The following is a 55,267-nucleotide window of genomic DNA, read 5'->3' on the forward strand; positions in this document are numbered from 1 at the left end:
TATTTCAGCTTTCTTTTCCTTACCACTGGTTTCTATTTCAGCTTTTTTGGTATTAAGATCTTTTAATATTTGGTCTACTTCTAGTCTTTGCTTTTCTGTAGTTACTAACTCTGCGCGATGCTTTCTAGCTATTGCTATTAGTTTTACTGCATCATTATCTGCTGCTTTAACTTGCTGCAACTTTTCTTTTATTGATAAAGGAGTTGTACCATTAATTGGCTCTTTTGCAAGTGAGTTTTCTGCCTTATATAGTTCTTCTTTTAAAAGCTCATAATTCTCTTGCAAAAGCTTTAGTTTCTCTGTAGCAATAGATAATTCTTTGTCGTTAGATGCATGGGCTTCTTTTTCCTTTTTTAAGCCTTCTCCTAGTTTTGCTTCTGAGCTGTCTGCCTTACTTTTTTCCTCACGTAGTGCAATTAATGCTAAGTCCAACTCAGTTTTTTGCTTGTTGTAGCTTTCTAAATCTCCCTTAAACTTAAGCAGTGCTACTTCACTTTCACTTTTCTGTGCTCGCATCTCCTCAATATTTATATCACCTAGCTTTTCACAAACTATAGCTAATTGGCCATTTATATTTTCTTGGTCACGTAAAAGTTCTGCAGCTTTAATTTGCTCCATATGAAAATCTTTACGTATTTTTTCTAAGTTTAACTCTTCTCTTTGTTTTAAGCTTTTCTTTACTTCTAAAGTATCATTTACTATTGCTTTGGCACTGTGAGGATGCTGATTCGAACCACATACTGGGCATGGATCTCCTTCTTTTAAATCATATGCAAGGACAGCTGCCATAGCTTCCTGTTCTATTAACTTTATCTCTTCATCTATAGCTTTTATCTGAGCTACACTTAACTCTATTACTTCTTCCGTATTTTTTAAATTTAGCTTAAGTTTCTCACTTTCAATATTTATAATGTTATACTTTTTTTGGAGTTCTTCTTTTATTTTACGGTTTTCTACAGCTTTTTCTAGATTATCCTGAAGGGTACTGTAATCCTTTTGTTTTTCTAACAGCAGATTATTATCTCCCGGGAAATTATTCGCTATTGTATTACCTTTTTCTTGCAAAACAACTAATTTATTTTGTATGCTTGCCTGAAGTAGAATAGCCTCTTTATACATTGTAGAAGTTGTATCTATATCTTTTTTCAAGATGCTGTCTTTACTTTTAAGCTCTTCTACATTTTTCTGAGTAGATGCAACTTCTAGTTCACTGTTATAGGTGTTTTGGAGTTTTTCTCTATATTCTGGCAATACTTCTGTTTTACTTAAACTTTCTTCTACCATTTCTATCTGTATCTCTAGCTTTGCTTTATTTGTTTCTAGTGAATTGTGACTTAAAGTGTTTTTATTTATATTTATCATAAGCTCTTTATGCTTTTCTAAAAGAATATTCTTTTCACTAGCAATATAAGCTATTTTTTCTTCAATAACTATTGCTTGCTTTAAGTTAGCTTCCTTTTCAATTAAAATAGGAAGTTTATTGTTTTTATTGTTAAAGGCTTCCTCATATGAAGCTTTTGTATTATTTAGCCTTTCACAGGTAACCTTAAAATCACTACTTATTTTTTCAAGGGCAGTTTTGTTTACAGAAAGACTTTCTTTAGTTTCAGCCACATTATCAATAAATGGTTTTACGTTTAGCGCTAGACGCCCTTTAGTGAAGCTTTCTCTTTTGCTTTTAATTTCTTCTTCATTTTCTTGTAACTGCCTTTGCCTTTTTATATATTGATTTTTCTCCTCTTGTATATCCCAAAGGGTTTTGTACTCAGTGTACTGATTGTCCAAAGTATTCTTCTGCACTTTAAGCTGCTTTTCTTCTTCCTTTAAATCGTCTAAAGCAGCTTGTATTTCCTTTTGGGCCTCTACACTTACATTCTCATAGCCCTTCATTTCCCCTTCTAGCTCACTTTGAGTTTTTAAGTTTTCATTTCTAATTGCTCTTATCTTGTCGTATAGCTTGGTGCCGTATTTTTCTAAGGCAAATATTCTCTCTAGCATACTTCGCCTATCTTTTCCTGTAAGCTTTAAAAACTCATTAAATTTGCCCTGTGGTAGTACTACTGAACGTGTGAAATCCTCAACTTTTAGGCCTATAATGCCTACGATGTTTTCTTCCACATCCTTTGGTCCTTCTGCAAGGATTTTGCTTTCCTCTGGATTTTCCTTATTTATTTCTATAAGCCTAGCATAGGTAGTTTTAAAATTTCCAGTTTTTAATCTCTTTATGCACCTTTCTGCTCTATACAACTTTCTAGCTTTTCCAAGTCCTATTTCAAAGTCATAGCTTATTTCTAGCACATTGGTTTCTGTATTTACAAACTCTTTAGTTTCTCTTGATACTTTACCGTAGAGAGCTATAGTTATACCATCTAATATGGTAGATTTACCACTAGCTGTGGGTCCGAAGATACCGAAAAGCCCTTTTTCTGTAAGCTTTGAAAATTCTATGGTCTGTTGTTCTACAAAGGAATTTAACCCCTTAATTTTAAGATTTACTGGTTTCATTTTCGGTTCCTCCTTCCTCTTCTTCTAGCGCTATGCTTAAAAACAATTCCATTAACTCTTTTGATGGTTCAAGTCCTGCTTTTTCTCTCATAAAATAATCCTTAAACATTTCTTCCATGGATTTTTCTTTTAAGCTTTCCAATAAGTCTTCTTCACGTTCTATATCCTCTAGTATTGGCTCTATGGAAACAATGTCTGGTCTTAACTTTCTCATTTCTTTTATGTGCTCAGTGCTGATTATTTCCTTTGTCTTTATTTCAAGATACACCCATATGTTTCTTTCACTGTGCTCCCTACATCTTTCTAGTGCATCCTCTACACTTTCACATTTCCATACTTCTATGGGCTTATAATTTCTAAATTTTATTTCTGATATTTCAGCATCACCTTGCGGCTTAACCTCCACTAGGTATGCTCCCTTGCTATAGTTTATTTCACTTTTGCTGTATTGAATTGGAGAGCCAGAATATCTTATCTTACCTTTAGTTCCTGGAACCTTTTGTGGTCTATGAAGGTGACCCAGGGCGCAGTACTGTGCATTTTCTGGAAAGCTTTTTGGAGAAACTGAAAGACTTCCCCCTAGTTGTATGCTTCTTTCTGATCCACTTTCCTCTCCTCCCATAGCATAGAGATGAGAGACTACTAGATTTACTGTATCCTCTCTGTATTTATTTGATAGTTCCTCGAAAAGTTCCCCTATTCTATCAGAATAGCTTTTTTGCCTATCTTCGTCATTTAGCTCTGTCCCTAGCACTTCATTTAATCTTTTCTCACTTGGATAAGGCAGCGTTATAATAACTGCTTTTTCTCCTCTTATGCTAAGTTCTATGAAACCTTCCCCGCTTTCTATTATTTCAAAGTCACTTTGTTTTTCAAGGTTTGACCCATCTTTAAAATTAAACTCTCCAAAGTGTCCCTGCCTTGCTATGCTCTTTGGCTCACCTAAAAGTATTACTCCATGTTCGTAGGCAAGAGAGCTAGCTGCAGCTAATCTCTCTGGGTTATCATGATTCCCTGCAACAACTAGCACTGCAGTTTTTCCACTACTTGTAATGCTTTTAAGCGTGCTATAAAACATCTTCTCAGCTCTTGCTGGTGGATTTCCATTGTCATAGATATCCCCAGCTATAAGTACCAAATCTATATTATTACTTTCTACTATTTCTATAAACTCTTGCAGAAATTCTTCTTGCTCCTCTAATCTACTGTATTGTTCTAATGTCTTACCTAGATGCCAATCTGAGGTGTGAAGTATTCTCATTTAATTGTCCCCCTTTACTTCTACGGCTTCATCACTACTAAATAAGTATAAGTAGCTTTCTTTAACTTGTTTACCTAGTGTTGCTTTGAGGGCTTTTGCATAATAATCTAGCTGAGATTTGTACTTCTCAATTATGCTATTAACTTCCCCATTTTTTACAGAATCAGTTTTATAATCTACTAGGATTATCTCTCCGTTTTCCTCAAAGTAACAGTCAATTATTCCTTGAAGCATTATCTTTTCTTCTCCATATATATCTTCCTTAAGGCTTTTATCTATATCTGTAGAACTAATTTCCATATGAAATGGAACCTCTCTTTTTAGTAGGTTTGCTTCAAAGGCTTTTACCATTCTTTGCCCTAGTGGCGTTTGGTATAATTTTATTAATTTTTCTCGCCTTACAGATTTACCTTCTTCACTTGATATTAAGCGTTTTTCTATAAGGATGTCTATTTGTGCATTTATTTCACTTACTGTTGCTACTTTAGTTAAATCTAATCTTTGAACTACTGAGTGCATTGCAGTGCCTTTTTCTGCTGGTGTTAACCCCTTTGCTTCTTCTAGAAACTTAGGTTTACTTATAAGCTTTGGCATATACATATTGTTTGAGGTTCCTTCTTCAAGTTCTATATTAAATTTCCTTTTAAGCTCTGTTACAGTAAGAACTGTAGGCATCTTTGTGGATTTTTCGTATTTGTATTTAAATCCTAGTCTTTTTTCTATTTCCCCTGCAAACTCGCACACTGCTTCATTTTTCTGAAGTTCTTTTAGCTTTTCAGCTGTACTTGCAGCAATTTCTTCCTCTTCTTTCGCACTGTTAGCCTTAACTATGTGGTCTCTATTCCAAAACCTTACTTCAAAGTTTGCAGGATGATTTAATATATTTACGTTATTATCTTCTATTTCTATTAGCTCCCTTAGAGGTTTTCCATCTGAATGTCTTATTATGGTGGGTACTATCCAATCTAAGTAGCTTTTTGCTTTTAAAATTTCATATTCTCCTAGTTTTTCATTAGCTTCTTCTAAACTAGAGCTCATTCTATTTAAGTTTCTCTCTATATTTTTCATTGCTCCAGTTATGATTAGCTTTTCCTTTGCCCTTGTAAAGGCTACGTATAGTACTCTCATTTCCTCCGAAAGACTTTCTATTTTTATCTTCTTTTTTAGCGCCTCTTTTAGTATGGTAGGATATGAAATTCTACGTACTGGGTCCACATAATCCGGACCGTAACCTAACTCATGATGAAACAATATGCTTTTATTTATATCCATAAGGTTAAAGTTTTTTCCTGCACCACTTAAGAATACCACAGGGAATTCTAATCCCTTACTTTTATGAATGCTCATTATTCTAACTACATTTTCATTTTCACCTAGGGTTTTGGCACTACCCATGTCTCCACTGCTTACCTTTAGCTTATTTATAAAGTTTATAAAATTAAATAATCCTTTATAACTAGTTTCCGCATACTGCCTAGCCCTTTGGAAAAGTACTCTTAAATTTGCTTGCCTTTGAGTTCCTGCTGGCATGGCTCCTATATAACCGTAATAACCTGTATCCGTATATAAATGCCAGATAAATTCATCTATGGGCATGTGTTTGCAGAGTTCTCTCCAGTGGTTTAATTTTTCTAAAAATTTACTGAGTTTTTTTACTACCTTTTGATTCTGCTCTTTTTCCTCTACTTCTACTTTTTCTTCTATTTCAATTTTTACTTCTGTTGATACTCTTGCTTCTGCTACTACTTCTATTGTCGAGATATTTACCATTGCCTCGTAAAAACTTATTTCCCTTTGACCTATTCTTATGTCAACTAGCTCCTCTGCAGTAAATCCACCTATAGGGGACCTAAGTACTGAAAGCATAGGAATATCTTGCCTTGGGTTATCTATAATTTGAAGTAGGCTCATAATTATTTGAATTTCTATAGTTGCAAAGTATCCTGTTCCTGTATCTGCATAAACTGGTATCCCTTCAAGTTTTAATTCCTCTAAAAAGGAAGGTGCCCAATTTGAAGTGGCACGTAGTAGGATAACAATATCCTTATAATCCACAAATCTATACGCTTTAATGTTTTTATCATATACCTTAAAAGCATCTTTACTATCACGGTACATTAATTCTTTTATTCTTTTTGCCACAATTCTAGCTTCTAGCTGAATATTTGTAGGACTTTCATCCTCTTGATCTTTACTTTGGTATTCCTCTAATTCCTCTGGATTTTCTGCCTCTTCACTACTGCCTTTGTTTTCCTCAGTTACATCTTGTATTTCCTTTTCAATAAGATGTAGCTCCACGGCTCCTCCTATAGTTCCTTGCTCCCCTGGCTCCTTAACTTGAAAGTTTGCTCCAAGGTTTAAAGCTTCCTCATCAGTATAGTCAAGCTCTCCAATATTTTTGCACATTATTTGTTTGAAGATATAGTTTACTGCATCTATAACTTGCTCTCTACTTCTAAAGTTCTTGTATAGAGTTATTTTTCTATTTTGATCCCCTTGAACCTTTGAATAGCTATTATATTTTGATAAGAACAGTTCTGGCTTTGCTTGCCTAAATCTATATATACTTTGTTTTACGTCTCCCACCATGAATACGTTTGGAGCACCTATCTTTTCTCTTGAAATTATATTTAATAACGTTTCTTGCACCATGTTACTGTCTTGATATTCATCTATTAGAATCTCTTCGTATTTGTTTCTTAATTGCACCGCTACTGATGAGGGCTCTGGTTTTCCCTGGTCATCCAGTATTACTTCTCCTTGCTCATCCTTTTGCATCAAAATGTCAAGGCAGTAGTGCTCAAAGTCGTTGAAATCTATTATAGATCTTTCTTTTTTCTTTGCTTTATATTTCTCCTGCAGGTCTATAACTAGCTGTGATAGTTCCACCATTAGAGGATATAACTGCTTTATATCCTCTAGAGCAGTGCCTGAGTTTGCTCTGATTACTTGCTGCTGAAGTTCTTGCAATTGCTTTTTTACTTTATTCCTTATTTCTTGAACTTGCTTTTGTTTTTCCTTATCTTTACATGCCTTTATTGTGGTGAGCTTTGAAAAACTTAAAACTTCAAATGTTATTGCTAAGTTTTCAAAACTATTGCTCGCAGCACTTATAAGGTCTGAAATGATTGCTAGATCAGCCTTGAAGACTTCTGTATATAATACTATAGCCTCATTTGCTTCTATTATTTTTAATGCCTTTATCATTACCTTCTCGATGCCTAATAGTTCTATTTTAATATCTCCCATTAAAACCTGTGCCCAAGAGGTATCTTGAAAGCTGTAGCCCTCTTTAATATTAAAGTCTTCTGCCTTTTGTCTTAACCACTCCGTTGGGTTTGTAGCACTCATAGCAAAGTTATAAAGGCTTAATACAATGGATTGAAGGGCTAAATCCTCTTTATTATTGCTGTAGGCTTCAACAAGATTTAAAAATCTGGAGTCCGCTTTTAGATTTTTAAAGCTAGTAAACTTCTCTGGACTTTCTTCCTCTAGGTTTTTATCTTCTGTAATACTTCTATCTTCTTCTATAATAATGGAAGCATATCTTTCTTCAAATAGTTCCTCTAGAGCTTCTTGTTTTAAAAGCACCCCCTCTGTTTGGTCTGCTATTCGAAAATTTGGGTCTAAATCTACTATATGAAAGTTGCTACGAATCACCTCAAGACAGAAGGAGTGAATAGTTGTTATGCTGGATTTATTTAATAAGGTTAATTGTCTTTGTAGCAACTTACTTTGTGGATTCTTATGAAGTTCCCTTGAAATTGCCTCTCCAATTCTTTCTCTCATTTCTGATGCAGATGCGTTGGTAAAGGTAACTACTAGCAGCTTATCTATATCTGTTGGCCTTTGTTCATCTGTTACTATTTTTATTATCCTCTCAACTAATACTGCAGTTTTCCCCGAACCTGCAGCTGCTGCTACTAAAAGATTGCAATCTCTAGTTAATATTGCCTGCTGTTGATCTTCTGTCCAGGTAACTTGCTTTTGCTCTTTTGAAGCTTCACTTTCTTTTTCTGGTATTGCCATTTTTGCTGTTTTTGCGCCATCCATTACTCATCATCTCCAATCTTTTGGGTGTTTTCACTGCCTTCTTTAGTTACTTCCTTACTTTCACTTGCCTGACTAGCTAAGAGTTCCCAAATTTCCTTGTCCTTCTTATCTTTTATTATCTTATAGGTGTTTTCCTTGAGAGCAGGATCAAACTGACATATAGCATTGTAATCACAGTAACTACAAGGGGTGGTTTGAGCAGAATCCTTTTTCTTATATGGCTTTATGTTTATCTCCCCGCTTACCATTTCCTCACACGTGTTTATCAGATTTTCCTTAACATGAGCACGTAACAAATCAAACTGCTCCTTAGTTGCTACTGAAGATCTTGAGCCTATTTCTCCATCCTTTTTAATAGAAACTGGCACAATTAGCGATGCACCTTCAATATTTCTATCCATCTCTTTAATTATCTTAGTGTCTGCAAGAAGAAGGCCTTTCATTTTTAAAGCTTTCATTATGGCCTTTTCAAGTTCTTCTTCGTCTAGGTTGTTTTTAGTTTTTATTACTGGGTCATCTATTTTAAAGTACAGTATTCCTGCCGGAAAAATTGGTTCTTCTGCTATTTCACCTTCATTAGAATCATCACTTTCATTAGGGTTACTATTTTCTCTTAACTGATTATTTTCTCTAGAGAAATTAACTTCATTTGTAAGCATAGCATCTAAATAAGTTAATAGTTGTATTTGAAGCCCATAGTATACATCTGACAGTTTAAAATCTTTATTGCCAGATTTATAATCTATTATTCTATAAAATTCTTCGCCCTCATTGATTAATTTATCCACTCTGTCTATTCTACCCACTAGATTTACTTTTTCCCCTGTGGATAGTTCTACTTGGATTGGTGGATAATCTCCCTCTTCAAAGCCAAAGGATACTTCATAACCAAAGGGTTCAAATCCACTGTTTTTCATTTGCTCAACTATAACTAATATAGTTCTTTTTAAAACTCTCTTTAATCTCTCAGTAAAGTACTTATACCTTGGGCTACTATTTAATATATAGCCACTAGTACCTCCCTCTGCTTCTTTTTCTACAATACTTGCAATGTTTTCTTCACACCACTGAGTGTCCAAACTTGCCCATTTCATTTCACTTTTATCCACAAGCTTTGAAAAATTATCAAGGACACTGTGCATAAAACTACCTAAGTCTGGTGATGAAAAGGTGAAGGTCTTTCTTGGTTTTGCTTTTAACCCATATTGCACAAAATATGCAAAGGGACATTCTTCATACTTTTCTATTCTAGAGACACTAAAATAGTTTTTTTCTCCATAAAGTTGTTTTACTTTTTCTTTTTTAAGCATTTTTATTTCATTCTTATAGTCAAAAGCCTGAAATATGGTGTTACTCTTTTCTCTCCACTGATCTTCCTTTTGGTACCATTTATAAACCTCCACCCAAAGAGGCGATATATGTCCTTCTTCTAAATACCTTCGTAGTTCAAATATTAAACCATTAAAGGTTGGAATCTTGGCACTGACTTCTTGCATTTTCTCAGTTTCTTCTAAATCGTCACTATATATTGATATATTACTTTCTTCTTTTAGTCCCTTAAATAAGGCTTTAAATCTTGATATTATAATAGAAGGTCGTAGGGTTTTGCCTTCATAATCTGCTATAGGATAACTAATATTTAAATATTTGCTTGGGATGGTTATGGTGGCGTAGATTAAATACTGCTCATTAAATATTTCAGTTTTTGTGTCGTTAGCCAGTTCTACAGCATTTTCCTTTAAAATCATTCTGTCACTATCTGTGAATATTCCCTCTTCCTTATTTGCCTTTGGGAACACTCCATCGTTTACCCCAATAATATATAGCGCACTAATGTCATGACTTTTTATACGTTCAATACTGCTAATTGTTACTCCATCTAGCGCTGGTGGAATAAGCCCCATTTGGTGCTTGCTAAAACCCATGGATAGAATCTTTGAAAAATCCTCTAAGGATAATATTTCTGTTCCCATAACCTCCACCATCTGATCTAGAAGCTCCATAACTAGGTTCCATATCTTACTGTACTCTGTGACTTCTTCTTGAGCACCTTCACTTTTAAATGCTTCAATCCAAGTCTCTAGAGTTTTATATACATTTATAGTCTCTAGGAATTCAAATAGGGCAGTACATATCTTTGTGGTAGTATTGTTTCCACCTTTTAACTTTTCACTTAGCTCTAGTAGAGGCTTTATAAAGGCTTCTCTTGTGTCATTTAAAATTTTAATAGTGGCTTCTATTTTAGCTGCGCCTTCTAACTTTTCAGTTTGTATTTCAATATTCCCTTCTCCTTTTTCATACTCTTGACTTGATATGTTCTTTTGAATCTCTATTGCTTTATTATTGAAGTAATCTCTAAAATAATATTCTATTTTACCCTGCCATAAATCATCTTCTGTCCATTTTCTTTTACCCTTAACTCCAGCTTCGATTGCAAAGTTTTCTAGTATATCGATATGTTGCTCTTCTATATCTAGTAGTCCTGTTTTAAGGTATCTAAAAACCGATTCATAGCTAAAGCTTTTAGTTAGAATTTCAATGGCAGAGGTTATTAATACAATTAGGGGGTTACTTGTTATATCTTTTTTCTTATCTATAAATATAGGAATATCGTATTCTGTAAATATGGCTTTAATTAGCTTTTCATAGCTAGGTAAATCTCTGGTTACCACTGCTATTTTATTAAATCTTATATTCTCATCCCTACAAAGCCTTAAAATATCCTTTGCCACATGCTCTATTTCAGTGTAGGCATTTAGCGCCTTAAACACCTTTATATTTTCACATCTTTCTGTGAGTGGCTGAAAGGGAAACGCAAAGTAGTTTTTTTCAAGAAAGGATAGCTCTGCATTATCTTTGAATTTATGTTCTTTGTTTCCCTGAAGTTCAATGGACTTTTCAATACTGGTTCCAGTTTCTTCTGCTAGGGTTAAAAGCTTATTTTCTGTGGACTTTATAGCATAAAAGGCATCAGCTTCCTCCATATGTTTTGAATGCTCAGAATCCTTTAGTGGAAGTGTTATGTTTATTCTCTTAGCCTTTTTATATAACTTTTCAAGTATTCCATACTGCTGTGGTGTAAATCCTGTAAACTCATCAAACCAAAACTCTGCGCCATCAAAAATATTACATTCATCAAGGGCACTATATAACCTAGTAAGATCATCATCAAGATCCACGTAGTTTTTATTTAAAGTATTGTCAAATTCTTTATATATAAGGGATAAATCCGTTATCTTATCTGTTAGCAAAGGATATTCTCCTAAGTTTTCTTTTACCTTATTTAGAGCTTCCACTCCAATGCTATATTTCTTAAACTCTGTGATTGCACTAGCCACATTATCTATAAATCCCTTTTGCCTAGAGGCTCTTCTAAATACCAGGAATTCCTCTTGCTTCTTTTGTAGTATGTTATGAATAAGCATTGCCTTTCCTGATGCATCCATAGCTATGCCAGTTATTCCTCCTACTTCGCTAAAAACTCTGTAAGCTAATCTATTAAAACTAAGCACTTGGACGTTCTTTATTCCTGTGGACCCAACTACTTTTATAAGGTTCTTTTCAGCTTGAAAGGAGAATTGTTCTGGAACCAAAAGTACTAAAGGTTTTTCATGTTCCTCAGCACTTCTAGCTTCTATATCCTTTAAGCAAAATGTACTTTTCCCTTTTCCAGCTCCTCCATAGATAAATCTCAAACTCATAAAAACACATCCCTTCATCTTTGCATAATTATACCATATTAAATGCATTTCCTTCATCAGTAAATTATAGTTACTATTGGATAATATTAATGTTTATAGCATAATATTTTATGTAATGTATAGGATTAACTATGTAAAATATTTAATTTATGTGATATAATTTCTATATTCTGTATCTAAAGTGATTATCACTAGGGGGATTACAATGTACAACTTGAAAAATTTTTCAGAAATTAAAGTAAACAAGCTACTAAGTAATATTTTAAGTAAATATGATAATATTTGCAAATGTGAAAAATGCAGATTAGATATTACTGCTGTGGCTCTTAATTCATTGTCTACAAGATATATTGTTTCGGAGCAAGGGGAAATATATACTAACGCACTCACTGAGGTTGATAAGCAGGAGACCATTAATGTTACCACTGCTATTATAAAGGCAATAGAAATAGTATCAAAAAATCCAAAGCATGAGTAGCTTTGGATTTTTTATTGCTATGGGTTTTTAGCTTAGTTATTTATTTAAGTGATATAACACTCAATATATTACCTATAAACCTTTCGAAGTCTTCCAAATTGTTTTGGGTTATATCGTATATCATCTCATCATTAATATTAAAGTACATATGCACAATTCTATTTCTGAACTTGGCCATTAAAAAATATGTATCAACATCCTCTATTTTGATGATATTGTTATCAGCCAGTATTTGAAAATGCGCTTTATTATCTTCTGGGTTTCCCCATCTATTTCTTGCAATTAGATGACTAGCTATATCTAACATTGCTTCTATTGTAACCTGTAATAAATACTTTGAACTATCTACATTTCTAAAATCTTCAATAAATATTCCCTTATCTACTTCGCTAAGTTTCTTTAACTTTGTTACATTGGTTTGCATGAATAATATTTTTTGCTCTAACTTTTCTCTATCAAAATTCATATTTTTCACCACCTACAATGAGTAACTTTCATAATAATCTTTTCTAAAAGACTCTATGTGATACTTTTCTTCCCTAAATCTATTAATTACATATTCAATATAATCAGATGTTTTTATAAAATCTGCTTCGTATAAACTTCTTCCTTCTTTTATAGTTTTAAATTGCAATGTTATAGGAGCTTTTTTTAAATCTACAGTATCAACATTTTCATAGCCTATTATATCCGATATATTACATGATATTTTCATTTCCTTTAATATAGAAACATCTTTATTAAACAGAATTGAAAAGTCTATATCACTTTCTTCTCTTTGATATTCTGTTCCATATGATCCAATTAACCAAACTGCTAGAATATCTTCATTAGTTTCAAAGTACTTTATTAATGTTATAATCTTATCTTCAATATTTATCATACAATTCAGTCCCCCTCATTAATTAATCATACTATTTAACAGAATACTTCTTTTCTTTTAACTATATTATATCCTACTTTCTAGAGTGCACCATTACTATTTATAAAATAATTAGCAAGTAGCAACAAAAATTGCATTTCCAATCTTTCTCACCCTGGGGATCTCTTCGCCCATACTACCCACTAAATCAAAAGTATGAAATTTCCAGTTCCTAGCTCTTATTGCAAGGCACGCAGGCGAGATTTCATACCTTTTTTTCTCTATTTTGTACTTTGCAATTTTCCTATAATTATCTCTTTCATTTCCTTTAATTTTTCTTCTGATGCCTCTAAACTTTCTCCCTTAGAATACATATATATTTTAATTTTTGGTTCTGTACCTGAAGGTCTTACCGCATACCAACTATCATCATCAAAATAAAATTTAAGTACATCAGATACTGGAATTCCGGTATCCTCTTCTGTGCCACTAATTAAGTCATAGGACTTTTGAATTTCATAATCTATATGTTTTATAAGTTTTGAGCTACCTATTGTCTTCGGATTATCTTTTCTGTATTCTTCCATCATTCTAGCAATTCTGTCTTGACCTTCTATGCCTTCTAAAACTATGGATATTAAGTTTTCTCTATAATATCCGAACTCTTCATAAGTCTCGTTTAGAACATCTATTAGGGTTTTTCCTTGTGATTTATAGTAAGCTGCTGCTTCACATAAAAGCATAGAAGCTATTACTCCATCTTTATCACGAACGAAGGTTCCAGCAGTATAGCCGATACTTTCTTCATATCCAAAAATAAACTCATGACTATTATCTTTTTCAAAATCAGGAATTTTGCCACATATATTTTTAAATCCTGTTAATACTTCAAATGTTTCTACACCATGTTTTGCTGCAATGACCTTGCCTAAATCTCCTGTTACTATAGATTTAACTATAGCTGCATTGCTACTTAGCGTTCCATTATCCTTCTTTCCTTCTACCACATACTTAATTAATATAGCACCTGTTTGATTACCATTGAAGGCAACATATTCGCCATTTGTATCTTTAACCATTATGGCAAGTCTATCACAATCTGGGTCAGTAGCTATTAATAATTCTGCATTTTCTTTCTTTCCAAGTTCCTGTGCATATTTGAAGGCTTTTACGTCTTCTGGGTTTGGATATCCAACTGTAGTAAAGTCTGGATCTGGATTTTCTTGCTCTGGAACAACTATAATATTTGTAAAGCCTCTTTCCTTAAGCACTCTCCTTACTGGTATGTTTCCAGTTCCATTTAAAGGAGTATAAACAACTTTTATATCTTTACATATATCTTCTCTTATAGCTAAACTCTTCACTTTTTCAAAATACTCATCATCCATGGCCTTTCCAAGCATTACAATTAAGCCTTTTTCCTTGGCCTTTGCCATATCCATAAGTTTTATAGAGCTAAAGTCTGTAATACCCTTAATCTTGTCTGTTATACCCTTTGCTATAGGTGATAAGATTTGAGCACCATCTTCCCAATATACCTTATATCCGTTGTATTCTTTTGGGTTATGGCTGGCAGTTACTACAATTCCAGAAGCAGTATTTAGTGTTCTTACAGCATAAGATAATTCTGGAGTAGGTCTTAGTTCTTCAAATAAATAAGCCTTTATTCCATTTGCTGCTAAAACTTGAGCTGCAGTAGAGGCAAACTCCTCAGAAAAATGTCTGCAGTCATAAGCTATTGCAACTCCCCTATCCATATACTCTTTGCCATAATCTTTAATGTATTCTGCAAGGCCTTGAGTTGCCCTTGAAATAATGTACAAATTCATTCTATTAAGACCAGCACCTAATTTCCCTCTAAGTCCTGCAGTTCCAAATTCTAAATCCGTGTAAAACCTATCTTCAATTTCTTTGTGGTCTCCTGCTATAGCTTTTAATTCTTCTCGTGTCTTATCATCAAAGTATTCATTATTTAACCATTCTTCGTATCTCTTCATATAAGTCATTTTAATTCACACCTTTCCAAGTAATTATTATAATAGACAACATTATACAGTACTTTGTATACATTTAAAATATCTAATAATTATTTATAAGAAAGCCTATAAACTTATATTATTTCTGATTGTCATATATTATCTTAGATACTTGTCCAATAACTTCGTTTGCATCTGGAATATCCTTTGTAAAAACAACAAGAATATATGGATTTTTCTTGAATACAATGCCAATATCATTTACATACTCAGCATAGTCTCCAATTTTATGAGCTACAACTTCCTGTGGAATATACTTATCTATTCTATCATGAAACTCTGTCTTTTTCATGGTTTCGATCAATGTAGCGTAGTACTCATTGTTTTTAGGATTCAAATATAATCTTTCTAAGATTTTAAATGAGTCCCTTGGCGTAATATTATTTCCTTCATGAATTATTGGATGGCCAACTACACTTTCGATAAAGTTATATCTATTTTTATCTCCTACTTTTCTTAAAATCATATTTATGGCAATATTATCTGAATATCTTATTGAGTAATCACTTAATGTCTTTATGGCAATAGGATTGCTCAAATCTGAGCCTTGAAGTACTCCTGCACCTTCTTCAAAATCCACATCTTCATATTTTAACTTCTCATTTATATCAATCTTTTTCTCTTGAATCATATCGTACATAAGCATGTTTATAGGCACCTTTATGGTACTTGCCGCTGAAAACTGGTTGTCCGCATTTATTTCAATGGATTTTTTAGAGTTTATATCATAGTATATGAGTCCAAACTTATTTACATTATCACCTAGATACCCCCTAATTTGTTTTTCTAAACTTACTAGGTTTTCCAACTTTGATTTTTCTTCCACCTTTTCTTTTATCTTACTTTGCTTGTACTCCATTAAGTGCTCATACATTATATCTTCATTATCGGCTTCATGTGGCTCTTGAACCTTAGCTTGATTATTATTAAAAATATAACTAACTGCTGGAACATCTCCGCTAGCTTCTACCTTTTGCCTGCTTATTAAAAGTGTTGAAAAGAATGCCATTATTACCACTAACGAAATGGCTGTTTTCTTTATTTCCATCTACATACTCCCCCTAGATTCTCTTTTGTAAATGCTTATCTTTAACAACATTTTGGAAGCTTCAAGTCTGCCATCTTCTATAAGTGGCAGTTGTCTATCCCGGAAAGGTTACTTTGGTGACAATCTAAACCTGCTTCCAAAGTTGTTAATATTGCAGCATCGCAGATGATGATTTAATTCCAAATCATCATTATAGACTTGTATATCTAAAATATACTATTTTGGTGTCAATTTGATGTCAATTTATAAATTCATTTTATATTATACCTCAAATTTTGCTAAAATTTAATACTTTTTATCATCTTATTAGATTTGGTAGTTAAACATGGTCTTTCTAATTTACAAATTTCTGTTTTCTTATTGAGTAAATATGGAATCACTAACTTTACTTTATATATTTTTTCACATTAATTAAATGTTCTTCATAAGTTTTACTAAATACATGCCCGTTTCCATTGGCTACATAATATAAATAATCGCTTTTTTCAGGATAAAGTGCAGCCTCTATAGAAGCTTTCCCTGGAGAAGCTATAGGTCCTGGTGGTAATCCCTTGTATAAATATGTATTATATTTCGACTCTATCTTAAGGGTGCTATAATATACCTTGTCAATATTTTTTTCGCCCTTTGTATTTGCATAAATTACTGCTGCATCCACCTGAAGTGGCATTCCTTTTTTTACCCTATTATAGATAACTCCAGCAATTTTATTTCGCTCGCTGTCATTTGCTGCCTCTCTCTCAATTAATGAAGCTATAGTTATAACCTCATCTACATCTAATTCTAATTCTTTAGCTCGTGCTTTATATTTATCAGTGAATACCATTTTAAATCTATCTACCATTATATTTATAATTTCATTTTTTGTAGCATCAATAGGTATATAATATGTATCTGGAAATAAGTATCCCTCCAAATCATAGTACACATCCTTTTTACTTAATATCAGACTATTATCTTTTAAGTCATTAAGTGTTCCCTTTAAGACGTCTTCTTTTTTTACAAGGTTGTTTTCTTCAAGTTTTCTTGCAATTTGATAAAGTGTATACCCCTCTGGTATTGATATAACAGCAAACTCTGGTTTTCCGCCTTCTAATCTTATAATAAGGTCTTTTAGCTTTGTTTTAGCTTTTATTATATAGTTTCCACCTTTTACGCTTCCCTTTAACCCCTTTGTCTTAGCATAGTATGTAAAGACATCTTGAGATTTTATTATACCTTTTTCTTGTAACTGTTTTGCTACTTGTTCTATAGTGGCATTTTTCTTTATAAATATATAATTATCGCTACTATTTGTAGTCGCCAAATTCACAAAATACAAATAAAAACTTCCTAAAATTAAACTACATATAATTACTATAATACTAGCAACTATCACTCTTTTTCGCATTTAGCATCACTCCTTTGATTGTTTTTCTCTATATACTTATTCTACCACTTAATTATGAATTGTGAACCAGTTATGAAATTAATACCTGGGGACAGTTAACAACTACTCAGATAATATTACCCATGTATTCCTTGTTTATTAACCGTCGCCGTTTATTCGTACCCAACTGTTTACTGTTAGCATAGAATACTATATATATGAAAAGGAGTTGTTAATATAATATGAAAGTAAAACTATGTAATAAGAATAAGTGGACAGATGCTGTCATTGCCATGGTAAACGAAACTCATCCTAGCATAAACATATCTACAAAAAAATGCATTGGAAAATGCCATAGATGTAAGGATCACCCCATAGCTATGGTGAATAAGAAGATATTAGTGGGTACAGATGTGGACGACTTATATAATAAGATAATAGCTTCTTTACTTGATCAGAATTTATAAAAATAAGGTTACAATTTATAAAGATAAATAGCTGTGATTTCAAAAATCACAGCTCACTGTTTTTATTCATAATCTTCTATGCGGTTAGTTTTCAAGAATTTTTCTTCAGTTTCACTGGCTGAAAGAGGTTTACTAAAGTAGTAGCCTTGTATTTGGTTACAACCCATATTCTTTAGCAGTTGGATTTGTTCCTTAGTTTCTACCCCTTCTGCTACAACATCTAATCCAATTTTTTGCGCAAGTTGTATTATTCCATCTACAATTGCCTTTTCTCTTTTATTTTCAGCTATATTATCTATAAAGGATTTATCTATTTTTAATGTATTAATAGGTAACTGCTTTAGGTAACTAAGAGAAGAATAGCCTGTCCCGAAATCATCTAAGGCAATATTTATTCCTAAGTCTCTAATTTCAGTAAGCAATTTAATACTTTTTTCAAAATCCTTCATTAAAATACTTTCTGTTATTTCTAGCTCTATAAACTTTGTATTAACCTTGGTTTCAGCTATAACTGCTTTTAGTGTGGCTCCGAACTTATCGCTTTCTAGTTGAATTGCTGATAAGTTTATTGCAATAGTTTCATATAGGTATCCTTTGCTTTTCCATAAGTTGTTTTGAAGATACACAGTTCTCATAATCCAATCACCTATTGGAATTATGAGTCCACATTGTTCTGCAATAGGTACAAATTCTACAGGGGACAGATTTCCAAATTCCGGACTGTTCCACCTTAAAAGTGCCTCAAACCCTTTAACTTTATTATTTTCAATATCTATCTGTGGTTGATAATGGATTTCAAACTCATTATTTTTTAAAGCAGACCTTAATCCTTTTTCAATTTGAACACGTCTTATCACTATATCACTCATGCTCTTATTAAAGAAAGAATACTTAGCTTTTCCACTGTACTTAGCACTATACATGGCAGTATCAGCGTTTATTAACAGTGCACTTGTTTCTTTAGCATCCTCTGGAAACATAGTAATTCCTAAGCTTGCTGAAGTATACACGTGCTTACCATCTATATCAATTTCGTAGTTTAATGAAAATAATAGTCTTTCGCATAGGCTAGTTACATCTGCGCAATCCTCAATATTTTTCATTAAAATAAAAAATTCATCTCCACCTACTCTTGAAATAAAATCCCCTTCTCTAATAGACTTTTTAAGGGCTATTGAAACACCCTTTAATAACTTATCTCCATAATCATGCCCCATGGTATCGTTTATTTCTTTAAAATTGTCTAAGTCAATAAACAATATGGCATGTTTAACTTCACTGTCCTTTGATATAATAATTTCATCTTCTAATGTTTTAATAAATAATTTTCTGTTTGGTATCTCTGTTAGAGCATCGTAATATTCTAATTTATTTATCTTTTCTTCAGAATTCTTTAAATTAGATATGTCTGTAACAGATCCTGACATTTTAGTTGCAACGCCTTTTTTATTTCTAAGGCACTTACCCCTAATTAAAATCCACTTATACCCTCCCCTACTAAATAGAATCCGTACACGACTTTGATAATGTAGGGTTTTACCATTGACATGATTCTGAAAATCTTCTAGTGCAACTTCTTTGTCTTCATCAGTAACTAAAGCCATTAAATCATTTAAACTTGTTAATGCAGATGTGTCATATCCTGTAATATCACTAAGTTTATCTGAGTAAGAGATTTCTTTAGTTATAAGGTCAACTTCCCATATAGCATCATTGGCACCTTCTAACGCTAACTTATATCTTTCTTCACTCTTCTCAATTATTTCTTGTTTTTCGTGCAATTCATCGTATTGCGCTCTTAATTCTTCTTCCACGGCTATTAATTGTCCATAGGTACCTTGTATTTCCTCGTAGTTTTCTTTTAATTTATTAGACCATGATTTACTTCTTTTAGCATATTCTTTAATTAAAAAATATAATATGAGAGATGATGCAAGTACATAAATCCATCCCTTAATTGTTTGCATTTGCGCCACTAAAGTTCTGCTTTGAATATACTTATTTAAAACTTTATCTGAAAATAACATCCCACTACCACAGATTAGAGCATATGCCATGCTTATTTTAATTGGTACATTCTTAAGATCAGTATCATCATCAAATAATGAATCAATATTTATTTTTTCGGATTTATTTATTAATTTATTTCTAGTAATATTATTTAAGTCATCTTTTCTGCCATTCACCTGGATTCCTCCCATTGTCATTTAACATTAATTAAGTGCTACTTTATACAATATCATTATATTTCATTTTAACATTATATTATCGTCGAATTATGACTTTTATTAATAGTTTTTTGAACATGCATTTAACTTTTTTGAATTTATATTATTTATCCTATTCCTCTTATAAATCACTCATCATAATTTAACTAATTATACCATTAATAATCACTCTTTGCATTATTATTTAATATAGTTTATATCTTCTGTTGTTTGATAGAACCTATTAATATTCTTTTACATATAAGAAATTTTGTAATATTTATCTTTGTAACTTTATCGTAATATATTATAATGTTATTATAGTGTATAATATTGTCGATTAGTAATTTTCTTAATAACTTAGAAAAAAACTTGAAATAACAAAGGAGAATAAGAATGAGAAGAAAAAATGTGATTGCTATGTTGCTTTTTAGTGCCTTATTTTTAGGTTCAATATCTCTTTGTTTCTTTAATAACAATAAAATTAAAGATAATAAAAGTAAAACTGAATCTTTAAAAATAGAACTTGAATCTTTAAAATCTGAAAATGAAGCTTTAATTAAAACAAATTCTAAGCTTATTGAAACCAACACAAGGATTTCTGAAAAAGTAAATAGCTTAAAAACTGTTACAAACTAATATATATATATATATTATTGTTATTTATTTCAATGAACTTTATTTATAAGCAAGGGATGGTGGTATTATGAGAAATTCAAGACCAAATAAAAAATACAAATTAGGACTGATATTAGTCAAAGTTTTCATTTTCACATTATGCATTTCTTCTTTAGTTGGAGCAGTACTTAGTGAGGTTACCCTTGCATCTAGCGAAACTGAAAGCAGTTTATTGTTTCAGAAAATAAGTAAGCTTACTAGTGATAATACTAAACTAAAGTCTCAAAATGAAAACCTTGAAGGTGCAATCAAGAAAAATGAAACTCTATATAGCGAAAAGTTAGCCAATGCAAAAATCGCCTATTTAACTTTTGATGATGGACCATCTAGCAACACTTTAGCAATATTAAAAATTTTAAAACAATATGATATTAAAGCTACTTTCTTTGTAAATGGTCACCCAGATTTTGCTGATTTATATAAACAAATTTCTGATGATGGACATGTTTTAGCTAATCATACTTATAGTCATGATTATAAAAGTGTATATTCATCGGTAGACAATTTCAAAAAAGACGTCAAAAAATTAGATACCTACCTTACTGAAATAACTGGCAAAGAACCTAATTATATTTTAAGATATCCTGGTGGATCTAATAATCACATTAGCCGTAGTTATGGCGGTATGGAAATAATGAATTCTGTAATTAAAGATATGAATAAAGAAGGTTATAAGTATTTTGATTGGAACGTAGATTCTACCGATGCCTCTGTTTTTCGCCAAACTAAAGAAAATATTGTACATGCAGTCTTAACTGAAAGTAGCAGCGTTAAACATGCAGTTATATTAATGCATGATTTAAATCCAAAAACTACAACTGTACAAGCCTTGCCTGAAATTATTGAAGGTCTTAAAAGCCAAGGATTTATTTTTGACGGACTTTCTAAAAACGCTATTGCACCACAATTTACAGTGGTAAAATAATTTTTTAATTATCTTGACATTATTATTAAAAGTGATATAATTATGTAAATTTAATAATTTAACACTACGAAGAGAAAAGTAAGCCATGTCACATTTACAGAGAGAGAATACCTTAGCTGTAAGTATTCTTAAATGAACATCGCCCAAGACCACCTCTGAGTGACTCTAATCAAGTCCGGTAATTCCGTTATAATTATTAAGTGGTTTATTTTTATAAACAATTTGGGTGGAACCGCGGGAATTATAATCTCGTCCCTTTTCTATAATTAGAATTGGGATGGGATTTTTTATTTTATAAAAATATCAGTCAAAAGATTATGCATAACTTTTATGTATAGTGATTTTGATAAATTTCTTCCAAAATAAATAGATAAGATAAATGAAAGGGGTAATATATATGATAAATATTAAATTAAAAGATGGTTCAATGAAATCCTACGAGTCAGAAATGACTGTATTTGAAATTGCTAATGATATTAGCGAGGGTCTTGCAAGAGTTGCTTGCGCTGGAATGGTTGATGGTCAAACTGTGGACTTACGTTATAAAGTTACAAAAGACTGCGACCTTAGCATATTGACTTTTGATGATGAGGAAGGACAAAGAGCCTTTAGACATACTGCTACTCATATCCTATCTCAAGCAGTTAAACGATTGTTCCCTAGTGCAAAGCTTGCTATTGGGCCCGCTATAGATGCTGGTTTCTACTACGATTTTGACAAGGAAGGTTCCTTCTCTGCTGAAGAAATTATATCAATTGAAGGAGAAATGAAAAAGATAGTTAAAGAAGATTTAAAAATAGAAAGATTTGAACTTCCAAGGTCTGAGGCAATAGCTTTAATGGAAGAAAAGGGCGAAAACTTCAAAGTTGAATTAATTCAGGATCTACCAGAGGATTCAATTATATCTTTCTATAAACATGGTGAATTTACAGATCTTTGTGCTGGACCACATTTAATGTCCACAAAGTATGTAAAGGCTTTTAAACTTACTCAAGTTGCAGGCGCATATTGGAGAGGTAGTGAAAAAAATAAAATGCTTAGCCGTATATACGGAACTGCCTTTACAAAGAAATCTAACCTAGATGAACATTTAGAGAAGGTAGAAGAAGCTAAAAAGAGAGACCATAACAAACTTGGACGTGAATTAAAATTCTTTACAACTTCCGATGTTATAGGTCAAGGATTACCTCTACTTATGCCTAAGGGTGCAAAGGTAATTCAGTTATTACAACGTTTTGTTGAAGATGAGGAAGAAAAAAGAGGCTATGTTATGACTAAGACTCCTCTTATGGCTAAGAGTGATTTATACAAAATGTCTGGCCACTGGGATCATTATAAAGATGGAATGTTTGTACTTGGCGATGAATCTAAAGATGCTGAAGTTATGGCACTTCGCCCAATGACATGCCCTTTCCAATTTACAATTTATAATTCAGATCAAAAGAGTTATCGTGACCTTCCACTAAGATATGCTGAAACTTCAACACTGTTTAGAAATGAATCTTCAGGTGAAATGCATGGTCTTATAAGAGTACGTCAATTCACTATTTCAGAGGGACATTTAGTTGTTAGACCAGATCAATTAGAACAAGAATTTAAAGATGTTGTATCTTTAATTAACTATTTCATGGAAACTTTAGGGCTCCAAGATGATATCACTTATAGATTCTCTAAAGGGGATCCAAATGATAAACATAAATATATTGATAACCCATCCGCTTGGGAAGATACTGAAAATAAGATGAAAGAAATACTAGACCACTTAGGAATAAACTATAAAACAGCTATTGGTGAAGCTGCTTTCTATGGTCCTAAGCTTGATCTTCAAATAAAAAATGTTCACGGTAAAGAGGATACTATAATTACTGTACAAATTGACTTTGCACTACCAGAAAGATTTGACATGAGTTATGTTGATAAAGATGGAGTTAAAAAACGTCCATATGTTATCCATAGAACTTCAATTGGTTGCTATGAAAGAACACTTGCACTGTTAATAGAAAAGTATGCTGGTGCTTTCCCAACTTGGCTTGCACCATTACAAGTTAAGGTATTACCTATTTCTGAAAAGTACCATGATTATGCACAAGAGGTTGTAGCTAAATTAAAGGCAGCAAATATTAGGGTTGAGGCAGACTTTAGAGCAGAAAAGATCGGATACAAAATCCGTGAAGCTCGTAATGAAAGAGCTCCTTACCTATTAGTAGTTGGTGAAAAAGAGGCTGAGCTAAATGAAGTTTCTGTTAGAAGTCGTAAAAATGGTGATGAAGGCGCAATTGCTTTAGATACATTTATGAAAACAATTAAAGAAGATATAGAAACTAGACAATTATAATTAAAATAAAAGTAGCCAGTGCAAGAATTAATCTTGTACTGGCTACTTTTTAAGTTTTTTAAAACTTATATTTCATATTATTTCGTAATGTTAAAAGAGCTTTTCAAAGATACTATTCTATTAAACACTAGTTTATCCTCTGTAGTATATTTAGAATCTACATTAAAGTATCCATGTCTAAAGAATTGGAATTTATCTTGTGGTTTTGAATCTTTCATATTAGGTTCAATAAATCCTTGTAAAACTTCTATAGAATTTGGATTTATTTGATTCAAGAAGGTTTTTCCTTCTTCTTGTGCTTCATCTAAAATTAAAGGCTCATATAATCTAAATTCTGCTGGTGTTGCGTTTATTGCATCCACCCAGTGAATCGTTCCTTTAACTTTTCTATCTGTAAACCCACTACCACTCTTAGTTAGAGGATCATAAGTACAGTGTATTTCACATACATTTCCATCAGTATCCTTAATCACTTCATTACACTTTATGAAGTATGCTCCCTTTAGCCTTACTTCATTGCCTGGGAACAATCTAAAGTATTTCTTTGGTGGGTTTTCCATGAAATCTTCTTGCTCTATATATATTTCTCTTGAGAATGACACTTGACGCGTTCCCATTGATGGATCATCTTGATTATTCTCAATTTCAAGCATTTCAACTTGAGATTCAGGATAGTTTGTAATAATTACTTTTATTGGTTTTAAAACTGCCATTGTCCTAGGTGTTTTTGAACTTAAATCCTCTCTTATGAAGTGTTCTAACATTTGACCATCTACCATACTGTTAGATTTTGCAACTCCAATTTCCCTACAAAAGTTTCTTATAGCTTCTGGAGTGTATCCCCTGCGACGAAGCCCTGCTATAGTTGGCATACGTGGGTCATCCCAACCGTCTACATACTCCTCGTCGACTAATTGCTTAAGATTCCTTTTGCTCATTACAGTATTTGTAATGTTTAATCTTGCAAACTCAATTTGTCTTGGCTTACTTTCCATTTCACATTCATCTACTACCCAATCGTATAGTGGGCGATGATCTTCAAATTCTAAGGTACAAATTGAATGTGTAATTCCTTCAATTGCATCTTCAATTGGGTGAGCATAATCATACATAGGATAAATACACCACTTGTCTCCCGTGTTATGATGTACCGTATGAGATATACGATACAGTATTGGGTCTCTCATGTTTACATTAGGAGAACTCATATCAATCTTAGCTCTTAAAACCTTTTCTCCATCAGCAAATTCACCATTTTTCATACGGTTAAAAAGATCCAAATTTTCTTCCACAGTTCTGTTTTTGTGTGGACTTTCTTTTCCTGGTTCTCTTAAAGTCCCCCTATATTCTCTCATCTCTGCTGCAGTTAAGTCACAAACATAAGCCTTATTCTTTTTTATTAATAATACTGCTCGTTCATACATTTCATCAAAGTAATTTGATGCAAAAAATAAATCATCCCACTTAAAACCAAGCCATTTTACATCTTCTTCTATTGAATCAACATACTCTGTATCCTCTTTAACTGGGTTAGTATCATCAAATCGCAAGTTTGTCTTACCATTAAATTCATCTGCGAGTTCAAAATTTAAAATAATCGATTTTGCATGTCCAATGTGCAAATATCCATTTGGTTCTGGCGGAAAACGCGTAATAATTTCCTTGTGTTTTCCTGTTTGCAAATCTTCAATAACTATATTTCTAATAAAGTTTGATGAAGTTGTTTTGTTTTCCATACTAGTCACCTTCCTTTTAATCTACTTATTTACTTTCAAGCTTCTAGATTGCTGCAGAATAGCCTACTTGCAATCTTTCTCTATATTCTAACAAATATATCACAAAAGCAAACATTTTTCAACGTAGAAACTTGCCACTTGCCATGTGGGTGGCACTATAAATTCTAACACAGTCCATCATTGCTTTTATTTTATCTGGATGGGTTCCTATAGGTATATCGCAACCTGAGCCTAAAATAAATCCTTTTGGACTATCATAAGCCTTAAGTATACATGTTTTGCCTGCCTCATATATTTCTTCTATGGTTCCTTTCATTACAGTTTCAACTGGATCTAGATTTCCTATTAAACATATCTTATCGCCAAATTGTTCCTTTAGCTCACCAATGTCCTCTATACTATCTAAGCTTAGGCTTGCAATGCCTATATCCACCATATCAGCCCATATATCCTTAGTCTTTCCACAGATATGAAGTGTGCTTCCATTTCCTCGTCTTTCAATAATTTTATCAATACATCTTTTCAGATATGGCTTTGCAAATTCTCTAAATGTCTTAGCACTAATGATATTACAAGAAGCCATAGGCTCAGCAATGTATGGACTTAATCCTAAATCACATACTGCATCAATGTATCTTATGACACTTTGCGTAGATATTTCTAAAAGCTTATGTATCATTTCAGGATTTCTAGTTAAATCCTCTAAAAAGTTATCTATCCCTCTTAAAAATGCAGCAGTAGTAAAAGGGCCCCCTATAGGGCTTTCTACAAATACTTCCTTTCCTATTTTATCATTAGTCACTTTTAGGCCTTCAAGAAAATATCCTATTCTCCCATCCTTATAAGGGTCTATAGGTGATAACTTACCTATATCCTTAAAGTCCTTTAATATAGGATCGCTAAATAAAGGATTACTATTTCTTGGAAACTTAAATCCACTTCCCATGGCTTCCGGTATTCCCTGAAGTCCTGGCCCAATGCTTATACTATCTGGTCTAAACTTTTCAAAGCTCCCTACCGCTACATCTATAATTACTTTTGTTAAATAATTATGTTCTCTAATTGTATATCCAAAGATTGGTGCACAAGCTTCCCCTAAAAATGGGCTACAAGGAATTCTATCAATTTCTTTTCCCAGTGAAAAAGCTTCCATCCTTTCCCTTGGTGTCATTTGGTCCGGCTTTATAATGTGCTTCATGTTAATTCCTCCTTAAATCATTGCCTACGGTACTGAAATATATTTATATTCTTAACTATTTTAAATTATATTGATGTTTTATTATAAAGATATTTGAATATAACCATTATACTATTATTAACTTGCCATGTGCCACTCACGTGGCATCCCGTTATTTAATTCTACACTCCAGAAAATTATAAGCACATTCTTGCCGCTTTCCACGTGGATGGCATCATATAGGAAAAAACAATTATAATAATTCTTTACCTTGAGAGTATAGTTATCCATGTGCAATAATATACTTAACCGGTAATCTTGTGAAAGGAGATGATAATATTGATCATAACTAGGAGGTGGCTTTCAACCTAATAAAAAGGTTAAAAGTTTACCAGTAAAGATAGGTGAGGTGATATTTAAGTTTTTACCTCACCTATTTCAACATTAAGGTCACCATTATTGCTAATCTATATTATTGTAGATTCACAATAAAATTAGGTTATAGATGCATTAGGAACTTATTGACATAAAAAGTTTTTTATAATATTATTAAGTTGTAAGAATATTAAATTAAGTATAAGTCTAATTCAGATGAAGGAGGATGTTGTTATATGATAAATTTAATTGTAGCTTTTGAGGTACTTGATCTATAACTGAATATTATTCGAAGGCAATATAATATTTTGCGAAGAAGTTTTCTTTCTCGACAAATGGTCAATTATCGGGTATTATTAACCCTTTATTTGTTGTGCTTTCGGAATACAATTAATAACCGTCATCTGAAACGTTAAATACATTTAAAGTTTGGCAGAATGCACGAAGTATCGTGTTTTTTTATTGCCCGTTTTAATAGTCCCGTGGATGGTTTTTATATCCACGGGATTTTTCTATTCAAAAATAAGGAGTGATAACAATGATCTGTTATCCTTTTTCCCAAATAAATATAGGAGGTGCTTTCAATGAAAAGTTCTAAAGCTTTATTAAATTACATTGAAAATAAAGAGGAGGAATTTTATATTGTGTTACAAGAATGGAAAGGAAATACTTCCCGCATCGCTTTTAAAAGAACTTCAAAAGTATGTTCAAGGAGAGATTATATATATTCCAAAAGAGAATAATGTGCGAAAAGCTTGGGGCGAAAACAACGGTACCCGAAAACTCATTAGGCAACGTAACCTGGAGATATATGCGTCTTATAAAAGTGGGGATTCAATTACCACACTTTCAGATTTTTATAATCTATCGGATGATAGTATAAGAAAGATAATTTTTAATATTAATCATGAGTCTTTAAAAATGGCTATGGACACATAAGTAATGGTGAAATAAATGCATAGGAGAGGATATTTATTTATAGTTTAAAACAATTAGGCTGGGAAGAGTTTCATAATCCGCAAGATGATATTTTTTTAGAAGAAGGATTTACTTTGGCAAGGGTTTTTGCTGAGCATAAGCATATTTATAAGCTTTTTACTGAGGCAGGAGAAGTTCTAGCAGAGGTTTCAGGTAAACTAAGATATGAAACAATAGATGAGGAAGCATTTCCTTCTGTAGGTGATTGGGTAGTTGTTAGCCTCAGAGTAGAAGAAAAAAAAGCTACTATTCATAAAGTACTTTCAAGAAAAAGCAAGTTCTCAAGAAAAGTTGCAGGAATAAACACTAAGCAGCAAATTGTGGCTTCCAATATAGATACGATTTTTCTTGTTAATGCGTTAAATAAGGATTTTAATGCAAGAAGAATAGAAAGATATTTAATCATGGCCTGGGAAAGTGGTGCAAGTCCTGTTGTCTTACTTAGTAAGGCTGATTTATCCACAGATTTAGAAGAAAAGTTACTAGAAACTGAAAAAGTGGCTGTTAATGTTCCAATTCACATAATAAGTGCCGTAGATAAAAGGGGGCTTGATGAGTTAACTCAGTATTTGCAGCCTGGTAAAACCATTGCACTACTTGGTTCTTCCGGAGTAGGAAAATCTACTTTACTTAACTTTCTTGCAGGCGAAGATCTTCAAGAAACAAAGGAAGTCCGTGAATATGATGATAGAGGAAGACATACTTCAACTTCTAGAGAAATGTTTATTTTAGATAATGGAGCTATTATGATAGATACACCTGGTATGAGAGAACTTCAACTATGGGGTGGTGCTGATGGAATTAGTGAAGCCTTTGAAGATATAGAAGAATTAGCCTCTAACTGCAAGTTTTCAGATTGTATGCATAAAAAAGAGCCAGGCTGCGCCATAAAAAAAGCTATCGAAGATGGTATTATTGATGAAAAGAGATTTAAAAATTATGTAACCCTACAAAAAGAATCTAAAATGTTTGAGAAAAAGCAAAGTGATATAATTAGGATTGCTAGTAATAAAAAGAACAAAGAATATATAAACCATAAATACCGCGGGCTCTAAAATAGAAAAAGTATAATATCTCCTTTGGTGCCTTGTAAAGGCTCCACTAAGTTCCATTTAGAAGTTCTGAATTTCAAATGGAACTTAGTAGCTTTTTCATACATTATTGAAAATTACTTTGGAGAAACATAATACTTATCTTATCAGCTATAATCCATTCTATATTTATAGTATCTATATCTTAAAACTTGCCACTTGCCACGTGGGTGGCACTATTAACAACGGTTTTATTTCGACCGCTATTCTTTGCTAAGTACAAATTCTTATCAGCATTATTAACAAGTTCATCAACTGTAAGCTTCATTTCTTTAGTATTTATAATGCTATAAGCTCCAAAACTGGCTGTTATTTTTATTTCGATATCTTTGTATGCAAAAACTTTATCCTCTACTAATTTTCTAATTTTCTCGGCTACTTTAAATCCGTTATTTGCATCTGTATTTCGTAGCACTATTAGGAATTCTTCTCCTCCATATCTGCCCACCCAATCTGAGTTGTTCCTTATTGAAGTTGAAAGTATCTTTGCAAAATCTTTTAACACCCAATCGCCCACAACATGTCCATAGGTATCGTTTACAACTTTAAAGAAATCTAAATCTGCCATAATCACACATAGTGGTTGATTATAAAACATACTATCATTTATATCTATTGTAAGACGTTCATTTATGTACCTTCTATTGTAAATCCCAGTAAGTTCATCCTTTATAGCTACATCATTAATTTCCTTTAATAAACCTTCTATATTATAAGTGCTTTTTTCACTATTAACTGAACTTGCCACTTGCGATATATTCTTTATCATCTCTACAATATATGTTTCATTATGTATAGTGACAGGTGATGCAGTAATGAGTACGGGCTTTCCATCAGCAAATTCTATTTTTAAAAAGGTATCATTTTCAAGGAAGGCTCGCATAGAAATACAATTCTTGCAATATCCATCTTTTCTCAATAGTTCATAACAATTACACTCTATCACTTTAGTTTTACCTTCTTCATTACTAATGACTTCTTTCCTTATTGGATCTACAATCCTTATTCTATAATATAGGTTTTTGAACATTGACAACTTCTCTTCAATTATTTCAATAACTCCCATAATAACACATCCTTTATACTCGTTGTTACGCCTTAAGCCCTAGCCTCTACTTTATAACAATTACATATTAATGAAGTCTTTAAAATCACCTTTTAGTTAGCAATATGACGCCTATAAGTTAGCATAAAAAATAGCCTCATAGTATGCATCTGGCAACCACTTTTCATCTAGTTTAAGCTCTTCTGAAATTTTTGATACTTCATCCCACTGTCCCTTTTCATATTCTATTGTTAAATCAAGTATTTTTCTATATAAGTTACCTTCAATTCCATTTAAAGCATCCTTTACTTGGTTAGGTATTAATATTTCTTCAAGTATTTGCTCTAATGGTGCGTCTAAAAGCACCTCTATCATGGATAATATGCCTGTCAAATATGAATTAAATGAACTAACCTCTAATCTCGCTTTTTCAGCAATTAGTTCTGAAAATTTTGCTCTTGTTAAAGAATTTATTACGATAATCTCCGGTTTATTTTTTCCTATTGTTTTGAAAACTATTAAATATAACCATTTTTTTATTTCTACTTCTCCAAGCAAAGCTAATGCTTGTTTTATTGATTTTATTTCACTTAGGAAACTATAATTTGCTGAGTTTATAAGCTTTAATAACTTGAAGGATAGTGATACATCTCTCTTTACTAAACCTTCTATACTTTCCATTGTAAAATTATCATTGTTAATTTCTTGTAATATTTTTATGTAAATAGCTTCGTTTTCTGATATTTTTTTGCCTGAAAGCATTAACGGTTTACTAAAGTAGTATCCTTGGAAGTATGAATATCCATATGAAACTGCTTCATTAAATTCTTCTGTATTTTCAACCTTTTCTGCAAGAAACTTTATATTTGGTGAATTTACTTGTTTAATTACCTCTCTTCTTTCATATCCTCTAGTTATTTTAAAGTCTACTTTAATAATATCTACAATCTCTATAAGGCTTCTGTATTTATCAGAATAAACAAAATCATCTAGTGCTATAACATAGCCTAGTTGCTTTAACCTTTTACAGTGTTCCACTAGTTCCTGAGTAGGCTCTATGTCTTCTAGTATCTCAATTATAACTGACTTTGCCGGCAAAACTTCAAAAATATCAGATTTTAATATACTTTCAGTAAAATTAATAAAAGCTTTTTTATCTCCTGTTACTTTTTCAATTCCTATATTAATAAAGCTGTTTTTTATAACTTCTATTGTGGCTTTGTCCCCATCTTCACCTTGGTATGTATTCCTTTCATTATCTCTAAATAGTAATTCATATCCAATTAACCTATTAAATCTATCAAGAATGGGTTGCCTTGCTAAAAAAATATCCATACGCACCCTCCTATGAAACCATACTTTGTAATTATAAACTTAATTCCTTCATGTACTTAACAATTAACTCATCTAATTCTCTACTTACAAGGAGCCTTTGCTTCTTCAACTCAGCATTTAGTTCTGTACAACATATTTCATTTAAAACATCTCTTAAGTTATTTATTCGATTATCTAAATCTTTTAGTGTAAAATTATCGAGAGTTACTTTATTCATACAGACTCACCCCTCCATAAACTTAATTACTACATTATTTCCTATTATATACACATTTCGATGATTTTACAATATCTTATTCCTAATGAAGAAAACTTCTTATTTTTAATTTAGTAGAATTCAAAAATTAATATTAATACACCCTTCTTTACTCCCTTAAATGCAAAAATCCTCACCTTAATTAAATTAAGATGAGGTTAGTTTTTATTTTAGGCTGTTATAAATATTAGCTAAGTTTTCTTGCATACTTTGGATATAATCTTTATTTTCTTCGTTGCTTTCTATTGTATATATTTTTTGGACTTTAGCGCCTACTTCCTTTGCAAGTGTTTCAGATACTCTTGGACTTGAAAGTTCTTCCATGAAAATAACCTTTATTTTATTTTTCTTAGATACCTCAACCAATTCTTTTAATTTTTGTGGTGTAGGTTCTCCTTCTGAAAATACATCTTCAACACTATTTTGTAACAATCCAAAATCTCTGCACAAATACCCAAATGCAGCATGACCTGTAACAAAATTTTTGTTTGTTACTCCTTGAAATTTTGTTTTGTACTCATTATAAATTTTATCAAGTTCATTAGAAAACTCTTCAAAGTTTTTCTCATAAAAATCCTTATTTATAACATCAGCCTTAACCAATGCATCTTTTATGTTTTTAGTTTGAATTTTTGCTTCTCTTACGCTAAGCCATATATGTGGGTCATATTGACCATGCTCTTTAATTTCTTCCCCTACTGTTTTTATTGGATCTACACCTATAGAAGAATCTACTACAAGTAATTTCTTATTGTCTATAGTACTTAAAGTTTTTTCTATCCAGGGTTCCATTCCAAATCCAGTATAAACAAACAAACCTGCTTTACTGATATCTTCCATATCTCTTATTTTTGGTTCAAAGTCATGTGGTTCAACACCTTCTGGTATAATGGTTTTTACTTCTATTTTGTCCTTCCCAACTGCCTCTGCAAATTGTTTTAATGGATTAAAAGCAACTACCACTTGTATTTTTGATTGACTAACTTGATTAGCTTCCTTTTGTGCAATTGTAGACTTTGAGCATCCACCTAATGTAATTATAGTACATGCTAAAAGTACAGCAGTAATAATTTTCTTCAATATTTATTCACTCCCTAAAAGTTGTTGCAAATCATTTGCATTTGCGTTTATATTTATATAATACCCATATATATACGCCTTGTCAATCCTTTCACTTTTAGATTCTACACATCATTACCTTGCTTTATACAATTCTTTCTCTAAAAAACAAATAAAAATGAGCCGTCCACTTTAGAAATTACTTTCTAAAGTGATACAGCTCACCTTTTTATATATTTTAGTTTTTCCTAAATTTCCATTATAATTGGAATTATTATTGGTCTTCTCTTAGTTTTTACATATAAGAACTGACCTAATGAATTTCTTATACAAGTTTTTATTACTGCCCATTCTTTAATCTTATTATCTAAACACTGTTCAAGCTCTTTTCTTACAATATCTCTAGCTTCATTAATAAGCTCATTTGATTCCTTCATATATACAAATCCTCTAGTAATTATATCTGGTCCAGCCACTATACTATAGGTTTCTCTTTCTATTGTAACTACTACAGTAAGGATACCTTCTTCTGCTAAGTGTTTTCTGTCTCTAAGTACGATATTCCCAACGTCTCCAACGCCAAGTCCATCTACCATTATTGCTCCAGTTTGTACTCTTCCAGCTAATTTACATTCACTTGAAGATACTTCTAATATCTGCCCAGTTTCGCCGATGAAAATATTTGCTGGATCCATTCCTATCTTTTCAGCAAGTAGTGCATGCTGTTTCAGATGTCTGAATTCACCATGTACTGGCATAAAGTACTTAGGTCTAACCAAAGTATGAATTAATTTTAATTCCTCTTGGCATGCATGCCCAGAAACGTGAATTTCCTCTGTAGTATTGTATACTACATTAGCTCCTCTTTTGAATAATTCATTTATAACTTTATAAATAAGCTTTTCGTTTCCTGGAATAGGTGATGCAGATATAATAATCGTATCACCCCTTTGTATTTCAATACTTCTATGTGTAGCTGATGCCATTCTTGTTAATGCAGCTAGAGGTTCACCTTGACTACCAGTAGTTACTATTGTAACCTTTTCATCTGGGTAGTTGTGGATTTCTGCTACAGTAATTATAGCTTCTGGTGGTATGTGCAAATATCCTAGTTCCATAGCTACTTGAGAAATTTTCTCCATACTTCTACCACTGAAAGCTATCTTTCTTCCATTCATAACTGAAGCATTGGCAATTTGTTGTATTCTATGAATATTTGATGCAAAGGAAGCTACTATTACTCTTCCATCTGCCTTTGAAAATAATTTATTTAGAGATTCTCCAATTACTTTCTCAGATATAGTATATCCAGTACGCTCTACATTTGTGCTATCAGCCATTAGTAATAATACTCCTTGACCACCAAGCTTTGCAAATCGTTCTAAATCAATAACTTCTCCATCAATTGGAGTATAATCAATCTTAAAATCTCCTGTGTGTACAACCCTACCAATCGGTGTGTGCACAGCAATGGCGCATGCATCTGCTATACTATGACTGACTCTTATAAACTCTACGCTTATTTTGTCTAACTTAATGATATCACCAGGTTTTACTATGTTTAGTGTACAATCGGAAAATATCCCATGTTCTTGCAACTTGTTTTCTACAAGTCCCAATGTTAGACGTGTTCCGTACACTGGTACATTCATTTGCTTTAAAACATAAGGTAATGCCCCTATGTGATCTTCATGACCGTGAGTTAAGAAAATACCTTTTACCTTGTCTCTATTTTCTAAAAGAAATGTTACATCCGGAATAACTAAGTCCACCCCATACATATCTGCTTCTGGAAAAGAAATACCACAATCTATAACGATGATTTCATCTTTGTATTCTAGTGCAGTAATGTTTTTCCCGATTTCTCCAAGTCCACCTAGTGGAATAATTCTAATTTTGTTTTTAACTTTGTTTTTGTAATTATTATTCAATTTCTGCCTCCCTTATATTCGTTTACCTTGCTTTAATGTGTCCATGAATTCGCCTAGATCACTTTTTTTTACTCTCCAATGGCGTCCAATTTTAAAAGCTGGTATTTTTCCTTCTTGTACCAATTTATATGTAGTTACTTCACTTATTTTAAAGTATGTTGCAACTTCACTTACCGTCATAATTTCATCTTCTTTAATACTTCCACTCATCTTTTTCGCCCTTTCTTCAAAGTGTTTTTAATAACCCTATATTTGAAAGTGATGCTTGCGAGTCAAGCATCACATTATATATTCTATATTAACTTCTCAATGGATAAATTACCCGATACTACTATTATACCATATTATATTGTATTATACTATATTACACTTAATTATATCAGATTGCATAATAAAAAAGGTTGAGAATCACCTTCTCAGCCTTTAAATATTACAATTCACAATAAATGTTGTATTTAAAAGATGCTCTCACTAATTTCTTTTAACATGCTTAAGCCCTTAATTTCCGTATCATACATAGGTACTTTTATTATTTTAGATTTGTTAAAGGTGTTCTCAATCTCCATTAAATACTTTTCCTGCATATTCCTCCTATTCTTGAAGAAAGGAGTGGTTGCTTGCTGCTTTGGAATTATTAAATTTGCTACTACCATCTGCGTTTCTATACCTGCTGATTCTAGCTCTTTAGAGGCTCTATAAGCCTCAATAATTGGAGTCTTTTCAGGGTACATAACAAATGCGAAAGTAGTTTTATTACTGTCCTTCATCATTTCGATAACCTTGTCAAACCTTTCCTTTTGGATTTTATCCTCTTGGCTTATCTCTGTATTTATGCCCGCTTTCATTTGGATTTGCTTGCTCCAATCCATTGGAAGTTCTAAAAGTCTAAGCGTATGTCCAGTTGGGGCTGTATCAAAAACTATTACATCATATTTTTCTTCACTAGCATATCCTATGAACTTTTGAAAGGCTGCCATTTCTTCTGTACATGGAGAATTTAATTCTTCTTCCATGGTAATCACTGTAGACTCATTAAAATTGTTTTTAGCATATTCTAGAACTGAGTGCTTATACTCTTCAAATGCTACTTTGGGGTCTATCTTTGCAGCGTATAAATTATCAATTCCATCTATTTTCGTTACCTCGTCTCCGATTGGTTTATCTAAAACCTTTCCAATGTGAGCTGCTGGGTCTGTAGTTAATAGTAATGTTTTATACCCCTTTGAAGCAAGCCTTACAGCAGTTACGCAAGCCATTACTGTTTTTCCCACTCCACCTTTTCCTGAGAAAAAAATATTCTTATGAGAATTTTCTTTTGGGTATATTAATGAACTTACATTATCCTTTTGAGAAGTAGTGTCTTTTATGTCCTTAAATTCATTTTCATCTATTATCTTACTTAGCACTTCCCCATTAAACAGTGAATTTGCTATAAGCCTAAATCTTTCAATACCTTTAAGTTCAGTATTGAATAACTCCATAGTCTCAATTTTAATTCCCTTGAAAATCTCTTTAGCTTCTATTAAATGCCTTTGTTGCATTTCATATCTATTCTTAAAAAATGGATTTTCAGCCTCTTCTTTTGGTATGAATCCGTTAACAATGATTTTAGCAGTATTAATTCCTAAGTGCTTAATTTCCTTAGATGATCTTAGAGTTTCATCTAAAGAGGTTGATTCTGGCTGCATTACAAAAATAAAATCTGTTTGTGATGGGTCTCTTAACCTCTCTATAGCATCATCAAATTTATTTTTACTGCCCTCAATCATTGAAACAGGTCCCATGCAGGTTTGCCCACTTCCCTTTGCAGCTTCCTCAATATGCTTGCTCCAATCCACTGGAAGTTCTAAAAGTCTTATAGTATGGCCTGTTGGCGCTGTATCAAAAATTATTATGTCATAATCGTCTTGACCCATAAACTCTATAAACTTATCAAAAGAAGCCATCTCTGCAGTACAGGGTCCACTGAGCTGTTCATCTGCAATCTTAATCATTTCTTCATCAAATAATTCTCTCATAGGCTCTAGCAATGAATTTTTATAGTCTTCTGTTGACTTATCAGGATCAATTTCCATAGCGCATAAGTTTTCCATGCCTTTTATTTTAACTATATTATGACCAATTTCTTGCTGAAATACATCAGATAAGTTTGAAGCAGGATCTGTAGTTACTATTAATGTCTTTAACCCTTTATCTGCATTGTATATTGCGGTGGCGCATGCCATAGACGTCTTTCCCACTCCACCTTTACCTGAAAATAATGTAAACTTAGTTTTCATTTTATACGCCTCTCAATGCTTTTTCTATTTCTTCTAAAGTAGGATATCCAGCTTTTTTTATTATTACTCCATTAACTACAGTTATTGGAAGTGCATTCATCTTTTCCACTTTAACTAGTTTTTGCACTTCCCTATTTGTCATAAAGGCAATTCCATGTGTTTGTGGTTGATATCTTTTTACTTCTAAGTCCTTATATTTGTTTTTTAAATACTCAATATTTTCTTGAGTTCTAACCAAAATATCATCTACGCTAGGTCCACAAACTCCTGAGGAACAACACATGGACTTTTCAAAAAACTCTAATTTCATAATTTCCACCCCTTTTTAATATTTATACTTTAGGCTTCTTACATTTACATAATTCACTATCTAAGATACTTTTTCCACATTCAATGTTTTCACAGTTTATATTACATTCCTTGAATAGTGATAACATCTTGGTATCGTGTGTGCATTCCTCTATCTTATTCACTTCACTTGTTAGTATTTCCCTAATAAATTCATAATTACTTATAGTTTCATCATTTATTGTATAATAAATGAATTGAGCCTTCTTATAACTCTTAATAAGCTTCACCGAACTTAACCTTGTAAGATGCCTTGAAACGTTTGATTGATTTAATTCCAAAATACTTTCAATTTCACAAACACAAAGCTCTCCATCTCTCAAAAGATTTAATATCCTAATTCTATTTTCATCCCCTAGTACTTTTAAAACTTCAACTAGTTCCATAGTTTTACCCCCACATTGTATAATAAACACATTATTTCTTAATTACTGTTTCTGCCGGAAACCAATGCCTTGTGTTATTTGCGATTCTTACTAAGGTTAGCATTACTGGTACCTCTACAAGAACACCTACTACAGTTGCAAGTGCTGCACCGGATCTTAAGCCAAATAGTGCAATCGCTACTGCTACAGCAAGTTCAAAGAAATTACTTGCGCCAATCATACCAGCTGGTGCTGCGATGTTATGAGGCAACCTCCAAATCTTAGCCCATCCATAGGCAATTCCAAATATTAAAAAAGTTTGGATGGTTAATGGAATAGCTATGAGTAGTATATGAAGGGGATTATTTATTATTATCTCACCTTGGAATGAGAAGATAATTACCAAAGTCAATAGTAACCCTATAATTGTAATATTATCAAACTTCTTTATAAAAACATTATTGAAATATTCAAGTCCTTTATTTTTCACAACAGAACCTCTTGTTAAATATCCCGCTGCAAGTGGTATAACAACGAACAGCACAGTTGAAAATATAAGTGTTCCATAAGGAACTGAAACATTACTTACTCCTAATAAAATTGCTACAATAGGAGTAAATGCAATTAATATAATTAAGTCATTTACTGCTACTTGAACTAATGTATATGCTGGGTCTCCCTTAGTTAAATGGCTCCAAACAAATACCATTGCTGTACAAGGTGCTGCACCTAGAAGCACTGCCCCTGCTAAATATTCCGTTGCTAAATTAGCTGGAATAAAAGCTTTAAATACGACCTTGAAGAAAAATGCTGCAATTAGGTACATAGTAAAGGGTTTTATTAACCAATTAGTAACACAGGTAACTATTAACCCCTTTGGTTTTTTAGTAGCATTAACAATACTTCCAAAATCAATTTTAAGCATCATTGGGTATATCATAAGCCATATAAGTATGGCAACAGGTATAGATACATTGTAATATTCGAATTTATTTAAAGTTTCTGGTATTGCAGGTATAAATTGACCTACTAATATCCCCGCCACTATGCAAAATGCCACCCATATAGTAAGGTATCTCTCAAAGACTCCAAGCCCCTTCTTTTCTTTTTTATTTTTGCTGTTCATTATCTCCACCTACTTAAATCAATTTCATTATCTTGTATTCTTTTCTTTAAATCCTTAATCTTTTCTTCGATTAGTTTTGCTGTTTTTATAAATTCCACATCAGGCTTTCCAGTTGGATCATCTAGTCCCCAGTCTTCTTCATGCTTATGTGCCATAATTGGACAAACTACATTACATCCCATTTTTATTACAATATCAGCAGATGGTATATCATCTATTAATTTGGATGTGTGAGTTTCATTCATATCTACTTGATATAAATCTTTTATAATTCTCACAGCATCTTGGTTAATTTGAGGTTTAGTCTCAGTGCCTGCTGAATATGATTCGAAGACCTCATATGCTAATATCTTTCCTAAAGCTTCTGCCATCTGAGATCTACAAGAATTGTGAACACATATAAATGCTACCTTTGGTTTCATAAATTTACTCTCCTTTTATCCTATGTGTTGTTTTTTAAACTAAGAATTTTATTTGTATATTACTATATTCATCTATAATCATATAGTAATATATACTATGCCTCTTGTCAATATTTTGCTTCATAATATTCTCTATAATTTTTCTCTTTATTTTTCAACTTATTAATATAAAAATAAATAACAATCCAAAAAATAAAAAATACAGCCTAAGGTTCGTATAGCGCATATTGTTAATAGCGCTAAACTTCACCTGTGGCTGATTATTTACTCTTTCACTTTATACCTTAATTATTTATAGTAATGTGTTTTTTAAATTGACCACCTTGTTTAAAATAGTGCAAAACATATTCTTTTTCATATACATTATGTATTTCTAAATTTGCGATTCCTTTTGTTTTTAGAGCTAACTTTACTTTATTAAATTCCTCAATATCTGTTTGGGAAGTTAGCATAGTGTATAGAAGTTTTTGTGAATACATAACCCAGGTCTCTAGAAGCTCATCGATTGGCGTGTTTACATCTACGTTCATTTTTCTTCCTCCTCGTATAGCATTAACAATATTATTATATCCACTATTTTTTTCTTGTATACTTCTATTATATATAATTAATTATATATAAGCAAATTAGATTATAATTTAAACTAATATATTGTATTATATTAGTTTAAATATATTTAAATCATATTTAATTATAAATGATTATATCTATTTATGATTATAACCATATCCTAATCCTCTGGCAACAGCTTCTCTCCTCCTAATTTAATTCCTATAGCGCCTATTGGTGCGGTGATAATTATAGATAACACTGCAATTGCTAGTATAAGTTCTCCAGATTTTACTCCCGCTGCTAGTGGCACTGCTCCCATGGCTGCCTGAACTGTAGCTTTGGGAATATAAGAAATCACACAAAACAATCTTTCTTTTGCATTTAAATTAGTGCCCATTAAAGATACTAATACCCCTACACTTCTAGCTACTAGCCCCAGGGTAATAATAATTAATCCTAAAATACCAGAATTCACAGCTACGGATATATTAACTTGTGCTCCAACTAATACGAAAAGTAAAATCTCCGCAATTACCCAAACCTTGCTAAGTTTAATTGATATTTTATTAGCTACTTTAGAATACTTCTCCAGTAAGACAAACCCAATTGTCATCACCCCTAGAAGACTTGCAATGGGTACTATGTTTTTAAATACATCTTCAAGTCCTGTCAGCATAATTGCTGAAGCGATTAATATTAAAGTCTTTTTTGTATCTCTTATATGATATTTCTTAAATACTATTGTTAGCACAATTCCTACCACGACGCCTATTGCAACTCCAATAAAGATAGATATGGGAATATCCAATACCTTCCTTACAATATTTATGCTTTTACCACCATATAGCCCTAAGAAGGTTGAAAATATAGTTATTGCAAAAACATCATCAATAGAAGCCCCTGCAAGTATTATGGTTGGTATACCTTTTTTTTCGCCTTTTCCCATGGACATAAAATTAAGCATTGGTGGCACAACTACTGCTGGAGACACTGCAGCTATTATGAATCCAAGCATCCCAGCTTCAACTCTTGTAATTCCAAGTATGTAACTTGCTACAAACATAATACTAAGCCCTTCAAAAATGCCAGGTATACAACTCATCTTTAATGCAGGAATACCTACTTTATTTAAAGTATCCTTTTTAATTCCAAGACCTGCCCTTAGCAAAATAATAATCAGTGCAATTTTTCTTAAATCTGGCGAAATTCTAAGTATATCTGCACTTATTATATTTGTAACATAAGGTCCTAGGAGTACCCCTAGTATTAGCATTCCAAGCAGCCCTGGAAGCTTTAATTTTTCAAATAACTTATTGGACAATAATCCTAAAATAATTATAATTGCTAAACTCATTGCCATATTATATTTCTCCCCTTTTATTGAATATTTTTCAAAATAAAAGACTCCTACCTAAAGCAAAGCTCTAAGTAGGAGTCATTAATTGCAATATCGCAATAGTTAAGGTGAACTCCATCACCTATTTTATAATTTTATTATACTCCTTTTGTAGCCTAAATCAATAGTTGTCCAAAATATAACTCTTAAAACCCTAAATAAAACATATAAAGCCCTATAAGATAAATGGAATAATATCACTAAACTGGATTAGTTATCATAATAATTTCTCTTTTAAGATTACTTTCTAAACAAATAAGAATGAAAATGCATTAAATAAATATCCTATTATAATTATACCTGTTGCTACTATGCCAACAAATATTGCTAACAACTTAGGTTTAACAACTTTACTTAGCATGATTATTGATGGTAGTGAAAGTGCTGTTACTGCCATCATAAAGGATAATACTGTACCAATTCCTACACCCTTTCCAAATAATGCTTCTGCTATTGGTAATGTTCCAAATATATCAGCATACATCGGTATACCAACCGCAGTTGCTAACAATACAGCGAAAGGATTATTGTTTCCAACTACATTCTCGATGACTGATTGAGGTATCCAATTATGAATTGCTGCGCCAATCCCAACTCCGACTAAAACATATACCCAAACCTTTCGAAATACATCTTTAACCTGCTGTTTTGAATAAGATATACGCTCTGCTCTTGTCATCTCAGTTATTTCTACATCCACATTTTCAATTTCTTTCACATAACCTTCCACATACTCTTCAAGCCCTAATTTATCAATAATAGTTCCACCAACAACTGCTAAGACTAGTCCAACAACAACATATGTTACAGCAATCTTAGTACCAAAAAAGGACATTAAAATTAATAATGATGCCAAGTCCACTAAGGGTGAAGATATAAGGAAGGAAAAAGTTATTCCAAGTGGCAATCCCGCCGAGTTAAACCCTATAAATATTGGAATACTAGAGCAACTACAAAAGGGGGTGATTGTACCAAGTAAAGCTCCAAGTATATTTCCCTTTATTCCCTTAATGTTCCCAAGAAGTTTTTTTGTTCTTTCTGGTGGGAAATAACTTTGAATATAAGATATAAAAAAGATCAATACTGCTAATAATATAAAAATCTTTATCATATCATAAATGAAAAAATGTACACTTCCACCTAACCTTTCTTTGATTGACAATCCAAACACATTTTCTACAAGGGCCTTAATAAGATTATAAAGCCAAGTCATCTTTAAAAATGCATCATTGATCCATGAAAATATTTGTGTTATTACATTCATCATTGTCACCTACCTATATAATGTTTTAAAGTTTCCAATTTGATACTAGCTGCTGCACTTGCATTTGTTTTTAAATGCTTCTAAATAATCGTCACCCTTTTCAAGATCTTTTAAATCCGCTTGCAATATATCATAATTTTCTACATCTAATATTACTTTCTTAAGTATATCCTTAAGAAGGTCATTATCTTTATCTATATAATAGTATATAAATTGTTCTTGCCTTTCATCCTTAACAAATCCCATATCACGAAGTTTGCCTAAGTGCTTTGAAATCTTAGGCTGACCCTCTCCCATTATTCCTTGGATTTGGCATACACAAAGCTTTTTATGATAGAGCAACACCAAAATTCTCATCCGTGTTTCGTCTGATAGCACTTTAAATAAATTCATTAGTTTTTCTATATCTTCCACATCCTTTCCCCAAAATTAAAGAGTACTATATCTATATGCCCATATGGGTATATAGATATAGTACTCTGGTTTTAATTACCTGTCAAGCAGTTCCTATCTAGTGCCACCCACGTGACAAGTGGCAAGTTGGTTATTTCCAAATTTCACTATCCACGCCAATAGACTTTGATTTAAACTTAGCTCCTTTAGATTCGTTATAATTCTTCAATGCCTTAAACACTAGTCCTGATCCTATTAATATAATTGGTACATTTACATAAACCACAACGATATTTACAAAATCAGATATATACCAGATGTTCCCTAGTTCTAATCCTGCAAGAACTGTTAGCACTCCAAATGGAACAAAGAAAAATGCACCAACCATGCGTATTCCCATTATAAATTTCTTACTTCTAGATATTAAATTTGCAGATACTTCCGCAAATAATATTAATCCTACTAAAGTTGTAAATGCAAACATTCCATAACATAGTGAAACAACAATTTTAGCTACTCCATCCAATGCGGTACCAGGTACCAAGTATTGTATTGAAGATAAGTATACTGTAAGTTTAGAAGCTTTTATACCCTCCCATGCGACCCCAGCATCACCTGTCCACACATGTGCTAAGACAATAACAAATCCTGTCATACTGCATACTACCATTGTGTCTAGAAAAACCCCTATAGATTGAACAAACCCTTGTTCCACAGGATGCTTATTATCTGCTACCGCTGCTGCCATTGTAATTGTACCTTGTCCTGCCTCATTAGACATAAGTCCACGCTTAATTCCTTGAGCTAAAGCGATGCCGAAAGCTCCACCAAATAATGCATTAGGTTTAAAAGCTCCACCAAATACTGCCTTAAAGAAATATGGAACTTCATTTATGTTAACTAATATTATTAAAAGAACTACAGTTGTATAAATAACTGCCATGATTGGAACCATAACATCAGTAACAGCCGCAACTCTTCTGATTCCTCCAAGCACCGTTAACGCAACAGTAATTATTAAGACTATAGCAATACCATAATACACAGTGGATTGACGTCCATAGGTTGTACCTCCTATAGTGTCAGCTATTGAACCGAAACTTGTAAATAAGTGAAAGGTTTGAGATGGAATAGTAAAAAGTGCATACATTATAAAAACTATTGACAATGCAACCCCTACCCAACGCTTATTTCCTAAAATCTTTTGTCCATAGAAAGGAAGTCCTCCTACGTATTCATTTCCATTTTTCTCTTTAAAAATCTGTGCCAGTACTGATTCAGCGAAAGCAGTGGACATTCCAAAGAAAGCCGAAACCCACATCCAAAATAGTGCTCCTGGTCCACCAATAGAAATTGCTCCAGTAACCCCCATTATATTCCCAGGTCCTACGCGCATGGCAGAACTTAGTAAAAATGAAGCTAGTGGACTAATTCCAATTTCCGTAGCTCTACTTTTAACAAGAATTTTAAGTCCCTTTTTAAACCCAGTAACTTGAACAAATCTAGTCCTAATAGTAAAATAAATTCCTGTTCCCACAAGTAAAATAATTGCAAAGCTGAATTTTCCCAAAATAGGGATGCTTTCATACCACTGAAAATTCGTTGGAAAGTCCCATAAAAAGTCTGCAATAGGAACTATAAACTCAAAAAACTTATTTATTGCCTCTAAAAATACGCTCATTTTTTTACCCCCTTCAATGTATTATTCCCCTTACCGATTTTTACTTTTCGATTAACTGCTTAAATTCCACACTATTTCGCACCTTATCAAAATCTTTCTCATCTTTTGCTTCCTCTTTAATACCTTGGTTTATTTCAATAGCTAGTTTTAAATATTTTACAGTATTACTAACATCACCTTTTCTTCCATAGACACTAGCTATGCCATAATAACTCCACTCATATTTTTCCACTTCTAAAGCTTTTTCGTACCATTTAATGGCTTCATCATAATGATTATATAGTTCATTAGCTAAAGCTTTATTAAACCTTGCATATCCATAATCAGGCTTAAGTTCTAATGATTTATCTATTTGCTGCATGCCCTTCTCAAAATCACCATTATAAGCTAATGCAATTCCTTCCACAGCATATGCTTTATAAAAACTTGGATCTTCCTTTATAACTTGCCTTTGTGTTTCAATTGATTTCTCATACTTTTTTTCAAAAAATTCATCATAGCCTAGCTTCCATTTCTTTTCTAGTTCTTCTTGTTTATTCTTTATCTCTTGTTCATTTTCATTTTTACTTATTTCTCGCTGTTTTGAAGCTTCTGATTCTACTATTCCTTGTTTTTTTATCACTGCATCTTTATTACCTGTGTCTTTAACTTTATCGTTTATAAAGATACTTTTACTATTGCTTGTAGCTTTAGTAATAACTATGCCTGCAACCATAACTGATAGAACAACAAAAATTATTAACTTAAATTTTACTGATTTTGATTTCATCTTTTCATCCGCTCCTTACTATATTATATTAACTTAAGTGCCACCCAGGTGGCAAGTGGCAAGTTGCCACCTGGGTAGTACTAAAAAGCAGGAACTATATTTCCTTCGTATTTTCCCTCAATGAATTTTTTAACTTCTGGAGAATTTAACGCCTTTGAAAGAGCTTCTATATAAGGTTTAGTTTTATCTTCTTTTCTCACTGCAAGCACATTTGCATAAGGTGAGTCTTTTGATTCAATTGCTAGTGAATCCTTTGTTGGGTTTAATTTAGCTTCAATAGCAAAGTTTGAGTTTATAACCGCTGCGTCTAGATCTTTCAAAACCCTTGGAAGCTGTGGGGCATCTATTTCTGTTATTTTAAAATTCTTTGGATTTTCTGTAATATCAAGTTTAGAAATAAGCTCTCCTGTTTTTAGTTTTATGAGCCCTTCTTTTTCCAGTACTCTAAGTGCTCTTGCCCCATTTGTAGGATCGTTTGGAATAGCTATTTCTGCTCCATATTTTAATTCACTAATATTCTTATATTTATTAGAATACACGCCCATAGGTTCAATATGAACTTTTACGGTGTAGTCAAGTTCTAGGTTTCTTTCTTTACTAAATGATTGCAAATAGGGTACGTGTTGAAAGAAATTTGCGTCTAGTTGTCCTTCGGCTAAAGCAGTATTTGGCGTCACATAATCAGTAAATTCCACTATTTCAAGGGTATATCCATCCTTTTCTAGTAATGGTTTTATTACTTCCAATATCTCTTAATGAGGCACTGGTGAAGCCCCAACTTTAATAATTTTTTTCTCTGGCACAACTTTCTCATGTGTTGCAACTTCCTTTTTTGATCCACAAGCACTTAATGTAAAGATCACAATTATTGATAATAATACACTTAATATTTTTTTCATTGTTAATTTCCCCCTCGCATTCCTTATAAGTAGATAAGAATTATCATCTTTCATGCTAAAATATTTATTTAATCATTTTCTTATATAATAAATTCCCTAATGCTTGTATGATTTGAACGACTGCAATTAATATAATTACTGTGTATATCATAATATCTGTTTTAAATCTGTAGTAGCCATATTTTACTGCCACATCACCAAGCCCTCCACCACCAATAGTTCCAGCCATAGCCGAATACCCTATAATATTTATTACTGTTAAAGTAATTCCAAGCACTATAGAGGGCATTGCCTCTTTTACCATAACTCTAAATATAATTTGATGAGTTTTGGCACCAAAAGATTTAGCGGCTTCAATAATTCCATAATCAACTTCCAAAAGTGCAGACTCTATTATTCTTGCAGCAAATGGAGCCGCTCCAAGAGTTAATGGAACTATAGCTGCATTAGTTCCTATGGTTGTTCCGGCAATAAACTTAGTTAAAGGAAATATAGATATCATCAATATAATAAATGGAAAGGACCTAAGAATATTGATTACCAAGTTTAAACTTTTGTAAATTAAAAGATTTGGTCTTAACCCTTTAGGAGCAGTTATGATAAGTCCTACTGCTGAAATAAAGCCTAAAATTATTGTGAAAACCGTGGACAGCGATACCATATAGATTGTATCTAAAAGTGCAGGTAGTAAAACATCCTTAAATAGCATTTAAATCACCTCCCATTCTATTAATCTTTGATCCAAATAATTTAATATCTTTTCTTTGTTTTCCTCACTTACGTTTATTATAAGACTACCCATTACACTATCCCTAAACTTTTCAAGCCTCCCCCATACTATTGAAAAATCTATGTTTAACTCTCTGGCTATAGAAGTGATTAAGCAATCTTGACTAATCTCCTTTGGAAAAAATATTTTAATATTATAACCTGTATTAGGTATCACTTCTTCCTCCCCAATGAGAGTTTTCATTTCTTTTGTTGGTCTAACAAATAACTCCTCCGTTGTACCACTACTTCTAATCTGACCTCCTTCTAAAAGAATAAATTTATTACAAATCTCTTTTACCACCTCCATTTGATGAGTAACTACAATAATTGTTATATTTAATTTATTATTGATGTCTCTCAAAAGCTCTAATATAGATTTTGTTGTTTTAGGATCTAATGCTGATGTAGCTTCATCACAGAGCAATATTTGTGGATTTAACGCTAAAGCTCTTGCTATTCCAACCCTTTGCTTTTGACCACCACTAAGTTCTCGTATGTTGCTAGTTACCTTATCATTAAGTCCTACTAGATCTATTAAGCTATCTACTCTTTTTTTAATAAAACTTTTATCCATGCCCCATACTTCCAGTGGAAAAGCTATATTATCAAAAACATTTTTTCGGCTAATGAGATTAAAACTTTGAAATATAATGCCTACATCTTTTCTAAATTCTCTAAGCTCTTTTGCTGTTAGCGACTTCACCTCTTTTCCCATTATATTTAGGCTACCTGCATCGTAACTTTCAAGACCATTAAAGCACCTAAGTAGTGTAGACTTACCTGCACCACTATGACCAATAACACCATAAATATCACCTTTATCAACTGTGAATGAAACATCCTCTAATACCTTCAGCTTTGAAAAACTTTTACTTATACCACAAACTTTAATCATAATATCACTTCTCCTTTTCATTCGTTACAATGCATCTTTCACCACTACTATTGCCCACTAGTTATTTTTCTAAAAAAATAGAACCCAAGAATAAACTTGAGCTCTAATGCCAAACTTATTCTTATCTCACAGCAATGCTGCAGGATTTAACACCGGGTATCATATACATGATACTGGTTGTCGGGTTTCATAGGGCCAGTCCCTCCACCTCTCTTGATAAGACGCTATTAAATTTTAGTTTTAATTTATATGAAAAACAAAAAACCCCTTCCATCAAAATAAAATGATGAAAGAGGCATAACATTACAAAGGCACCTCTCCCATCTTTCGCTAAGTTACAAAGGAACAAAGCGCAGGAATTAGCACCTTTTCAGACAAATGAAATCTGATGGTTGCTGAGGTGTCATCGGGCCGTTCCCTCTACCTCTCTTGATGAGAATTAACTGTTTTATTAAATTAAAGATATAGTATCACCTTATAGATTAAATGTAAAGAAGATTTTTTATAGTTACAACTTTTCCCCTTTAACTTGCCGCTTGCCACCTGGGTGGCACTAGAAATCAAATAAATCCTTTTGAGGGAACAATCCAAATAATCCACCAGTGTGAATGAACAATATATTTTTAAAATCCTTAAATCTTCCATTTTTGATTTCCTCAGTAAGTCCATACATTCCTTTACCAGTATACACAGGGTCAAGTATAATACCTTCAAGTTTTGCAAACTCACTTATAAAGTTAAGCTCTACTGGGGTACTTAGTGCATAATCACGACCAACATATCCATCTACTATATTTATTTCACTCTTATCAAATTGAATATCTACATCCAAGTACTTATTGCTTTCCCTAAGTATTTCTTGAATTTCATTTTTAAAATGGTTCTCATCATTGCATACATTAATACTATATATTTGTGATGTGCTATTTAAAACTTTACTTCCTAGTAATAAACCTGCATGAGTTCCACCTGACCCCACTGCTGCAAATATTCCATCAAAATGAATCCCCATCTCTTTTTCCTGAGTAAGTATTTCTTCCATAGCATTAAAATATCCAAAGCTCCCTATTCCATTTGAAGCACCCTCAGGTATAATATATGGTTTATAGCCCTTAAATTCCATTTCCTTTTTAAGCTCTTCCATTATTTCCGTCCGTCTATTGCTATAATCTTCCGCTGTAACAAATCTTATGTCCGCCCCTAAAAGCTTGTTTATAAATAAATTACCATCTATTTCAGTGTCTTCCTTGCCTCTTAAAATAAGTCCAGCCTTCATTCCCAATTTAACTGCTGCAGCCACTGTGGCTCTTGCGTGATTTGATTGAATACCTCCACAAGTTATTAAGTAGTCACATCCCATATCAATGGCTTCTTTAATTGAAAATTCAAGTTTACGTATTTTATTCCCCGAAATCTCAGTTCCAGTATAATCATCTCTTTTAATATAAATATTAGGTCCGCCTATAAGCTTTGACAACCTATCAAGCTTTTCAATTTTAGTTGGAAGATTGGCTAATTTAATTCTATTTGGTATTTTAATCATAGTTTTAATCCTCACTTTCTTAATCTTACCACACATTTTACTATATTAATTATACCACCATATATGATATATTTAATATAAAACTCCTAAATTATATGAAATAGGATTAGCCTTCAAAAGGTTTAGGTACAAATTCAAATAAATAATTTATAGAGGTGAATTATGGATAAAATAAGTATCTCCAAAGCCCATTCTTACATTATTCTAGTGGCAAGCATAATTCTAATATCTACTTGCATTATAACAAATACATCAATAGCTTACGGATTTTTAGGCGGTATTATTTTTACTACTTTGATACTACTAAAATATAAGTACACCTTTATAAATGTACTTTCTATAATTTTATATGGGCTTAAAGAAGCATGGATGTTATATATTTTAATTCTACTTATTGGCGCTGCAGCTTCAGTATGGCTCGCTTCTGGTGTGGTTCCATCTCTAATGTACTATGGTTTTGAATATATGAAGGGTATAAATTTTCTTCTTGCTACCTTTCTAATAGTTTCAATAGTATCTATATTTATGGGTACTGCAATTGGCACAGTAAGTACCATAGGTATTGCACTCCTTGGTGTTGGCAAAGGTTTTGGTGTTCCTGCACCTATGCTTCTTGGTGCAATAATTTCTGGTGCCTTTATTGCGGACAAGATGTCTCCAATCTCTGGTCTATTTAATCTTACGCTTATAACAACAAAACGAAGCTATAGGGAAGTAATGCCTAAAATGCTTCAAACCTTCATCCCACTATTTGTAATTACCGCTGTAATATATTATGTCATGGGTAGAAACTTTACAATCAGCACTGGAGCCGAAAATCTTGTATATTACCAGAATGCTATACTAGATGGATTTGTAATATCCCCCTACATTGCACTTCTTCCTGCAATAGTTCTTATACTGTCCCTATGTGGCTCTAAAACAATACCAACAATTTTAATAGCTCTTTTTGTAGGTTGCCTAGTCAGTATTTTTTACCAACATATATCCCCTGATGCCTTGATAAAAGCAATCTTCTTTGGATATAAAGGTTCTACTGCCTCTGGTGAGCTTAATAAGATACTTATAAGTGGTGGTATTAAATCTATGATTGAGGTTGTTCTTATAGTTATGGGTGCAGTTAGTTTAACAAGTCTGTTTGAAAAAACTGGCATGATACTACCTTTAATTGAAAAACTAACTAAAGGTGTACGTACTAAATCACAGCTTATATTTAAAACAGCTCTAATTAGTAGTTTTTTGACCGTAATAACCTGTGACCAAACAGCCGGAATACTTCTCCCTGGAAGGCTTTTGCAAGATAAATATAACGAACTTGATATTGATAAAGCGCTACTTGCAAGGACTATTTCAGATACTGGCACTATAATTGCGCCTTTAATGCTTTGGAATATTAATGCTCTTCTCCTTAAATCTCTTACAGGAATCTCTGCCACTGATTATGCACCCTATGCAGTACTCTGTTACTTATCGCCAATTATTACAATGGCTTTTTCGTATATTTTTAAAGAAAAAAGCCAGGAAGATTTAATCAGATAATGATTAAAAATTCCTAGCTTTTAATATGTTTTTTTATTAAACTTTTTCAAACTCTGATTTAGAAACTCCACATAAAGGACATACCCAATCTTCTGGAATATCTTCAAATTTAGTTCCTGGTGCTATTCCTCCATCTGGATCTCCTATTTCTGGATCATATTCATATCCACATACTAAACAAACGTACTTATCCATAAAAACATCTCCTCTAAATTTATTTAATATTACAATTTAATATTATTAACTAATAATATCACTTACTCTATGCTTTGGCCAATACTTTTTCCAAATTCTCTACATCTTTCTAATGCTGCTTCATCAGGATTCCATATTTCTCTTATACCTTCGTTTATTACTTCGAATCCGGCTTTATTTAATTCCTCTGTAACTAACTTAACTGACTCTCCGCTCCATCCATAGCTTCCAAAGGCTGCTGCTTTCTTTCCTTTAAGTCCAAGTCCCTTTATCATCTCCAATATACCTGCAGTGGAAGATAAAATACCTTTATTTATTGTTGAAGAGCCCATAAGTATCATTTTGGATCTAAACACTTCTGTGATAATATCATTTTTGTCAGTTTTTGAAGAGTTATAAATCTTTATTATAATGTCCTTATTTACCTCTTTTATTCCTTCCGCTATGGTTTCTGCCATTCTTCTTGTAGCATTCCACATAGTATCATAAATTATTGTAACTTGATTTTCCTTGTAATCCTTTGCCCATTCCATATATTTATTCACAATTTGAAGTGGGTTTTCTCGCCAAATGATACCATGGCTTGGGCAAATCATGTCAACTGCTAAGTTAAGACTAAGAATTTCCTCAATTTTTTTAATTACAAAGGAATTAAAAGGTGTCAAGATATTTGCATAATATTTTATTGCTTCTTGGAACAACTCTGACTGATCAACTTTGTCGTTATACATCTCTTCTGATGCGTAATGTTGACCAAACCCATCATTACTAAACAATATGTTTTCCCCTGTTAAATAAGTAAACATAGTATCCGGCCAATGAAGCATTCTTGCCTCTACAAATACTAATTTGTTTTTTCCGAGATCTAATGTGTCTCCAGTTTTAACTTCAACAAAATTCCAATCCTCGTGATGGTGTGCTTTTAGCATCTTTGCTCCCATCTTAGTGCAATAGATAGGAGTATTTGGTATCTCCTTCATGAGCTCTGGGAATGCTCCACTATGATCAATTTCCGAGTGATTACAAATAATATAATCAATTGTGTTTAAATCTACTTCCTTTTTTAAATTAGCAATAAATTCTTTTGAAAATGGTTGCCATACTGTATCTATAAGTACCGTTTTTTCATCTCTAATTAAATAAGAATTATATGAAGAACCCTTATGTGTTGAGTACTCCTCACCATGAAATGTTTGTAAATCCCAATCTATTTTCCCAACCCAAGTAACAGAATCGTTAATTTTAAATGACATAGCTATCCCCTTTCGACTATATATTATCCAAATCTTATACCTTTATTTTACCACTAACAGAAGGTTTTACAAGCATATTTTAATCAGCATACCCTCCTGTCAGTTTATGCTTTGCCCAAATTTATTTATAAAATCTATATCCGTATAACCTTGCTCTATATAATAACTTCTTTTTTTATTTTTACTGATAATCTCAATGACGGGTTCTTTCTTAGAAATGTAGATTTCTACTTCATCTCCATCTAATTCATAAAGCGTAACTTCATATACTTCTTGTTCTATAAATCTATATCGCATGTCCCTAAGTTGAATCTTCCTTATAGAAAATGAATTAAGATAATCCTTCACTTCATTTATCTTTTCTTCTTTTGATGTTGTAGACATATTACCAAAAGGCATATTCTCATCTTTAACTTCACGTGGATAACGAACAACTATACTTGAAGTTTTCTCGTGATTAAATGTTTTCGCTAAAACAACTTCTAAGTATTTAGGTTGTCCTAGACTATATGCAAGATATGCAAAAATCATTATTACAAAAATTAATGCTAAAGCGATGCCTCTTTGTACACTTTTAAAGGATTGCGTTATATCTTCATTTTCCCAATTACTTATGTTTGTAATAACTTGCTTACGTTTTAAAGCATCTTCTAATACTAGTTTTGCATCATTGCCTATATTAAAAGTCATTTTAGATATCACACTATTCTGGTTCTTTTTAAAATAACTAAGCTCTGCTGTTTTATCGTCTTTATAATCCAAGTTATTAATTTTACTCCATGAAATAAATTTTCCCTTTATAAATAAACCCTCATCTAGAATAAAATTATAATCGTATATCCAAAGCCCTTGTGCTATTGATATTATTGCAAAAAATATATTAAGATTATTGCTAGATTTTGATGACATACTTATGATTATTAACGCTCCAATAAATACGAATATAAAATTGAAGTTTCCTTTTTCCATTCTTTTTCTAACTTCAAATTTCCGTACGGCAAATATCCTATATAAGAGATAATAAATACTACAAAGTAAAATTATTATTGAGACTAAGTAATACCCTAGCGGAAAAATATATTCTTTAAAATACATGTAAATCCCCCTATAATTTCTTTAATTTAATTGGCCCTCTTTTGTCTTTTAATTAATAAAAGGCCTTAATAAAGCTCTTTTGGTCCTTTCTATATACATATTCATGGTTCTTATAGAACTTATGAGCATTCAATCTATCTGCTCCCGATACTAGTCTTATACCATAAAATCCATTTTCTTTAGCCCACACTTCAAGTCTGTCTATTAACTTACCACCTATCCCTAACTTCCTATGTTGCTCCTTTACTACTAATCCTAAGATATTAACTAATGAATCCGCATATATAAGCTCATAGGGACTCCCATGGATATATCCAATAACTTCATGATTTTGCTCCGCCACAAAAATAACGTCTTTTGTGTTTTTTAAAATATGTTGGATTCTTATTTTCACCTTTTGCTCATCATATTCATACCCTAGATCCTTATTTAACAAGTAAATATTTTGAAAATCATCTTCTACTACCTCTCGAGTGTATAGAGTATTCACCTTAATATCCACCTCACTTTATAAATTATTTTTCAAACCTATTCCCAGTATTCGCATATATAATAGTTCCAATCACTAAAATAACAATCATTATAGGTGCAGCAACAACTATAAATTTAAAAAGAGTTACACTATATATTTCTGAGAGTGCAGTCAAAAGCACGATGGCTGCTATTGCAATTAATAAATTCCCCAAAAACTTACCTAGAGCTACTTCGTCATACTTTTCCTTTTCTTCTTTTGAAGCTGTGTTATAACCTGCAATTAGAAAGCTACCTTTTCCAGATCTTAATATGAACCCCAATACAACAAAAATTATAGGAATAATAAATTTGAATATATTCATTGCTAACCCCCTTGTATAATATGAGCGTTCACGGAAACTCCTTAGCCCCTGTGATTACTCATTTTTAATTTCATTGATTTTTGTTGTTTCCCCCACTTTTTTTGCATAAAACACTTGACAAGTCTCTAGAATTTTGCGGTCCTCTTGCTGAATACATATTTTTACAGGAGGATTGTCATATGCTTAAAAGTTGGACCTCTCATGCTGATTATCAACAATTTATTATTTCAAATCTCTCATGTTTCTATAAAGATTTCACTAAAGAAATTATAGAACTTGAATCTTCTATATCTAAGTTATATTGCTTAGACTTAGATATTCTCAGTGAGATATTAAAACCTTATTATTCTAATACTGGTAGACCTGCAACCTTTCAACCTGAAATCTTTCGTTCATTCTCTTTAATGTTTTTTCAAAAGGAAATAAGTATTACTAACTGGGTTAAAAAGCTTCATGCCAGTAAGCTATTTGCAACGTGTATTGGGTGCACTGAAAATAATGTCCCATCACTTGGTGCTCATTATGATTTTATATCTAGATTATGGCTATCTGACCTGTCTGCCGACAGAATTAAACTTAAAAAAACATATTCTTATAAGAAGAAACCTTCTAAAATTAAAACACCCGGTAAAAACAAGAAGCTTCCTAATAAAAAAACAGGTGTTGTTAGAAGAATTTCAGATTTTTTTGAAGCTGGTCGTTCATTTTCTTTAAGAGCCGAAAGGCTGCTTCAAAAAA

General features: G+C 32.3%; 45 protein-coding genes, 2 pseudogenes, 3 riboswitches and 1 other annotated feature (1 of these 51 running past the window's edge). Of the genes and pseudogenes, 9 read left to right on the plus strand and 38 right to left on the minus strand.

The annotated features are described in order from the left end of the window. The 4 genes in view from LGK97_RS09515 to addB are tightly spaced (at most 23 nt apart) and all read right to left on the minus strand, a layout consistent with a single transcriptional unit that may run on beyond the window. Positions 1–2,505, minus strand: the 5' portion of a protein-coding gene (locus LGK97_RS09515) for an AAA family ATPase (RefSeq protein ID WP_226259530.1). It extends 1,113 nt beyond the left edge of the window; the window shows 2,505 of its 3,618 coding nt (coding positions 1–2,505); it begins with the start codon at positions 2,503–2,505; the stop codon falls past the left edge of the window. Next, positions 2,486–3,766, minus strand: coding sequence for an exonuclease SbcCD subunit D (locus LGK97_RS09520; protein WP_226259531.1), 1,281 nt, complete (start codon positions 3,764–3,766; stop codon positions 2,486–2,488). The genes LGK97_RS09515 and LGK97_RS09520 overlap by 20 nt, the downstream gene beginning before the upstream one ends. Then, positions 3,767–7,795, minus strand: coding sequence for a helicase-exonuclease AddAB subunit AddA (gene addA / locus LGK97_RS09525; RefSeq protein ID WP_226259573.1), 4,029 nt, complete (start codon positions 7,793–7,795; stop codon positions 3,767–3,769). A 23-nt stretch (positions 7,796–7,818) separates the two neighbouring features. Beyond that, entirely contained in the window at positions 7,819–11,520 is a 3,702-nt protein-coding gene (gene addB / locus LGK97_RS09530; RefSeq protein ID WP_226259532.1) for a helicase-exonuclease AddAB subunit AddB, read from the minus strand. Between the two features lie 205 nt (positions 11,521–11,725). On the opposite strand from addB, the gene LGK97_RS09535 reads away from it, so the two are divergent. Further along, entirely contained in the window at positions 11,726–11,998 is a 273-nt protein-coding gene (locus LGK97_RS09535) for a late competence development ComFB family protein (protein WP_226259533.1), read from the plus strand. 40 nt (positions 11,999–12,038) lie between these two features. Here the strand turns inward: LGK97_RS09535 and hepT are convergent, their stop codons facing one another. The 5 genes from hepT to mltG form a co-directional block, all read right to left on the minus strand. Then, positions 12,039–12,464, minus strand: a complete 426-nt coding sequence (gene hepT / locus LGK97_RS09540) for a type VII toxin-antitoxin system HepT family RNase toxin (RefSeq protein ID WP_226259534.1) — start codon at positions 12,462–12,464, stop codon at positions 12,039–12,041. Between the two features lie 12 nt (positions 12,465–12,476). Further along, positions 12,477–12,881, minus strand: a complete 405-nt coding sequence (mntA, locus tag LGK97_RS09545) for a type VII toxin-antitoxin system MntA family adenylyltransferase antitoxin (protein ID WP_226259535.1) — start codon at positions 12,879–12,881, stop codon at positions 12,477–12,479. A 260-nt stretch (positions 12,882–13,141) separates the two neighbouring features. Then, a complete protein-coding gene (locus LGK97_RS09550) occupies positions 13,142–14,866 on the minus strand; it encodes a phospho-sugar mutase (protein ID WP_226259536.1) in 1,725 nt (574 codons plus the stop codon). A gap of 109 nt (positions 14,867–14,975) precedes the next feature. Continuing rightward, positions 14,976–15,944 carry a serine hydrolase gene (locus LGK97_RS09555; RefSeq protein WP_226259537.1) on the minus strand — a complete coding sequence of 323 codons (969 nt, stop codon included), beginning with the start codon at positions 15,942–15,944 and terminating at the stop codon, positions 14,976–14,978. A 385-nt stretch (positions 15,945–16,329) separates the two neighbouring features. After that, on the minus strand, positions 16,330–17,334 hold the full coding sequence (mltG, locus tag LGK97_RS09560) for an endolytic transglycosylase MltG (RefSeq protein ID WP_226259538.1): 1,005 nt from the start codon (positions 17,332–17,334) through the stop codon (positions 16,330–16,332). A 221-nt stretch (positions 17,335–17,555) separates the two neighbouring features. Here mltG and LGK97_RS09565 point away from each other — a divergent pair, with 221 nt between their 5' ends. Then, positions 17,556–17,780 (plus strand): DUF1450 domain-containing protein, encoded by a 225-nt coding sequence (locus LGK97_RS09565; protein WP_226259539.1) that lies wholly within the window; start codon positions 17,556–17,558, stop codon positions 17,778–17,780. Positions 17,781–17,842: 62 nt separating this feature from the next. Here the strand turns inward: LGK97_RS09565 and LGK97_RS09570 are convergent, their stop codons facing one another. Beyond that, positions 17,843–19,966 carry a putative bifunctional diguanylate cyclase/phosphodiesterase gene (locus LGK97_RS09570; protein WP_226259540.1) on the minus strand — a complete coding sequence of 708 codons (2,124 nt, stop codon included), beginning with the start codon at positions 19,964–19,966 and terminating at the stop codon, positions 17,843–17,845. 417 nt (positions 19,967–20,383) lie between these two features. Between LGK97_RS09570 and LGK97_RS09575 the strand changes: the two genes are divergently transcribed. The 3 genes from LGK97_RS09575 to thrS all read left to right on the plus strand — a co-directional run bounded on the left by LGK97_RS09575 (position 20,384) and on the right by thrS (position 23,925). Next, a complete protein-coding gene (locus LGK97_RS09575; protein ID WP_226259541.1) occupies positions 20,384–20,626 on the plus strand; it encodes a hypothetical protein in 243 nt (80 codons plus the stop codon). A gap of 67 nt (positions 20,627–20,693) precedes the next feature. Beyond that, the gene (locus LGK97_RS09580) at positions 20,694–21,590 is read left to right on the plus strand and encodes a polysaccharide deacetylase family protein (RefSeq protein WP_226259542.1); all 897 of its coding nucleotides are present in this window, start codon (positions 20,694–20,696) and stop codon (positions 21,588–21,590) included. Between the two features lie 57 nt (positions 21,591–21,647). Beyond that, positions 21,648–21,850: a binding site (T-box leader), on the plus strand. A gap of 137 nt (positions 21,851–21,987) precedes the next feature. Then, entirely contained in the window at positions 21,988–23,925 is a 1,938-nt protein-coding gene (gene thrS / locus LGK97_RS09585; RefSeq protein WP_226259543.1) for a threonine--tRNA ligase, read from the plus strand. Positions 23,926–24,002: 77 nt separating this feature from the next. Here the strand turns inward: thrS and LGK97_RS09590 are convergent, their stop codons facing one another. Continuing rightward, positions 24,003–25,661 carry a glutamine--tRNA ligase/YqeY domain fusion protein gene (locus LGK97_RS09590; protein WP_226259544.1) on the minus strand — a complete coding sequence of 553 codons (1,659 nt, stop codon included), beginning with the start codon at positions 25,659–25,661 and terminating at the stop codon, positions 24,003–24,005. A 118-nt stretch (positions 25,662–25,779) separates the two neighbouring features. After that, positions 25,780–26,859: a uroporphyrinogen decarboxylase family protein gene (locus LGK97_RS09595; protein ID WP_226259545.1), complete on the minus strand. Its 1,080-nt coding sequence runs from the start codon at positions 26,857–26,859 to the stop codon at positions 25,780–25,782. A 996-nt stretch (positions 26,860–27,855) separates the two neighbouring features. Between LGK97_RS09595 and LGK97_RS09600 the strand changes: the two genes are divergently transcribed. Beyond that, positions 27,856–28,152 (plus strand): CD3324 family protein, encoded by a 297-nt coding sequence (locus LGK97_RS09600; RefSeq protein WP_226259546.1) that lies wholly within the window; start codon positions 27,856–27,858, stop codon positions 28,150–28,152. Positions 28,153–28,265: 113 nt separating this feature from the next. Continuing rightward, complete coding sequence (rsgA, locus tag LGK97_RS09605) at positions 28,266–29,246, plus strand: ribosome small subunit-dependent GTPase A (RefSeq protein ID WP_226259547.1); 981 nt, start codon at positions 28,266–28,268, stop codon at positions 29,244–29,246. A 181-nt stretch (positions 29,247–29,427) separates the two neighbouring features. Here rsgA and LGK97_RS09610 read toward each other — a convergent pair whose 3' ends face one another. The 21 genes and pseudogenes from LGK97_RS09610 to LGK97_RS09710 all read right to left on the minus strand — a co-directional run bounded on the left by LGK97_RS09610 (position 29,428) and on the right by LGK97_RS09710 (position 49,611). Next, complete coding sequence (locus LGK97_RS09610) at positions 29,428–30,348, minus strand: GGDEF domain-containing protein (protein WP_226259548.1); 921 nt, start codon at positions 30,346–30,348, stop codon at positions 29,428–29,430. Positions 30,349–30,459: 111 nt separating this feature from the next. Continuing rightward, entirely contained in the window at positions 30,460–31,662 is a 1,203-nt protein-coding gene (locus LGK97_RS09615; protein ID WP_226259549.1) for an EAL and HDOD domain-containing protein, read from the minus strand. 31 nt (positions 31,663–31,693) lie between these two features. Then, complete coding sequence (locus tag LGK97_RS09620; RefSeq protein ID WP_226259550.1) at positions 31,694–31,879, minus strand: Spo0E family sporulation regulatory protein-aspartic acid phosphatase; 186 nt, start codon at positions 31,877–31,879, stop codon at positions 31,694–31,696. Between the two features lie 204 nt (positions 31,880–32,083). Next, on the minus strand, positions 32,084–33,001 hold the full coding sequence (locus tag LGK97_RS09625; RefSeq protein ID WP_226259574.1) for a metal ABC transporter substrate-binding protein: 918 nt from the start codon (positions 32,999–33,001) through the stop codon (positions 32,084–32,086). 224 nt (positions 33,002–33,225) lie between these two features. Then, positions 33,226–34,908 (minus strand): ribonuclease J, encoded by a 1,683-nt coding sequence (locus tag LGK97_RS09630; RefSeq protein ID WP_226259551.1) that lies wholly within the window; start codon positions 34,906–34,908, stop codon positions 33,226–33,228. A 12-nt stretch (positions 34,909–34,920) separates the two neighbouring features. Next, positions 34,921–35,118 (minus strand): helix-turn-helix domain-containing protein, encoded by a 198-nt coding sequence (locus LGK97_RS09635; protein WP_226259552.1) that lies wholly within the window; start codon positions 35,116–35,118, stop codon positions 34,921–34,923. 245 nt (positions 35,119–35,363) lie between these two features. Next, positions 35,364–37,187 carry a TRC40/GET3/ArsA family transport-energizing ATPase gene (locus LGK97_RS09640; protein ID WP_226259553.1) on the minus strand — a complete coding sequence of 608 codons (1,824 nt, stop codon included), beginning with the start codon at positions 37,185–37,187 and terminating at the stop codon, positions 35,364–35,366. Between the two features lies 1 nt (position 37,188). Further along, entirely contained in the window at positions 37,189–37,497 is a 309-nt protein-coding gene (gene arsD, locus LGK97_RS09645; RefSeq protein WP_226259554.1) for an arsenite efflux transporter metallochaperone ArsD, read from the minus strand. 22 nt (positions 37,498–37,519) lie between these two features. Beyond that, a complete protein-coding gene (locus LGK97_RS09650) occupies positions 37,520–37,921 on the minus strand; it encodes an ArsR/SmtB family transcription factor (protein ID WP_226259555.1) in 402 nt (133 codons plus the stop codon). Between the two features lie 31 nt (positions 37,922–37,952). After that, complete coding sequence (arsB, locus tag LGK97_RS09655; protein ID WP_226259556.1) at positions 37,953–39,026, minus strand: ACR3 family arsenite efflux transporter; 1,074 nt, start codon at positions 39,024–39,026, stop codon at positions 37,953–37,955. After that, positions 39,026–39,448, minus strand: coding sequence for an arsenate reductase ArsC (locus LGK97_RS09660; RefSeq protein ID WP_226259557.1), 423 nt, complete (start codon positions 39,446–39,448; stop codon positions 39,026–39,028). The genes arsB and LGK97_RS09660 overlap by 1 nt, the downstream gene beginning before the upstream one ends. Before the next feature lie 284 nt (positions 39,449–39,732). Continuing rightward, on the minus strand, positions 39,733–39,978 hold the full coding sequence (locus tag LGK97_RS09665) for a hypothetical protein (protein ID WP_226259558.1): 246 nt from the start codon (positions 39,976–39,978) through the stop codon (positions 39,733–39,735). A 200-nt stretch (positions 39,979–40,178) separates the two neighbouring features. Continuing rightward, positions 40,179–41,360, minus strand: a complete 1,182-nt coding sequence (locus LGK97_RS09670) for a cation:proton antiporter (RefSeq protein WP_226259559.1) — start codon at positions 41,358–41,360, stop codon at positions 40,179–40,181. Positions 41,361–41,422: 62 nt separating this feature from the next. After that, a riboswitch (Fluoride riboswitch) is annotated at positions 41,423–41,488 on the minus strand. 155 nt (positions 41,489–41,643) lie between these two features. Continuing rightward, entirely contained in the window at positions 41,644–42,660 is a 1,017-nt protein-coding gene (locus tag LGK97_RS09675) for a permease (protein WP_226259575.1), read from the minus strand. Positions 42,661–42,705: 45 nt separating this feature from the next. Beyond that, on the minus strand, positions 42,706–43,074 hold the full coding sequence (locus tag LGK97_RS09680; RefSeq protein ID WP_319001557.1) for a metalloregulator ArsR/SmtB family transcription factor: 369 nt from the start codon (positions 43,072–43,074) through the stop codon (positions 42,706–42,708). A gap of 130 nt (positions 43,075–43,204) precedes the next feature. After that, complete coding sequence (locus tag LGK97_RS09685; RefSeq protein ID WP_226259560.1) at positions 43,205–44,734, minus strand: alanine/glycine:cation symporter family protein; 1,530 nt, start codon at positions 44,732–44,734, stop codon at positions 43,205–43,207. Between the two features lie 40 nt (positions 44,735–44,774). Continuing rightward, positions 44,775–45,503 (minus strand): tetratricopeptide repeat protein, encoded by a 729-nt coding sequence (locus LGK97_RS09690; protein WP_226259561.1) that lies wholly within the window; start codon positions 45,501–45,503, stop codon positions 44,775–44,777. 80 nt (positions 45,504–45,583) lie between these two features. Then, a pseudogene (locus tag LGK97_RS09695) lies at positions 45,584–46,402 on the minus strand (MetQ/NlpA family ABC transporter substrate-binding protein). 64 nt (positions 46,403–46,466) lie between these two features. Further along, complete coding sequence (locus LGK97_RS09700; RefSeq protein WP_226259562.1) at positions 46,467–47,111, minus strand: methionine ABC transporter permease; 645 nt, start codon at positions 47,109–47,111, stop codon at positions 46,467–46,469. Continuing rightward, on the minus strand, positions 47,112–48,068 hold the full coding sequence (locus LGK97_RS09705; protein WP_226259563.1) for a methionine ABC transporter ATP-binding protein: 957 nt from the start codon (positions 48,066–48,068) through the stop codon (positions 47,112–47,114). Positions 48,069–48,186: 118 nt separating this feature from the next. Next, positions 48,187–48,291, minus strand: a riboswitch (SAM riboswitch). A gap of 94 nt (positions 48,292–48,385) precedes the next feature. Then, a riboswitch (SAM riboswitch) is annotated at positions 48,386–48,507 on the minus strand. A 114-nt stretch (positions 48,508–48,621) separates the two neighbouring features. Next, positions 48,622–49,611: a D-cysteine desulfhydrase family protein gene (locus LGK97_RS09710; RefSeq protein ID WP_226259564.1), complete on the minus strand. Its 990-nt coding sequence runs from the start codon at positions 49,609–49,611 to the stop codon at positions 48,622–48,624. Between the two features lie 162 nt (positions 49,612–49,773). On the opposite strand from LGK97_RS09710, the gene LGK97_RS09715 reads away from it, so the two are divergent. Then, positions 49,774–51,150: a Na+/H+ antiporter NhaC family protein gene (locus LGK97_RS09715; protein ID WP_226259565.1), complete on the plus strand. Its 1,377-nt coding sequence runs from the start codon at positions 49,774–49,776 to the stop codon at positions 51,148–51,150. Positions 51,151–51,186: 36 nt separating this feature from the next. On the opposite strand, the gene rd is transcribed toward LGK97_RS09715, so the two are convergent. The 5 genes from rd to LGK97_RS09740 form a co-directional block, all read right to left on the minus strand. Beyond that, a complete protein-coding gene (gene rd / locus LGK97_RS09720) occupies positions 51,187–51,345 on the minus strand; it encodes a rubredoxin (protein ID WP_226259566.1) in 159 nt (52 codons plus the stop codon). Positions 51,346–51,407: 62 nt separating this feature from the next. Continuing rightward, on the minus strand, positions 51,408–52,598 hold the full coding sequence (locus tag LGK97_RS09725; protein WP_226259567.1) for an anaerobic nitric oxide reductase flavorubredoxin: 1,191 nt from the start codon (positions 52,596–52,598) through the stop codon (positions 51,408–51,410). Between the two features lie 99 nt (positions 52,599–52,697). Continuing rightward, the gene (locus LGK97_RS09730) at positions 52,698–53,693 is read right to left on the minus strand and encodes a hypothetical protein (protein ID WP_226259568.1); all 996 of its coding nucleotides are present in this window, start codon (positions 53,691–53,693) and stop codon (positions 52,698–52,700) included. Positions 53,694–53,745: 52 nt separating this feature from the next. Continuing rightward, positions 53,746–54,183 (minus strand): GNAT family N-acetyltransferase, encoded by a 438-nt coding sequence (locus LGK97_RS09735; protein WP_226259569.1) that lies wholly within the window; start codon positions 54,181–54,183, stop codon positions 53,746–53,748. A gap of 25 nt (positions 54,184–54,208) precedes the next feature. Continuing rightward, complete coding sequence (locus tag LGK97_RS09740) at positions 54,209–54,529, minus strand: DUF3784 domain-containing protein (protein ID WP_226259570.1); 321 nt, start codon at positions 54,527–54,529, stop codon at positions 54,209–54,211. Between the two features lie 179 nt (positions 54,530–54,708). Between LGK97_RS09740 and LGK97_RS09745 the strand changes: the two are divergent. Beyond that, positions 54,709–55,267 (plus strand): annotated as a pseudogene (locus LGK97_RS09745) (hypothetical protein); the annotation flags it as partial.

Source organism: Clostridium sp. CS001 (genome assembly GCF_020443565.1).
Lineage (GTDB): Bacteria > Bacillota > Clostridia > Clostridiales > Clostridiaceae > Clostridium_AD.

Bases quoted from the DNA above. Each gene is read 5' to 3' on its own strand.
- LGK97_RS09610 (WP_226259548.1), bottom strand. From the start codon at position 30,348: ATGGGAGTTATTGAAATAATTGAAGAGAAGTTGTCAATGTTCAAAAAC.
- addA (WP_226259573.1), bottom strand. From the start codon at position 7,795: ATGGCAATACCAGAAAAAGAAAGTGAAGCTTCAAAAGAGCAAAAGCAA.
- mntA (WP_226259535.1), bottom strand. From the start codon at position 12,881: ATGATAAATATTGAAGATAAGATTATAACATTAATAAAGTACTTTGAA.
- hepT (WP_226259534.1), bottom strand. From the start codon at position 12,464: ATGAATTTTGATAGAGAAAAGTTAGAGCAAAAAATATTATTCATGCAA.
- LGK97_RS09650 (WP_226259555.1), bottom strand. From the start codon at position 37,921: ATGGAACTAGTTGAAGTTTTAAAAGTACTAGGGGATGAAAATAGAATT.
- LGK97_RS09580 (WP_226259542.1), top strand. From the start codon at position 20,694: ATGAGAAATTCAAGACCAAATAAAAAATACAAATTAGGACTGATATTA.
- addB (WP_226259532.1), bottom strand. From the start codon at position 11,520: ATGAGTTTGAGATTTATCTATGGAGGAGCTGGAAAAGGGAAAAGTACA.
- LGK97_RS09565 (WP_226259539.1), top strand. From the start codon at position 17,556: ATGAAAGTAAAACTATGTAATAAGAATAAGTGGACAGATGCTGTCATT.
- LGK97_RS09740 (WP_226259570.1), bottom strand. From the start codon at position 54,529: ATGAATATATTCAAATTTATTATTCCTATAATTTTTGTTGTATTGGGG.
- mltG (WP_226259538.1), bottom strand. From the start codon at position 17,334: ATGCGAAAAAGAGTGATAGTTGCTAGTATTATAGTAATTATATGTAGT.
- LGK97_RS09575 (WP_226259541.1), top strand. From the start codon at position 20,384: ATGAGAAGAAAAAATGTGATTGCTATGTTGCTTTTTAGTGCCTTATTT.
- LGK97_RS09590 (WP_226259544.1), bottom strand. From the start codon at position 25,661: ATGGAAAACAAAACAACTTCATCAAACTTTATTAGAAATATAGTTATT.
- LGK97_RS09730 (WP_226259568.1), bottom strand. From the start codon at position 53,693: ATGTATTTTAAAGAATATATTTTTCCGCTAGGGTATTACTTAGTCTCA.
- LGK97_RS09715 (WP_226259565.1), top strand. From the start codon at position 49,774: ATGGATAAAATAAGTATCTCCAAAGCCCATTCTTACATTATTCTAGTG.
- LGK97_RS09520 (WP_226259531.1), bottom strand. From the start codon at position 3,766: ATGAGAATACTTCACACCTCAGATTGGCATCTAGGTAAGACATTAGAA.
- LGK97_RS09620 (WP_226259550.1), bottom strand. From the start codon at position 31,879: ATGAATAAAGTAACTCTCGATAATTTTACACTAAAAGATTTAGATAAT.
- LGK97_RS09675 (WP_226259575.1), bottom strand. From the start codon at position 42,660: ATGAATGTAATAACACAAATATTTTCATGGATCAATGATGCATTTTTA.
- LGK97_RS09550 (WP_226259536.1), bottom strand. From the start codon at position 14,866: ATGACTTATATGAAGAGATACGAAGAATGGTTAAATAATGAATACTTT.
- LGK97_RS09665 (WP_226259558.1), bottom strand. From the start codon at position 39,978: ATGAACGTAGATGTAAACACGCCAATCGATGAGCTTCTAGAGACCTGG.
- LGK97_RS09700 (WP_226259562.1), bottom strand. From the start codon at position 47,111: ATGCTATTTAAGGATGTTTTACTACCTGCACTTTTAGATACAATCTAT.
- LGK97_RS09690 (WP_226259561.1), bottom strand. From the start codon at position 45,503: ATGAAATCAAAATCAGTAAAATTTAAGTTAATAATTTTTGTTGTTCTA.
- thrS (WP_226259543.1), top strand. From the start codon at position 21,988: ATGATAAATATTAAATTAAAAGATGGTTCAATGAAATCCTACGAGTCA.
- LGK97_RS09705 (WP_226259563.1), bottom strand. From the start codon at position 48,068: ATGATTAAAGTTTGTGGTATAAGTAAAAGTTTTTCAAAGCTGAAGGTA.
- LGK97_RS09555 (WP_226259537.1), bottom strand. From the start codon at position 15,944: ATGGAAATAAAGAAAACAGCCATTTCGTTAGTGGTAATAATGGCATTC.
- LGK97_RS09660 (WP_226259557.1), bottom strand. From the start codon at position 39,448: ATGAAACCAAAGGTAGCATTTATATGTGTTCACAATTCTTGTAGATCT.
- rd (WP_226259566.1), bottom strand. From the start codon at position 51,345: ATGGATAAGTACGTTTGTTTAGTATGTGGATATGAATATGATCCAGAA.
- LGK97_RS09535 (WP_226259533.1), top strand. From the start codon at position 11,726: ATGTACAACTTGAAAAATTTTTCAGAAATTAAAGTAAACAAGCTACTA.
- LGK97_RS09615 (WP_226259549.1), bottom strand. From the start codon at position 31,662: ATGGATATTTTTTTAGCAAGGCAACCCATTCTTGATAGATTTAATAGG.
- arsB (WP_226259556.1), bottom strand. From the start codon at position 39,026: ATGAACAGCAAAAATAAAAAAGAAAAGAAGGGGCTTGGAGTCTTTGAG.
- LGK97_RS09710 (WP_226259564.1), bottom strand. From the start codon at position 49,611: ATGATTAAAATACCAAATAGAATTAAATTAGCCAATCTTCCAACTAAA.
- LGK97_RS09640 (WP_226259553.1), bottom strand. From the start codon at position 37,187: ATGAAAACTAAGTTTACATTATTTTCAGGTAAAGGTGGAGTGGGAAAG.
- LGK97_RS09635 (WP_226259552.1), bottom strand. From the start codon at position 35,118: ATGAGTGGAAGTATTAAAGAAGATGAAATTATGACGGTAAGTGAAGTT.
- LGK97_RS09670 (WP_226259559.1), bottom strand. From the start codon at position 41,360: ATGGCAATGAGTTTAGCAATTATAATTATTTTAGGATTATTGTCCAAT.
- LGK97_RS09595 (WP_226259545.1), bottom strand. From the start codon at position 26,859: ATGAAGCACATTATAAAGCCGGACCAAATGACACCAAGGGAAAGGATG.
- LGK97_RS09685 (WP_226259560.1), bottom strand. From the start codon at position 44,734: ATGAGCGTATTTTTAGAGGCAATAAATAAGTTTTTTGAGTTTATAGTT.
- arsD (WP_226259554.1), bottom strand. From the start codon at position 37,497: ATGAAATTAGAGTTTTTTGAAAAGTCCATGTGTTGTTCCTCAGGAGTT.
- LGK97_RS09725 (WP_226259567.1), bottom strand. From the start codon at position 52,598: ATGTCATTTAAAATTAACGATTCTGTTACTTGGGTTGGGAAAATAGAT.